The sequence below is a fragment of the Psychrobacter pacificensis genome, assembly GCF_900101915.1.
Lineage (GTDB): Bacteria > Pseudomonadota > Gammaproteobacteria > Pseudomonadales > Moraxellaceae > Psychrobacter > Psychrobacter pacificensis.
The window spans coordinates 57672-114004 of the sequence record NZ_FNAL01000010.1; the positions used below are offsets into that span (position 1 = coordinate 57672).

Consider the following 56333-nt stretch of genomic DNA (forward strand, 5'->3'; position numbering starts at 1 on the left):
CGAGCTAGGAGAGGCGGCAGTTAGTGAGCATCAAAGCCTCGGCCGTACTATCGCGACCACAGGTATCGATGTGCTGCTCTGTGTTGGCGAATATGCCAAGGCCACCGTTGCTGGTGCGAAAGAGGTTGCTGATATCAATGCTCAGGCATTCGCAGACAAAGACAGCTTATTGCAGTATTTGCAGCCGTATTTACAAGCGCACCAAGCAAAACCTTGTACGGTGTTGTTCAAAGGCTCGCGTTCCATGACAATGGAAACACTTATTCATGCGCTAGTAGAGGAGTAGGCGGTGTTAGTTTGGTTGTTTGGCTGGCTTGGCCAGTATTATACACCGTTTTCTGCGGTTTCTTCATTGACGTTGCGAGCGCTGCTTGCGGTTATCACAGCGCTTGTGTTTAGTATGTTTTTTGGCGGGCGGGTCATTCAGCATCTGCGTGCGCTCAAATACGGTCAGGCCATTCGCAATGATGGGCCGCAATCGCATTTGGTCAAGACCGGTACGCCAACCATGGGCGGGGTATTGATTCTCAGTGCTATTGGGGTATCGACTCTGCTATGGGCACGTTTGAACAATCCTTATGTGTGGATTTTGCTCGTTGTTATGGTGATCTTCGGTGCTGTAGGGTGGGCGGATGATTGGCTCAAAATCAAGTATAAAGATCCCAAAGGTCTGATTGCGCGCAAGAAATATTTTTGGTTGTCGATGGGCGCATTATTCGTCGGCGTCTCTTTATACTACATCGCCACACTACAGCCGGATATCAATACGACTCACGAGATGCAAGATCTGTTGGTGCCGGTTTTTAAAGATTGGATGATTCCATTTTCGGCAGTACCTTTTGGTATTGGTTTTATTATCTTTACCTACTTTGTGATCAATGGTGCGTCCAATGCGGTTAACTTAACTGATGGCCTTGATGGCTTAGCAATCCTACCAGTAGTGCTTGTCGCAGCAGGCTTGGGTGCGATGGCTTATGTGTCAGGCGATGTGCGCTTTGCGGATTATTTGCACGTTCCGTACATTCCCTATAACTCTGAAGTCATTATCGTTTGTGGCGCCATGGTCGGGGCGGGTCTTGGCTTTTTATGGTTCAATGCGCATCCTGCACAAGTATTTATGGGTGATGTGGGCGCGTTGGCACTGGGTGCGATGCTCGGTACGATTGCCGTGATGACGCGACAAGAGATTGCCTTTGCCATTATGGGTGGTCTATTTGTCGCTGAAGCGCTATCAGTAATGCTGCAAGTTGGCTCTTATAAATTGCGCAAAAAACGCGTTTTTCGTATGGCTCCCCTACATCATCATTTTGAAGAAATTGGCTGGAAAGAAACGCAAGTGGTGACGCGGTTTTGGATTATCGCCATCATTCTCGTCATCCTTGGGCTAATGACTTTGAAGCTGCGTTAGAAAAACAAGCCTCAAACATACCTAACTTTCCTGCTTAGAAGCCATCTCGATGATTATTGAGGTGGCTTTTTATCGTCTAAGCAACACGAAATTTGTTAAAATGTGGGTCATATTGCTATGACGTTGAGATACCTGTGTCCTTATTTATTTGCCCACTTTGCCAGTCGCCACTACAGCCTGCCGCAGATACTTGGCGCTGTGACGGTAGTTTGCACCCCAAAAACACCTCACACCCTTTTGATGTGGCTCGCCAAGGTTACGTCAACCTGTTGCCTGTACAGCAGAAGAAATCAAAAGCACCTGGCGACAGTCAAGACTCTATCAATGCCCGCAAGCGATTTTTGAGTCATGGTCACTATGGGCCGTTACAGAATCTGATTAGCCAAAAGATGGCAGCGCTACTGTCAAAAAGTGAGGCCATAGAGGAGCAAGATACTCAGTCTGTGAATTGGCTTGATATTGGCTGCGGCGAGGGCTACTACACGCAGGCAATGGCACAACTGGGCTCAGGTATTATTGATAACTTACTCGCAGCGGATATCAGCAAACCTGCATTGGTGGAATTGGCTAAAGTCAGTAAGGCGGCAGATCGTCTTTGGTATCAGCGCAATAATACTAACGCTGCCAAAACAACGGTGATTTATCCGCTAGTGACCAGCGCCGCGCATCTACCGTTACGCTCTCATAGTGTGACGGGTATTAGCAGTATTTTTAGTCCTATTTTACCTGAAGCGTTCGCTGAGGTATTGGCCGATGATGGTTATTTAATCATTGCCAAACCAGATGCCGGACACTTGGCGACGATGCGAGATGCCTTATTCGATGATGTGCGTGAGCATGATTCTGATAAGTTTTTACACGAGTTGGCGCCATACTTTACGTTGATGGGGACTGACCATGTTAGTACAGAGATGACATTATCAGCGGATGATTTGGCTGATTTAATGACCATGACCCCGTATGCCTACCGCGCACGTAGTGAAAAAAGACAAGCGTTACTGGAGCTTAGTAAGCACGCGCCATTTAATACAGAGGCCAAGTTTGTGGTTTATATTTTGCAAAAAAAGGCGTCCAGTTGAGAGCCTTTTAATATTTTTGTTACGGCATCCACTAATCAGTATTCTTGTAGTAGCCAACCGCTACCAAAGGCAAAATACTCTCGAAACCATGCATTGTAGCGAATAGACAGTGGGGTTGGGCTGGCAAGCGTGATTGGTTGCGTATAACCTTGATGGAGGGCAATGGCGGCTGCGCGGATGGTATGAAAGTCGCTGGTGACAATCGCAATCGGTACCTCTTTATCAATACCATGCTGTTCAAGTATGATTTGGCTGTACGCCAAATTCTCCTCAGTACTGGTACTTTTCCCTTCTTGATAGATACGATCTAGTGGAATGTCATGGGTTTGCGCCAAGTAAGTCGCCATGATGTCCGCCTCACTGCGCGTGTGCTCATAGCCCATACCGCCACTGGTAATAATCAATGCCTGTGGTTGCTGCTCAATCAGTGTTGCTGCCGTATCCAAGCGACTAGCTAAGGTAGGGGTCGGCTTGCCATCGACCGTCCCAGAACCGAGTATAATAATAGCTGCTACAGGTGGCAAATCTTGTCTGCCCTGGGCAATCTGCTGCTGCAATGAATAAACAAAGAGCAAAAAGCTTATGAACCATAACCCAAACGCTAGCCACAATCCGTACCAAATACGTCGCAGTAAAGGATTCTTAGCAAGTATTTTTATAATTAAAGGAGCACCTAGTCCATGCCCTACAAAAACCACGCCTATCAAAAAAGGCAGCACTGTACCAAAATTAACCTTATCTACGGCCATCAGAGCAGTACAGTCAATGATGAGTATGGATCCAAGCGCTATCAATACGATACGTAATAATCCAAACATAAATTTTTTATCCTGTCAGCACTGATAGATCAATCACGCTTTCTATATAAGTGTCAAACATTCAGCATCAAATATTAAACGCTACAGCCACATCAACAGCGACCAAAAGCGTTATACATACTTCTAGGTCTGCCCGTCTATTTACACCAGTGGCACAACTATACAACTGTCTGCAGTTTAGTGGACGAATATGCCAAATAAAGGTAACAATCGCAACCTTTCTTCAAGTTTCATAAAGCTACTTAATACGAGAACCAGTTATCATTTTCTTTGTCGATAGAGCGATGCTTTATCGTGATACTTCATAAGGTATCTTTAATCATCATTTATTAATATGAATTACATTAGGAAAAAACAATGAAAAAGATAATAGTAAGTTCGATTTTAGCCGCTACCGCTTGTTTATCTATGGTTGGTCAAGCCAACGCTGCACCTGACTACTCAAAGTCTCATGCCGCTCAAGTACAGCATCAAAAGCATGATGCTAAAGCCAAAGTAGGTAGTAAACATAAAGTTGTCAAAAACAAGGCAAAGGTATCACAGCAAAAAGCAAAAATAGTGGCTGCCAAGCATAAAGCACAAGAAAAGCATCAAGACAAATATCAGGGCAAATATAAAAACGATAAACAAAGCAAAAACGACTACAGACACCGCTCTTAAAAGTGATATCTGATTATTTAAAAATGACGCCCTAAGTAGGCGTCATTTTTATGTGCAATGGTTTGGCTAGTAGTTGTGATATATCTGGTCTTGTATCTCTATTTGAAGAGATATTACGGTTTAGCAGATATGCAAAACGCTCACACCTTAACGTTTCTTAAACTTTCATCAAGCTACTTAACATAGGAACTGGCTATGATAAGAGACAGTATTAACATCATCTGCGCGCGCTAGTTATCTCAAGTAGTGCTTTTCAATCAAACCAGTGATGTTAAATATTCATTGACTGTCCTAAATAATCATCTTAAAAATCGACTGAGAGCGCCCATGAGACAAACCTTGTTCGTACTATTTATCACCTTATTCAGTGTAATAGGCTACTCAGCCAACGCGATGGTACCAAGCATTGCTTTTGCAGAAGCAGTAAACGCGACTCCAAAACCAGTCATGTCTGCTGAAACGAAAAAAATCAGACGAGACTGCCGCATAAGTTTGGGGTTGAACAAGTTACATATGAATCTAAGTGACAGTGAAAAAGAAGCAATAAAGAGATGTATAGGCAGTAAACAGCTGTAGATTTAGATATTAGCAGCAATAGAGCAGTGATATGAGCCAGCAATATTCTTTATTGGTGGTTTTTTTTGATAGATAGGATAAAAATCACCATTTAGGCAGCATTAGACGATCAGACTGACAGTCTTACTGTTAAGGTGTCTGGATTTTATTTAGGATAGAGTATGACAGTACAGAAAAACTAGTGCGTTTCTCAGAATAGATAAGATTGGCGGTGAAGGAGGGATTCGAACCCTCGATACGCGATTAACGTATACACACTTTCCAGGCGTGCGGTTTCAGCCACTCACCCACTTCACCGTTTTTTGAACGCCTAAGTATAGCGGATACCATTTAAAATGTCACGACTTGCGCGCTATCTTTCTTTATTGCTAACTGCCTGCTAGGATAGCAGATACGCAATGATGAGTATAAATGGTTGAAGATTGAATGATAAGTTTCCGTGAGCGCACATATGGAGTTAAACACAGCATACTAATGACTGTCATGACAGTTGTAATAGGTGTTAATCAGGCACATGCTGATAATTTCACGCAGTGTAGCCAATCTTTTTATGGTGGTATCTATCCTGAATTTACCAACACCAAGCTAAGTAATAAGACACAAACACTATGCATGGATGGCTTTGCCGTTATGTACTCTGGTGTATCACGGACACCGCTGTGGTCAGCAGAACATCTAGATCGTGCGCGTCTGCAGCAAGCCAAACAGATCGACCGTGAAGACAGTTTTCACGAAGAAAGCAAGCTCCCAGAAACAGCACGCGCGTCATTGTCTGACTATTCAGGTTCTGGTTATGATCGCGGACACCTAGCACCAAATGCCAATATGGCAACGCGCAGCCAGCAATATGATAGTTTTAGTCTGGCCAATATCGCGCCGCAGTCGCCGCGCAATAATCGTTATATTTGGCGTAATATTGAGTCTGCTACTCGCTATTTGACCCAGCAATACGGTGAGGTTTATACCATTACTGGCGTCGCATTTACCAATAAAAAGACCAAGCAGCTTGCCAATCGTGTGCTTGTACCCAGCCATTTTTTCAAAGCAGTGTATATACCCGCGACCAATCAGGCAGGGGTATATTACGCACCAAATGACGAATCTGAACGCATTGATGTTATTAGTATCGATGAGCTGACCGCTGAAACCGGTATCGATGTCTTGCCGATGTTGGACATTCAAACCAAGCGAGAAGCATTGGATTTGCCATTGAAGGCAGGTGAGAGTTCAGACACAACTGATGCGTCAGCTCAGGAGCCGGATTGGATGCTATTCGTCTGGGCTATTTTGGAGTGGTTACTTGCGCAGTTAAAGGCATAGAGCAAAACGTAGAATACTTTTTGAGTTTTAAATACACCATAAGGATACACACATGATTGACCCATTCGCCAATGATCACCAAAGCATGCAGGTTGGTGATCTTGTTATTGAAAACCAAAAGGACAAAATCATCATCTATGGTGATATTGACCTGACTTTGGATGCATCCGGATATGAACACGCTCAGCAATTGCATGAGCTAATGAGTCGGGTCATAAACATATTTGAAAGTAAAAACCTTTATAATAATAATGATGATAAGTCAAAGGAAAATGATGACCAATTGGGCAAAGATATCGACAATCCCTTCTTGTAAGTCTTTGATATGGTTTTATTTTATAGAAATAATAAAGTATAAAAAAATTACTAGGCAAAGTCGGAAAATTGATTATAATGAGTCAAGACATCGCTTATGTCGCTCAAAATCTTTGACAAAGAGTTATGAGCAATATCGATAACCTACGCTTTATAAGTAGGGAATCGCAAAGCTTGTAATAAAAGATTCTAGCAAAGGATAAGCATAGGAGATCAGAAACATAATGTTTCGAGCAATCATTGTATGAAGGGAGTCAATCTATGAAGTTATTTACAAAAACCACGTTAGCCGTTGCTGGTATTGGTATTGCTAGTATGGCATTTGCTGCTGACCCATTAGCCAATACGACTTGGCAGACATATGATGAAGGCAAGCCAAAAGGTACGGTAAAAATTACTGAGTCAAATGGGGTACTGACAGGTACGCTTATTGCTACTAACTCAGCCAAAGGCAAAAAGCATATAGGCACGACCATTATTAGAGGTCTAAAATCTGATGGTGGCGGTAAATACAGCGGTGGTACGATTACTGATCCTGAAAAAGGCAAAGATTATCGTATGACGGCAAATCTAAGTGGTAATACTTTGAAGCTAAGAGGCTATATTGGTCCATTCTCTCGTAGCCAAGAGTGGAAAAAGAAATAAGTCGATCAAGTAGTTTTTTATCAGATCTGTACTTAATAGATAAAATCCCGCACTACCGAAAGGTACTGCGGGATTTTTTATGTTTTACATTTTATTGTGTCAGTAAGGGGAGGTTACTCAATAAAATAATAAACGCTGACACTACGGTAAGTAGTATCAGCGTATCGAACGATAGGGTTTAGACTATTAAGAGGTCTTATCTGATAAATTCTGGATAAGCTTCCATACCACACTCTGCAATATCAGCACCTTCATATTCATCCTCTTCAGAGATACGGATACCGATGACAGCTTTGATGATGACCCAAACGATGAAGCTTGCAACAAATACCCAAACAAAGATGGTCGCAGCGCCTGCAATCTGACCGATGAAGGTAGATGCTGGGTTGGTAATTGGTACGATTAGTAGACCAAACAGACCAACCACGCCATGAACTGAGATTGCACCCACTGGATCATCAATTTTGATTTTATCTAACGCTAAGATTGATAATACGACGATGACACCAGCGGCAACACCGAAAAGAGTGGCTTGTAGCGCAGAAGGGGTTGATGGCTCTGCAGTAATGGCGACTAGGCCGGCTAATGCACCGTTTAGGAGCATGGTTAGATCCGCTTTACCAAAGATGATACGAGCGATTATCAGAGCACCCACAGCACCGCCAGCAGCAGCAGCATTGGTGTTCAAGAATACCATGGCAACAGAGTTGGCACTGGCGATATCGCCAAGCTTGAGTACTGAACCACCGTTGAAACCGAACCAACCCATCCATAGGATCAATGTACCAAGCGCCGCAAGTGGAAGATTGGCGCCAGGAATCGCACGTATCTCACCTTTAGGACCGTATTTACCTTTACGGGGTCCTAGGAGTAATACACCTGCTAGAGCAGCAGCAGCGCCCGCCATATGGACGATACCAGAGCCTGCAAAGTCAGAGAAACCCATGTCACCTAGGTTAAATAACCCAAAGACATCGTTGCCGCCCCAAGTCCAACTGCCTTCTAATGGATAGATAACACCAGTCATGACAACAGCAAATAATAAGAAAGCCCATAGCTTCATACGCTCAGCAACAGCACCTGAAACGATTGACATACAAGTCGCTACAAAGACTACTTGGAAGAAAAAATCTGAGGCTGCAGAGTAGACAGAGTCACCACTAAAGCCATTTTCGGCAGAGGCTGCTAACGCGTCTTCTACCAAGGTGTCGCCGCCTGCAATTCCGCTCAAGAACAGATCGCCACCATACATAATAGCGTAGCCGCATATCATGTACATAGTACAGGCGGTCGCAAATAGCGCGACATTCTTAGTTAAGATTTCGACCGTATTTTTTGATCGGACCAATCCGGCCTCTAGCATAGTGAAGCCAGCTGCCATCCACATGACCAATGCCCCACAGATCAAAAAGTAAAACGTATCGAGCGCATACTGGAGCTCAAAGATTTGACTTTCCATTTAAATTCCCCTTGAATTTACAATATAGATATCGGTATGACCGATAGATAAAAATGCAGTAAGAGCCTTTCTCTATAAATCGATGTTTATAGATATGGCCTCAAATCTAGATAGCATCAGGTCCGGTTTCGCCCGTACGGATACGAATGACTTGCTCAAGCGCAGTGACGAAGATTTTGCCGTCACCAATCTTGCCAGTGCTAGCGATACGAGTGATTGCTTCAATAGCAGGTTCGACCATCTCGTCGATCACAGCGACTTCGACTTTTACCTTAGGTAAAAAGTCCACCACGTATTCTGCGCCGCGATAGAGCTCTGTGTGACCTTTTTGACGACCGAAACCTTTGACTTCAGTGACGGTAACACCTTTAACACCGATGTCAGAAAGCGCTTCACGCACATCGTCGAGCTTAAACGGTTTTAAGATCGCAGTGATTAGCTTCATAAAAAATTCCTTATTTGTGTGATGCCGCAGATTGATAGAGGCATTATGGTGCATCGTCGTATCTCTGCTTTGCTTACGATAAGTTATTCAAGAACTGTGCCAACCTACTCAAGGGGGAGGTAGAATTGGGTTTATTTATTCAAAAATAACCGCGGTTGCAACAGAGTATATGGGTGACGATGTAATGATGAGAGCCATCATTATAAACATAGTAAAAGCGAATCAACCTTTAGCGTTTGGTTAATGAAAACTTTATTATAACCAACTTTGTAGGTGCTTGGGGAGGCTATCCCTCTATTTCATGTGACGATTTGCTAACTTGAGTTTAGTAATAAAATGAACGTTTGATGACAGCTGATTAAAGCTAAATAGAGGAGAGGTCGCGGTAAGCGGCAGAGACCAAAAGAGTCATTGGTGCTCTGCGCTTATATAGATAGGCTATGTGTGTAGATAAAACGATGCTTAAGCCTTAGGAAAAAGGAGGTATGGTGTTTTGGTGCTGCCTAATAACTTCTTAGTATCGCTGCCTTGTAGCAACTCACGTAAACGCGATTGGCCAAACGCGCCTGTTATGAGTAGGCCGATATCGTTTTGGTTTTGGTAGTAATTTAAAGCCGCCGCAACATCACGGCAGTCTAATAATATTTTTTTAGATTTGATACCTGCTTGCTTGAGCTTCGCGTATGCTTCACGTAGGGCGTCACAGTTATCAGAGGTTTCTTTACCGATCATGACAATATGAATGGTCAAGGCACGCACGAGCGGGGTCTTACACAACCAATTAAGTAACTTATGGCATGTTGGACTGTTGTCAAAAGCAAACAAAGCGGTAGTAGGGGGCAAAAATGGTGCATGTGTCACCAAAATGGGGCAGTGGCTGACTCTAATCAGTTGTCCTAATGTCGATTTGCACGTGACATGATGACCGATAACGATCAATTGTGCTTTGTCATCGACGTAATCGATACTCTGGTTCAGGTTTTCATGACGATGCAAGGTATAAGTTTTAAGCTTATGAGGCTTTTGCTCGCAATACGTGGTAGCTTGAGACAGTAATAGTCTGCCCTGTGCTTTTAGTTCACAGTTGCCCAAATGCTCTTTGGTTGTGAACTGCTCAAGCAAGGCATTTTCATCATCGATATTGAGACAACCAGAATAATTGATTGCAGCTTTTTGCTGTAAGCTTGGGACTGAATGTAGCAGTCCTACAGGCGCGCGCAAGCGAATAGAAGCCCACATGCTGGCCTCTAATACAGCTTGAACATGATCAGGACAGTCCAAGCAAGCAATGACACTATCTGGTTTTAAGTTACTCATAAAACGGCCACATCATTCTAATCATCAAAATCAGCCACTCAGCGTAGGGCTAAGGCATCACGTACATACCCAACTCTTTTGACCAACGCAGCTGTCTATTTATCCATCGATTCACAAAACCTTGCCATACAACCTTGCCATACATCAATGACAAGTTAGACGTAGATTTGCTTAATCTAATAAGCCAATATCTCGGCGATCGTGAATAGAGAAGCGGTCAATCAGTGTTCGACTCGCATTGTTGAGTCCTACCACTTTGACATTAATACCTTCACGTTGCAAGCGCATGACCAGCTTGTCCAAGGTATCAACAGCACTGATGTCCCAAAAATGTGCATTGCTGACGTCAATTTGAATGCTGTCTACCGCTTCTTTGGTATCAAAGCTATTCAAAAACTGTGTCGTAGAGGCAAAGAATACCTGTCCTTGAACATAATAATAACGGGTATTGCTACTATCATCGTACTCACTGAATATGGTTAAGAACTGACCAATCTTATTGGCAAATGCTAAGGCAGATAGCAACACGCCAACACCAACGCCATAAGCTAAGTTGTGCGTAAAGACAGTGGTCAATACCGTCGCTAGCATCACTATATTGAATGACATCGGATGGGTTTTGAATTCGCGAATAGATTGCCAGTTAAACGTGCCAATCGATACCATAATCATGACAGCAACGAGGGCTGCCATTGGGATTTGGCTGACCCATTCACTCAAAAACACCACCATGATAAGCAGTACTACACCTGCGATCAAGGTAGAAAGGCGCGTGCGTCCACCGGATTTTACATTAATCATTGACTGACCAATCATCGCACAGCCTGCCATACCACCGAAGAAACCTGACACCACGTTAGCTATGCCTTGACCACGGCATTCTTTGTTCTTATCACTTGGCGTATCGGTCAGCTCATCGACAATCGTCGCAGTCATCATAGACTCTAATAAACCCACAATGGCAAGCGCAATAGAATAAGGAGCAATAATCAACAATGTATTTAGGTTCAATGGAATATCAGGCAATAAAAACACAGGCAACGAATCTGGCAAATCACCCATGTTACCGACGTTACGAATATCAAGATTCATATACATGGCGACCGCTGTCAAACCAACGATACAAATCAATGGAGAGGGAATCACACGGCCTATTTTAGGGATAAGTGGAAACAGATAAATAATTGCCAAACCCACAGCTGTCATGATATATACCGTCATACCGACACGCTCAGTCATGGGATTTAATTCTGGTAACTGGGCGGCGAATATCAATATTGCCAGTGCGTTGACAAAGCCAATGACGACTGAGCGCGAGACAAAGCGCATCAAATTACCAAGCTTTAGGATGCCCATGACGACCTGAATGACGCCGCACAATAAGGTCGCAGCCAGTAAATACCGCAAACCATGATCGGCAACCAAATCAACCATGACTAAGGCCATAGCACCCGTTGCTGCCGAAATCATACCTGGACGACCACCGACAAAACTGATCACCACAGCGATACAGAATGAGGCATATAGGCCGACTTTTGGATCCACACCTGCGATAATAGAGAAAGCAATGGCTTCTGGAATAAGCGCCAAGGCGACAACCAAGCCCGATAAAACGTCACCGCGAACGTTGGAGAACCACTCGTCACGCAAGTTATCAACAAAAGATATCATAAGTAAACTACATAGGGTTAGAGGCAAAAAAAGTAATCATTACTCATTTATAAAATGATCGTGTCACTAAAAATAGCTATTCATTTTTCTTTTACGTCAACATGCACAGGTCATGTTGCCGTGTTGGAATGTGAAAGGTCAATCATAAGTATGTCTACTGATTTTTTTGGTATCACAAATACGCTCATCAATATTCAAAAAGATGATAAGAGCAATAAAACTACCTAAAATATGGTTTGAACCAGATTGCTTAAAATAGGCTATAAAAAAGACCTATCGTAAGACATAGAATCAGCAATCACTTGCTGCAGTAGAGGGTAATCAATAATCTGCCAGAAAAGAATGCGGGTCTGACATCTCGTTGTAACACATGAATCATTGCTAAAGAGACGTGACAATAGCGCGATTAATGTGACAACATGATAAACTAAAATGCTTGGGTGAACTGCTTTATCATATAGCAGTGTCACGCATCAATTAAGTTAGCTATTATAGCATTAGCCACTGAATATAAAAATAGGCGAATAATAGCACAAACACATAAAAAATCAGTACCGAAATCTGAACGATACCGTTATGATGCTTGTCATCTCGACGGTGTCATTTGGAGTCGCTATCCGCATCAGTGTGCTTGATGACATCTCGCTCGTTCAATAGAAGGAATAGATATGACCGCTCATAACGCAACAGAAACCTTGATCCACAAGGGTAATGGTCTACAGGTCGTGGTTGGTTTGGGACAGTCTGGGTTATCGGTCGCGCATTATCTTGCCAAACAAGGCTATCAAGTGGCGGTAACAGATGCACAGGTCGCGCCTACACTGGCAGCACAATTGCCAGATGAGATTGAGGTTCGTCAGTTTGGTACCATTGACGCAGAATTATTGCAGCAAGCTGCCCGCATTATTATCAGTCCTGGTATCTCGCTTGACACACCTGCCATTGCAGCAGCTCGTCACGCAAATATTCCCGTCGTCAGCGACATTCAGCTTTTTTGTGAGGCTTGTACGGTGCCGATCGTGGCGATCACAGGCTCCAATGCCAAAAGCACCGTGACCACCTTAGTTGGGCAAATGGCAGCAGACGCTGGTATCAATGTGGGTGTAGGCGGCAACATAGGGATACCAGCACTCACTTTGCTGGATAATACGAACATGGAGCTGGCGGTGCTAGAACTATCTAGCTTTCAACTAGAAACCGTCACAAATTTGGGGGCAAAGGTTGCCACTGTCCTCAATATGTCACCAGATCATCTCGATCGCCATGGTGATATGCTGGGCTACCATCAGGCCAAACATCGTATTTTCCAAGGCGCTAAGTCCGTCGTCATCAACCGTGAGGATGCACTCACCCGTCCATTGGTTGCAGACAATCTGCCAAGGATCAGTACTGGCATCCATGCGCCTGACAAAGGACAGTACGGCCTGATAACAGATGGGGAAGGTCAAACATTTATTGCGCGTGGTACAGAAAGGTTACTGTCCGCAGACAAACTGTTGATGAAAGGACGTCATAATCTGCTAAACGCGCAAGCAGCTTTAGCGCTCGGTGAGCTTGCAGGTTTGCCCCTTGAGAGTATGCTCGAAACGTTACAGCAATTCACAGGTCTTGAGCATCGCTGCCAGTATATAGGGAGCTTTGCTAATATCGACTATTTTGATGATTCTAAAGGCACCAATATTGGCTCGACCATGGCTGCTATCGAAGGGCTAGGCGCGGTCTATGCACCAAAAGATGGTAAGCTATTATTGATTTTGGGCGGGCAAGGTAAAGGTCAGCAGTTTGGCGAGTTGACGCCCTTTATCAATCAGTATGTCAGCCAAGTGCTGTTTATTGGTGAGGATGGCAAGCAGATTGAGCAGCATTTACGCGCAACGAAATTAAGCGACGATGTGGCATTGCATCAATGCCAAACATTAGAAAACGCCTTTGTCACTATTCAGCAAGTCACTGCCAGCAGCCTATCGCAAGTGCAAGCGGTATTGTTGTCACCTGCCTGTGCCAGTTTTGATCAATACAGTGGTTATGCGGCTCGCGGTGAGCATTTCAGTCGATTGGTTGCTCAGTTAGACACGGCACAATCAGATAGCACGATTATCAGTTAAAAGTTTTAAATGGCTATGGGCTCGAACAGATTAGCTTAGATAGTGTAGTAGCATGTGAGTTACTTATTAACCAAAGCAGCATTTCTCGTATAAATGATTGTTTTGCTTATAAATTGCTGCTACTGTCGATCGTAATGACTCTGGTTGCTAGATAAATGATTGCTCAAGCATTTTTTGATGATTGAGGGTTTTTATCATCGTCTATCTAGTAAGATTTACTTTATGATTTTTTAAACGGTGGCGTTTCATAGACGTCGTGTTTTTTCGTTTGTTAGTGTATATAAAATTATGGCGCTCTCTTCTTTTTTTCGTTCTTCGCCCAAAACCAAGCAAGCCTCTGGCTCAGATGGTGTGCTTTCTATGCCATCAGCGCGCGCAATTTTACTATCGAGCGTAGGTTGCATGATGGTACTTAGTCTGCTGATGGTGGCTTCTGCTTCTATTCCTTTTGCGCTCAGTCGCGGTATGACGGAGCTGTATTTTTTCAATAATCAGCTACTTTACATGACGATTGGGTTAATCGTCGCCATTATCCCTTATTATGGTGTGTCGTTACGGACGCTATATAAGACTGAAACGCAGTTTCTTTTGTTGGGTATTACTGGTATTTTGCTGGTGGCAACGCTGTTTAGTACACCCATTAACGGCTCTAAGCGCTGGCTCACGCTGGGAGACTTTAACTTTCAGGTAGCCGAGTTGGCTAAGCTTGTCATGATTGTGTTTGTCTCTGATTTTGTGGTGCGCCGCTCTTTTGAGGTTCGTAATGGCCTAGACGGCTTTTTACGCATTATGCTAGTGGTGGTACTGATAACGATACTGCTATTGTCGCAGCCAGATTTTGGTTCTTTTGTCGTTATTTTGGGGACGCTATTTGCGATTTTTTATATCGCTGGAGCACCTTATAAGCATTTCTTAGCATTGGGTGCGGCAGCCGTTGGTGGCGCAGTGTTGATGGTGACCACGGCAGAGTATCGATTGGTACGTGTGATGTCGTTCATGGATCCGTTTGATGATGTGCAGGATACCGATTATCAGCTGGCACGTAGTCTGATTGCTTTTGGCCGTGGACAGTTTACCGGGGTTGGTTATGGCGAAAGCGTGCAAAAACTGTCGCATTTGCCTGAGGCGCATACTGACTTTTTATTGGCGATTACGGGTGAAGAATTGGGTTTTGTTGGTGTCAGTATGGTATTGATACTTGAAGCATTGATTATCGGTAGTGCGATGCGTATCAGTTACAACGCGCTAAAACGTCGCCAAATGCGCATGAGCTATACCGCGTTCGGTATCGGTGTGGTGTTTATTGCGCAGACGATTATTAATGCGGCGATGAACATGGGTGCCATTCCTACCAAAGGTCTCACCATGCCATTCTTTAGTTATGGCGGTTCTTCAATGTTGATTAGCTTGATGATGGTGGCTTTATTATTAAAAATATATAAAGAAAGTCCTGAGATTGAAAAGAGCCAATGCCGCTACTACTAAAAAGTTTAAATTAGTCTATACATTCTATGATCAAGCACTAAAAAAGCGCCGCAAACAGTGGCGCTTTTTGCTATCTATTTTTTTTGTGAGTTGCTTTTTAGTTATCTTCAATAAGGCGAATTCAACTGCTGCTTCCCTCGTAGCGGCGTATTGTCCCATTGAGCAATTGCTTGCTTGAGCATATTGGCTGGTGTGTCGATATCGACCTTTGGTTGCTGGAGTAGCTCTAATCCATGAGTAATGAGACGGCTTGGGTCTGAGGTATCAATTGGCTGCGCAAGATTTTGCTTAGAGAGCTTTTGACCGTCAGCATTATTGATTAATGGTAAATGATACCAATGGTCGATGGTTGGCAGTTGTGCCGCCTGCATGATACTGATCTGTGCTGTGGTCATGGGTAAAATGTCCAAACCACGCATGATATGAGTTACCTGTTGTAGGCCGTCATCAATGCTGGCTGCCAGTATATAATTGATCATACCGTCTTGACGACGAGCCACCATATCTCCTAGTGTCTGCTGCGGATTGTCCCATTGCAGTCCTTGGATACCATCGTGAAAGCCAATTTTATAGTCTGGCAGCTGTATACGTAATTTATGCTGTTGCCTATCAAGGCCAGATGCAACACAGCGTCGTGGGTAACGCTGTCTGTTTGGCTGCGTTTGATTGCATGGTTGTGTTAAGTTAGCATTATTGTGATGTCTATTAATTTCCTCTTGCGCCCAATATTGCTCTAGGTATTTGCGTGAGCACTGGCAGCCGTAGGTCAATGGGCGTAACGATGAAGACAAGTATTCGTTATAAATATCAATACGTTCAGACTGATAAATGACATCACCGTCCCAGTGCAACCCAAGCACCTCTAAGTCCATCAAAATCTGTTCAGTAAACTGTCTATCACAGCGCTCGGTGTCGGTATCTTCGATACGCAGCAGCCACTGTCCACCGAGCGATTTGATATGGCAAAAGCTTGCAAGTGCCGTGGTCAAAGAACCAAGGTGCAACTCACCCGTTGGTGAAGGGGCAAAGCGGCCAATAGGCTGGGATGATTTGGTGTGAGATGGCGTATCAGTAGGAATAGTTTTCACAATAAATGGCTATCGATAAAAATAATACAGATAGAATAATAAAAATCAGGTCCAAAAGATATTTATTAAATGAGATTGTTTCGTGAGCAAAGGCAACATTTCACCAACGCTCCCTCTACTCAACACAGAGTAGGGGGAGCGTTTGCGTGAAGAGGCAGTCATCTAAACGGTCGTCTAAAATGCAAAAAGCGACCACTCATAGGGTCGCTTTGTTTTACAGTCATCTTAGTTCTATCTGATTTAAGCGCCTTGGTTTTGGCGTTCTTTAATCTCAGACAAGGTCTTGCAGTCGATACATTGGGTTGCGGTTGGACGTGCTTCTAGACGGCGCAAACCGATTTCTACGCCACAAGTTTCACAAAATCCATAGTCATCATTTTCGATTTCCAATATGGATTTGTCGATTTTGCGGATAAGTTTGCGTTCACGGTCACGTGTGCGTAAAGCAAGGGCAAACTCTTCTTCTTGAGTGGCACGATCATTGATATCAGGCATGGCGCTTGATTCGTCTTGGATGTAGCTTTTGGTACGATCCGCTTCGCCAATCAGTTGGTTTTTCCATTCCAACAAAATCGCCTTAAAATGCTCTAACTGTGCATCAGACATATACTCTTCGTCTGGGGCTGGCACATAAGGAGTAAACTTGACTTCACTTGGATTTGTGGTCACGGTGCTCATATAGGTATCCTACTTTTTCAAATTAATTCAATAAAACGACGTATCAAAAGACAAGACGTTATCAGTTTTACAAACGCTATAATTTGTCCTTTTATCAAACGTTTTACCACTTGGTAACACAAGTAACACAGCTGATCAAATAATATCGTTATGCTGGTCTATCGGTATCGACACACCATTGCTTAGGTATACTGCGATGCAAAATTTTCGTTCAATAGCATGGCTGCAATCATGTGGTAAATGACTGACTGTGAAAAACGATTTTAGCTACTATATTGCTGACTAATGTGAGATATCAGGTCATTTCGCTTCATTTTACAAGTTGTATCATTGTTTTTAATAATAATGAAGTTATTTTTTATCCTGATCTCATTTTTGCTTAATCTACTCTCTAGTGCCACTTCAGTTAATAGGTGCTAAATCCTTGACGTGTAAGCGCTATAGCTATTTTATGCACCAATAAATATGGGCATTAAGTATCCAGTCTTTCAATCCAGCTTGCAACCTTTCCATTGTTGGCTAATTGCAACCAGCGGTAACCAGGCAAGCAAGCTTCATCGTAAGCAAAATCATGCGAATAAGGTTTAAATTGATAGCAGGTAGATGGTGTGCTATAAACAGTCACACCTTGACGATGACGAATCTGCTCTTGGTGAGTATGACCGCTAATGATTACCTGTAAATGCTCAAAAGGCGCCATATACTCCCAAAAAGTTTCAGCGTTTTGCGCCATATGGGTGTCAATCCAGTCAGAATCTACTGGGATGAGGTGATGGTGTAGGGCGATAAGCGCAGGCTTATCACATGCCTCAAGCCGTTTGCATAACCAATCAATATCTGTAGTGGTTATCTCACCTGCCACTTTCCCTGTGATAGACGAGTCTAATAACAGTAGCTGCCAGTGATCACTCTCAATGATGTGCCGACTGAGTAAGCGTGAGTCAGCAGGCTGGGCAATGAGTGTCCGCTGAAAAAACGGCAAGTCTTCACCATTCTCATCAGTCACATCGTGATTGCCAGCGATACATACAAAAGGAATTTGAGTTGCCTGTAGTACGGCAAAAATATGGTCATAGGTGGCGGGCTTTACTTTACTGACCAGATCGCCAGTCACGATAATCAAATCACAGCGAATATCTTCACTCAGTGCTTGCTGCAGTACAGCTTCAAAATTACGCTGACAATCACCCACTTCATTGACATGACTACTGTCAGTATCAGCAGCGACAGGCGTAGATAGATGCAAATCAGTGATTTGTAAAATATTTATCTGTTCATCGGACGTGCTGATTTTATTGACGGGATAGTTCGGCATTGGGTCGGTCCCTTATCGAATCAAAACAATGGTCATTGTGAGAACGAATATGGATAAATGATCTACTATTTTCAAAATTATATTAGGGCGTGTTGAACATTCGACCATGGCACTGACAGCGACTATTTTTTAGGCGATTCGATGTTAAAAATAATAAGTTTAGTCATTCTAAGCGCTTATTTTTAACGATGAAGCGGCAAAAAAGAGTCCTGTCCCCTGCTTTTATCGTTGGGACTAATGCTAAAATTGCCCCATACTGCGTTACAAATCTCGCTAAGGCATCTGCATTATCGTCGCTTTGTGCCTTGTCTGGAACAATTTTAGCGATCAGCAGTGCCTATTTGTGAATGTTCAACACGCCCTAATCTATTATTAACACTAATTAATGACGAGTCATATAGTGAATCGGTACAAATAATGGCAAAGCAAGTTTATAACATAAAGCCAATGAAAGCTCTAGTGATATCAATGAAATAAAGTTGACTAAAGCAGATGTATAATGCTGCTATAGCCTATATATCAGCACGCTAGCGCGCTGACCGAAATTTTATTTTGGCTAGCTTCGAAATCATTAGCGCGATAAAAAACAATATCGCTAATATCAATACGATAGAGAGTCCAGTCTGGATATCTAGCCAGATACTTCCCCACACGCCAAGCGTCACGCCGAGCTGCGCAATGATAAACGCTGTGATCACCATTTGTTTTGGTGATGAAGACCATAAGCGTGCCGTTAGTGCAGGTAATACCAATAAACCACTGATCAATAAGCTTCCAACAGCTTGTAGCGCAATCGCACAGAACCCTGCAAGAACACCCATAAAAAATAGTCGCTGGCGGGTCGGGTTAATGCCTTGAATGCGAGCTAATGCTTCATGAGTTGCAAGTTTTATTTGAGCGGGCCAAATATACAATAGTAGCCCCAACCCAGCCAGTACACTACCAGCGAGTAGTGGCAAATCCGCCCAGTCCAGTTCAAGTAAATTGCCAAATAAAAACCCCAAGACATTGGCTTGTTGATTGGTCAGCTGCGTTAAAGTCAATAGCCCCAAACACAACAGCGTGACGGCTACCACCGCAAGCACGGCATCAGCTGGCAGACGGTCATCATCCATCAGTACCAGACACAGCACCACCGCTGCACTAACCAATGCCACACCTATACCCATGGGCAACTGCCACCAAGCAGCAAGTGCGACTCCAAGCAAGGTACCATGTGCTAAAGCATCGGCAAAGAATGCCATGCGTCGCCACAAGACTAAGCATCCTAAAGGCGCTGATAGTAGGGCTAAAATACTGCCAGCGATCCAAGCAGGTGCAATAATGGCTAACCAAGCGGTCATAAGAAGTGTCCGTAAAATTTTTATAAGAAAAGTTAGTGCTGTCTATCGGTCTGGTAACGCTGGCTTTAACGAATTTGATGTTAGCTATTTTCGATTTAGTTCATCATTGTTTTTGGTCATTATCGTTATAGCTCGCTTGGTGCATGATGCTCGCAAGCATGTGGCTGATGCACATATGGCTGCTCATAATGATGACCAAATAGCTTTTGAAACTCAGAGCTCATAGCAAGCTCGCTTGGTTGTCCTTCACAGCAAATGTGCTTGTTGAGACAAATGACACGGCGACTGCCTTTCATTACCCAGTGCAGATCATGTGATACTACCAGCATCGCACAGCGCAAAAACTCCGGCAACTCATCGATAAATTGATATAACCAAACCTCGGTATCAGGATCGAGACCCTGCATCGGTTCATCTAGAATAAGTAAATTGGGCTTATCTAATAGCGCCCTTGCCAGTAGCACTCGCTGCGTCTCACCACCTGATAATTGCAGCATTTGTCGTGACAATAAATGCGTTAGTGATAAATTATCAAAGATAAACTGTCGCTGCTCAGCGGTAAGGCGTCTCTTATCTGCTTGTCCCAACAAATCGCAGACGCGCAGCGGCAATATGGGTGGCACAGCGAATCGCTGCGGTACATAGCCAAACTGTAGCTGTTGATGAGCTGTGATACTGCCTTTTGTGGATTCGATCAGACCCAAAATAAGCTTGACCAACGTTGACTTACCCGCACCATTAGGTCCGATAATACTGACGGTCTCATTGATTGCAATATCGATATCAATATGTGAGAGCAAACGTTGGTGGCCGATATGGTAGCTGACGTCGTTCAAGCTCAGCAGTTTGCCAGCTTCATTCGTGGTACTACTATTCACAATAGCAGTAGTCGACTGGTTAGAGGGTGAGGTAGACAGGCTCATAGGATAACAACGAATAGGTAAATGGATAATACAAATAAACAATCAAGGACAGCGACGTACTTTTCAGGCAACCAAAGAGCCTCAATAAATCTTACTGGCAAACTTGGCAACGACCACTCAGCTCAATAACACTACGCTCAACCGTAAAACCGACATCTTGTTCAGCGAAACTCATCATTTCTTGTACTGGTAAGCTGCTACATTCTTGAACTCGCTGGCACTGATCGCAGATTAAAAAGGCAGCTGTGTGCTGTGCTCTGGGATGGCAGCAAGGAACATAAGCATTGATAGACGTTAATTGATGAATCAACCCTTCACTTAGTAAAAACTCTAAGCTGCGGTAAACCGTCGGCGGCGCAACATTTTTTGGCGCTCGCTTTTTGGTTGATGGTTTTTCTACAGATTGCTTTGATAAGCCAGATGCTTTTAGCGTATCACTATCATCCATCTCAAAGAGGCGCATTTGCTGCAATTGCGTGATTAAGTCATAAGCACCAACAGGTTGATCAGACTCTAAAACCAGCTGATATATTTGCTGGCGCAAAGGGGTAAAACGTGCCCCACTTAGACGACAGTGCTCTTTTGCTGCTGCTAAGCGTTCAATAACGTCATGCGGAGTCAAATCTTGCACATCATGTAAATGTTCGCAATTCGATGAGGTAGTAGACATAGTACAGGCTCCCAAAATAGCATGGTAATCGCATGACGTTTTTTATGATAGCGTTTTCTATTGTTATAGTATAACATAATAAACGTGAAATCGAATCAGTTGTCTCACATCGCTTATATATATTGATCATTTTTTATCCAATGATGCGGCACGACACTGTGACTCATAACTTTGTTACTCATTGATTAAAGAGCTTACCATGAACTCTGCTTTTACTTATTTACGACGCTCAATCATTACGTTACAGCGCTTACTGATTACAGGATTGGTAGTCTTAGGCTCTTTTACATTAAGCGCGCACGCAGCAACGGTCAGTGTCAGCAATCATCCCATGTTTTTACTCAGTCAAGCCGTAACGGAAGGCACACCTTCTGCTAACCAAATTTTACAAGCTGGCGATGTGGGGCATCATGGCAGTATTAGTCCAAGTGATAAGAAAGCCATTCAAGACAGTAAATTTGTGGTTTGGTTTGGTCCCTCATTAGAAAACAGCCTGACTGGCAGTTTAGAGATGGCACCTAATGCCATTGACTTATTTGCTTTTGATGCTTTTACTCGGCATCCTCTTCGTGATATTCAAGGAAAGCCTATTGCGGGCACGTTTGATCCACATATCTGGCTCGATCCTGAAAATGCAAAGGCCATTACTCGTGCCTTAGCTGTTATTCATAGCCATGCCAATCCAGAGTATAAAAGTACCTACCAAGCCAACGCCAAAAAATTTGCACAGCGTATGGACAATGCTGTAGCGAAAATACAGCAATCCACACAAAAACAGCGTCCTTATTGGGCCTATCACGATGCCTATCAATATATTGAAAATGCCACAAAAATAAAGCTGGCAGGTAGCTTAAGCCCAGACCATCACCTTGCTCCAAAAGCAAGTCAATTGCGCTGGCTTAATGATAATCGTCCAACCAAACAAATGTGCTTAGTCAATCAGAGCACCGCTAGCAAAGGATTGCTTGTCAAATTGCAGCCTATCAATACCACTGTCCAAATCGAAGACATGAGCGATAGCGAAGACTTTGTAGAAGGATGGACAGAAATGGCTCAGCAAATCCACCAATGTATATCCTAGAATAGGAATCTATTCGTTAGGGTTGTTCTATAAGCTAAAGTTTTAAAAAGAGTGAGACAGCTGTTTTTCAAGTATCTGGTACGGCTACGTAACATAGCAATACTAGTGGGTTGCGTTAGGTGACTGATAAAAGTCATATTTTACTTGCTTAATAGTGGCTGTCTCCTTATAATAAGTGGCGTTTTATTTTGGTTTAAAGATAATGCCTGTAGAGTAAGTCATTTACGGATAAAAGTGATGTAAGTATGCTATATTATCCCAATGCTGAAAGGCTATAGGAATATCGATGACCAAGCCTGCCAAACGCACGCAAAAAGATAAAATAGGCATCTATATCAAACGGCAAGCATGGATATTGTTTATCCTTATCATTATTGCTTGGATTATAGATACGATTTGGTTACGTAGTGAGCTTACTGTAGCAAAAAGCGCCGCCATTGGTGCGCTGCTCAGTTTTACGACTCAAGTTGTTTTTGCTTTTTTTATCTTTTGGTACACTGGATATCGCGCGCGCCAACATATCGTTAGCCAGCTATATCGAGGTCAGATGGCTAAATGGCTATTGACTGTGTTTGGTTTCGCACTAATTTTTATTACCGTACAACCCCTATCGGCACCTGCGCTATTTATCGGTTTTATGGTAATGCAAATTAGTCACAGTTGGATGTTGTGGCATATACGCTAGCGCTAATAAATGATCACTACATAGATAATTTATTCATAGTAATGGCAAGTCACCCTGCCGTCCAACTTCTCTATGACTAGTTCAAAAAGTCAAAGTACAAAACTGTCCCATGACAGCACCATTGATTATAAAAATCGAAGTATGAGCCTTTATATGAGGCGTAGTATGCAACGACACAATGATAGGGTAGAGTCAATTTAGCTACTAATATCATTGATGATTAAATTTTTACAGTTTAGTTATGGACGACTAACTATATTAGTAGCCGTTATTGTCAGCTAACTTATTCATACATTGGATAATAAAATCATAATTGACTTTACACGAATACTACGCTGCATTAATATAGACAGCTAAATATTTTGTTTATAAGCGCTGCACTAAGCGCCGGTCGTAAAAAACGGCCAGTAGACAAGCACATATATAATAATTTTGCGTATACATGCAAGGGCTATTACTGAGTTATCATAAGCCCTTTTTTGATAGCTAAAATTTATGTCAAGTTATCAAATATAGCATTAGTAATAGAACTATGGGTTGGATGTTGTTGGTTACATGGGTGCTTTTAGTATGATTTATTTGTTTGCTTAATTGCAGGGCAAATAGAAATAACAAACCCCATCAGATGACAACCATATTTTTGGTAGTTGATTAAATCGTTGATTAATAAGAAGCTTACATTATGGCATCCGAGCAAACATCATCAGAATATATCTCTCACCACTTAACGAATTGGACGTACGGTTATCTGCCGGGCGAAGGTTGGAAAGTCGCTCATACTGCTGAAGAAGCAGCGCAAATGGGCTTTAACGCTATCCATCTTGATTCTATGCTCTGGTCAGTGGGTCTGGGTATTTTATTTTGTACCATCTTTTGGATGGTTGCCAAAAAGGTTACTTCAGGCGTACCAAGTAAAACTCAAGCAGCGGTTGAGATGATCGTTGAGTTTGTTGATAACAACGTTCGTGATTCTTATAGTGGTACATCAAAATTGATCGCGCCATTGGCGTTGACTATTTTTGTTTGGATCTTCTTGATGAACTTGATGGATTTGATCCCTGTTGATTTTATTCCAGGTTTAGCTGGCCAAGTTGGCGCTGCTATGGGTCATGATCCCCATCATGTTTTCTTTAAGATTGTTCCAACGACTGATCCTAACATCACGCTTGGCATGTCGTTCTCTGTCTTTGCACTGATTATCTTTTATAGCATTAAAGAAAAAGGGTTGGGCGGCTTTATCGGTGAGTTAACACTGCATCCATTTAGTGCCAAAAACCCAATCGTACAAGCGATTTTGATCCCGATCAACTTCATCCTAGAAGCAGTTACCTTAATAGCAAAACCTGTATCACTCGGTTTGCGTCTGTTTGGTAACATGTATGCTGGGGAATTGATTTTCATACTGATTGCTCTAATGCCGTTTTGGATTCAATGGGCGTTATCGGTACCGTGGGCTATCTTCCACATCTTAGTTATTACACTTCAAGCGTTCGTATTCATGATGCTGACGATAGTTTATATGTCGCTTGCATCATCAACTGAACATTAATTAGACATTCAATAGGTAAATGAGGATACATCAATGGATCCAGTATTAGGTGGTTACACAGTTATCGCAGTAGCACTACTTATCGGTCTTGGCGCACTTGGCACAGGTATTGGTTTTGCTATTCTAGGTGGTAAATTCTTAGAAGGCGTTGCTCGTCAACCAGAGCTTGGCTCACAGTTGCAAACTCGTATGTTCATCGTAGCAGGTCTTTTGGATGCTATTCCGATGATCGGTGTTGGTATTGCTATGCTATTGTTGTTCGCTAACCCTCTAGCAGGTTAATCCGAAAGCTCAGTTGTACATGTTTGGTGCTCAAGGGTTTTCTATTAAATATAGTCAAGATTTGACTACCAAACATGATCAATGAAACTGGTTTTTCATTAACAAAGAGGTGATCACGTGAATATCAATTTTACCCTCGTCGGTCAAGCCATTGCTTTTGCAATATTTGTGGTTTTTTGCATGAAATTCGTGTGGCCACCACTTATCGGTGCCATCAATGAGCGTCAGCGCAAAATCTCTGAAGGTTTGAATGCCGCAGAAAAAGCAAAAGCAGATTTGGCAACCGCGGAGCAAAATGTCCAGCAGGAACTTGATCTTGCAAAGACCAAGGCTGCCGCTCTAATCGAGCAAGCAAACAAGAGTGCCAATCAGCTCATCGAAGATGCAAAATCGCAAGCCCAAGCGGAAAGCGAGCGCATTCGTCAACAAGCGCAAGCGTCTATCGACCAAGAAATCAATCAAGCGCGTGAATCATTACGTGCCCAAGTTGCTGAACTGGCTGTACTTGGTGCAGAGAAGATTTTGCAAGACAAAGTCGATGTGCAAAAACATGCCAGTATGTTAGACCAACTGGCGGCGAAGCTGTAATTGTGAGGATATAATGGCTGACTTATCAACCTTAGCACGACCGTACGCTAAAGCCGCGTTTGACTATGCCAATGAAAACGGCGCTGTAAACGAGTGGGAAGATTTCTTACTTGTCGCTAGCACTGTTGTCAATGACAAGTCGTTCAGTACTTGGCTAGACAATCCAGCTGTTTCTGCTGAGCATAAGTCAGCTGCTTTGGTCGATCTTTATGGCTCACAAGTAGCCGGTGATAGCGACTCTGCTTTTAAACAGCTACTGGGCGAGAGCAAAGGTTCTCGCTACGGTAACAGTATTAGCTACCCTAAAGTATCACCCCAGCTCAATAATTTTGTTAAGCAGTTGGCGCAACAAGAGCGTCTGGCGCTGCTTCCTGAAGTTTATGAGCATTATCGCCGTCACAAGGCAATAAGCTTAAAGCAGCTTGACGCATATGTGACTTCTGCCTACCCATTGACCCATGAACAGCGTCAAATGCTGCAAACGCGTCTTGCTACATCACTAAATGCAAGCATAGTCATTCATGAATCAGTGGATCCAAGCTTATTGGCAGGCGCTACAATCAAAGTCGGTGACAAAATCATTGATGATTCGATGCGCGGCAAGTTACAACAGTTAAAAACACAGCTAACTGCCTAATGCCATTTATCGACGCAGTCATATAATGTCTGCGTGACAGTAAGAGCATTTGAGTCAGTGGGCGGGTTATCATAAATTAAAGGAAACAAGGCAATGCAACAATTGAATCCAGCGGAAATCAGTAACCTGATTAAGCAGCGTATTCAAGACCTTGATGCGGGTGCAACTGCAAAGAATGAAGGCACGATTGTCAAAGTATCTGACGGTATCGTGCAGATTCATGGTCTTGAAGATGCCATGTACGGCGAAATGATTGAGTTTGAAGGTGAAGTCTACGGAATGGCGCTTAACTTAGAGCGTGATTCTGTTGGTGCAGTAGTACTAGGTGACTTCCTAAAATTACAAGAAGGTCAAAAAGCCTATTGTACTGGTCGCATTCTTGAAGTACCCGTAGGTCCTGAGCTGCTAGGCCGTGTTGTTGACGCTTTGGGTAATCCTATTGATGGCAAAGGTCCTATCGATGCCAAGATGACTGACAAAGTTGAAAAGATCGCCCCTGGTGTTATCGATCGTCAGTCAGTAGATCAGCCAGTGATGACTGGTTATAAAGCCGTAGATACTATGATCCCAATCGGTCGTGGTCAGCGTGAGCTTATCATTGGTGACCGTCAGACTGGTAAAACAGCAATGGCTATCGATGCGATCATCGCACAGAAAGCTTCAGGCATTAAGTGTATATACGTGGCTATCGGTCAGAAACGTTCGACCATCGCTAACGTGGTACGTAAGCTTGAGCAAACTGGCGCACTAGAATACACCACTGTTGTGGTAGCTTCAGCGTCGGAGCCTGCAGCACTACAGTATATCGCGCCTTACTCAGGTTGTACGATGGGCGAATACTTCCGTGACCGCGGTGAAGATGCACTGATTGTATTCGATGATTTATCAAAGCAAGCCGTTGCTTATCGTCAGATTTCACTATTGCTACGTCGTCCGCCAGGTCGTGAAGCCTATCCTGGTGATGTATTCTATTTACACTCACGTTTACTTGAGCGTGCATCACGCGTAAACGCGGATTACGTAGAAAAGTTCACTAACGGTGAAGTGAAAGGTAAAACTGGTTCTTTAACCGCACTACCAATCATCGAAACACAAGCTGGTGACGTATCTGCATTCGTACCAACCAACGTCATTTCGATCACTGATGGTCAGATCTTCCTAGAGTCTAGCTTATTCGCCTCAGGTATCCGTCCAGCAGTCAACGCTGGTATCTCGGTATCGCGTGTTGGTGGTTCTGCTCAGACTAAGATCATCAAAAAGCTCTCTGGTGGTATTCGTACCGCACTGGCTCAGTATCGTGAATTGGCAGCATTTGCTCAGTTTGCCTCAGATCTTGATGACGCCACTCGCGAACAGCTTGATCATGGTGAGCGTGTGACTGAATTGATGAAGCAAAAGCAGTATCAGCCAATGTCAATCTCTGAGCAAGCAGCGGTTATCTATGCATCAAACGAAGGCTTTTTAGCTGACGTACCAGTCGAGAAGATTGGTTCTTTTGAGGAAGCCTACTTGCGTTATATGCATGATGAACAAAGTGAATTGATGCGTGAGATTGATGACACTGCGAACTACAATGATGATATCGCAGGTCGTTTAAAGTCAGCGTTAGAGACCTTTAAACAAAATCACAGTTATTAATTTAACGGGTTAAGCCGAAGTGGTTATGACTGTCGTTAGAAAAGTGGCGCGTTGTCTGACTAGATATTGGCGCCACTGTCTTAACCATGACCGGTATTAGATCGCGTAATGCCACAAGATATAAAATGTTATTCTATAAAAGTGATGTTGTATATCAAATGATTGTTGCATGCGCCAATGCTTTTTAACCCTCTTATATTGGAATCATTATGGCAAGCTTAAAAGAGATACGTGCCAAAGTCACCAGTATTAAAAGCACCCAGAAAATCACTCGTGCCATGCAAATGGTAGCAGCGAGTAAGATGCGCCGTGCTCAAGAGCGCATGGAAGTGGGTCGCCCGTATGCTGATAGTATGCGCCGGGTTATTTCACATTTGGTGCATGCCTCATCAGACTACAAACATCCGTATATGGTATCGCGTCCAGTCAATAAGGTTGGCTATATTGTCATCACCTCTGACCGTGGCCTAGCGGGTGGTTTGAATATTAACTTATTCAAAGCTTTAACTAAAAGTATCCAAGATTATCAAGATCAGTCAGTACAAGCTGAGTTTGCAGTCATCGGTGCCAAAGGTGTCAGCTTCTTCAAAAACTTTGGTGGTAATGTTACATCGGCTGTGACCGATTATGGTGACAAACCAACGTTTGAGCAATTAAATGCACCGGTTCAAGCCATGCTTGAGGACTACAGTAACGGTAAACTTGACCGTATCTATGTGGTCTATAACCGATTCGTCAATGCGATGACTCAGAAGCCAACTGTTAATCAGTTGGTACCTCTACCAGAGCAGTCATTTGGTGATGAAGACAGTGGTCTACAGACAGAACTTAGCTGGGATTATATCTACGAGCCTGACATCAAGACGTTGATTGATGAATTGCTTGGTCGCTATATCGAGTCGATTGTTTATCAAGCGGTAATGGAAAACATTGCCTCTGAGCAGTCGTCACGTATGGTCGCGATGAAAGCGGCAACAGATAATGCTGGTGACCTTATTAACGATTTACAGTTGGTTTATAACAAGCTGCGTCAAGCGGCGATTACCCGAGAAATCTCGGAAATCGTTGGCGGTGCTGCTGCTGTTTCATAATTGACTACACCTATATATAGAAGTTCAAGGAGAACGCAATGAGTAGCGGTCGTATTGTACAGATTATTGGCGCGGTTCTTGACGTTGAGTTCAACCGTAATGAAGTTCCTCAAATTTTTGATGCCTTGCAAGTAGATGGTACCGAAACCACCCTAGAAGTACAGCAACAGCTAGGTGATGGTATCGTACGTACTATTGCAATGGGTTCAACCGAAGGTTTAAAGCGTAACCTACCTGTTACTAATACTGGTGCACCGATTTCTGTGCCTGTAGGTACTGGTACGCTAGGTCGCATCATGGATGTTCTTGGTCGTCCTATCGATGAAGAAGGTCCTGTTACTGCTGATGATAAATGGTCTATCCACCGTGAAGCACCAAGTTATGCTGAGCAATCAAACAGCACTGAGCTACTAGAGACGGGTATTAAAGTTATTGATCTACTTTGCCCGTTTGCTAAAGGTGGTAAAGTTGGTCTGTTCGGTGGTGCTGGTGTTGGTAAGACCGTTAACATGATGGAGCTGATCAACAACATCGCTCTAAAACATGAAGGTTTATCAGTATTTGCTGGTGTTGGTGAGCGTACTCGTGAGGGTAACGATTTCTATCACGAAATGCAGGAAGCTGGCGTTGTAAACACTGAAGACTTTAGTAAGTCTAAAGTAGCAATGGTATATGGCCAGATGAATGAGCCACCAGGTAACCGTTTACGCGTTGCACTGTCTGGTTTGACCATGGCTGAGTACTTCCGTGATACCAAAGATCCTGTTACTGGCAAAGGTCGTGACGTACTGTTGTTTGTTGATAACATCTACCGCTATACACTAGCGGGTACAGAAGTATCGGCACTACTTGGCCGTATGCCATCAGCGGTTGGTTATCAGCCAACACTCGCTGAAGAGATGGGCTTACTGCAAGAACGTATTACGTCAACGCAGTCAGGTTCGATTACTTCAGTTCAAGCCGTTTACGTACCTGCAGATGATTTGACCGATCCATCACCTGCTACAACGTTTGCTCACTTGGATGCAACAGTCGTACTAAGCCGTGATATCGCATCACAGGGTATCTATCCTGCGGTTGATCCATTAGATTCGACGTCGCGTCAGCTAGATCCACAAGTTATCGGTGAAGAGCATTACAACGTTGCTCGTGGTGTTCAGGAAGTATTGCAGCGTTATAAAGAGCTTAAAGACATCATTGCTATCTTGGGTATGGATGAGCTATCAGAAGAAGATAAATTGGTTGTTTATCGCGCTCGTAAGATTCAGCGCTTCTTGTCTCAGCCATTCCACGTCGCTGAAGTCTTTACGGGTGCACCTGGTAAATACGTACCACTACGCGATACCATTGCTAGCTTTAAAGCAATCATCTCAGGTGAGTATGATGACCTGCCAGAACAAGCATTCTACATGGCTGGTAGCATCGATGAAGTTGTTGCTAAAGCTGAAAAAATGAAGTCTTCTGCAGCGTAAGTTGTATGAGCATGAGTTAATGAGTAGGTATAATATAAATTTTATATCTACTCTTTAGTAACGCATCGCAGTGTTTACTGTTTTTTGATTGCGCTTTGATGGTAAGGAGTTAAGTATGGCAACGTTACAATGTCGCGTCGTAAGTGCTCGTGAAGAGTTGTATTCAGGCGAAATTAGCATGTTAATAGCTACTGGTACCGAAGGCGAGATTGGTGTATTGCCAGGTCACACACCGCTGATTACTTTGCTAAAACCGGGTGCAATGCGAGTGCAAAAAGCAAACGGCGAAGAAGAAATCATTTATGTTTCAGGTGGTGTACTAGAAGTACAACCAAAAATGGCAACTGTATTGGCTGATACCGCTATGCGTGCGCACAATCTTGACGAAAGCAAAATCGTTGAAGCACGCAAAAAAGCAGAGCAAATGCTGGTCAATCAGTCTGATACACTACAAACCAATGCAGCTTTAGCGTCGCTTGCAGAATCAGTCGGACAATTACAAACTATTCGCAAGTATAAAAACCGCGCGTAAAGCAGAGTTTTGGTTAGATATTTTTAGCTTGGATTCTCAAGCAACAATAAGACAGTCCTTTATGGACTGTTTTTTTGTGCCTATGGATTTTTTATTGTCAGTCTTTTTTAAGCTAAATTCACTAAATTCAAATAGATGAATCCATCATTCATGTCTTCTTTAAAATATAGCCACTCATCCATTGTCACATAAAATAATATGAGAATTTGTCCAAAAGTGACTGGCGACAATCGTAATATGTCGTTATATTAGACAATGAAACATTGTAAATAGGGAGTGATGATTGAGCGCATGTAAGCTTAATGTATCACTCATTTTGACAATTTATATGTATTTAGGCAGTGATTGGCAAATCAGAATAAAACGATTAGCCAGTAGAGGATAAATCACTTTATTCTTGGACGTAAACTAAAGTTTTATTCGGTATAGTTTATAGGTTTTGTTAACGACTATCAGCTATAGTATAGCAAGCGATAGGTTTAATAGTATACTGTGCTGCTAAGTTTGTAACAGCTATACGAACATCGATTGTGCCACTTTATGGTGCTATTAATTTTTACCGCTCTTACTTTTACTGCTTTTAATTTAGATGTATTAGAGGATATAACAATGACAACGACTGAAGAAGACAACACCCCCCGAATCTTGATTGTTGAAGATGATGAGCGTCTGGCCATGTTGACTCAAGATTACTTGGTCAAAAATGGTTTAGAAGTAGCAATTGAAACTGATGGTAACCGCGCTATTCGCCGTATCGTCAATGAGCAACCAGACATGGTCGTACTTGATGTTATGCTTCCTGGTAGCGATGGTCTGACCGTATGCCGTGAAGTGCGTCCGCATTATCAAAATCCAATTCTGATGTTGACTGCCCGTACTGAAGACATGGATCAAGTACTCGGCCTTGAGATGGGTGCTGATGATTATGTTGCCAAACCCGCCCAGCCGCGCGTACTATTAGCTCGTATTCGTGCGTTATTGCGCCGCTCAGAAAATGCACCATCAGAAGATGTGCCACAGCGTCTAGAGTTTGGTGAGTTGGTCATCGATAACGGTGGTCGTTCAGTCACGCTTAGTGATGAGCTGGTAGATTTTACTAGCGCCGAATATGATTTATTATGGTTACTTGCATCGAATGCTGGTCGCATTTTATCGCGTGAAGATATCTTTGAGCGCCTGCGCGGTATTGAATATGATGGTCAAGATCGCTCTATTGACGTACGTATCTCGCGTATCCGTCCAAAAATCGGTGATGATCCAGAGAACCCAAAACGTATCAAAACAGTACGTAGTAAAGGCTACCTGTTCGTGAAAGAAGGTAACTAGGTCGAACTGATTCATATAGTCATGAAATATTGAGAATCACTTCACAAAAAAACCAGCCATTATGCTGGTTTTTTTGTGGCTAAATTTTAATTTTTAAACTTAAATGCGGTGTTATGTGGTTTAATTAAGCAATTATTATAGACGCTGATTAAATACATAAACTATTTGCACGTTTTTTATGGAACATAATGGTATATGAACTTGAGTATATTATTTGGCGTTTAATCATTCTATTCTACAGAGCTTGATATTAGTAATATAGCAGTGCTCATAGGCTATAAGATATCAGCAGTTTTTATTTATTAAGTTGGTCACGGCACGTATGTCATTAGTCTCTTCTTTAAAACACAGTATTTTTGTTCGTATCTATGCTGGACTACTCATAGTCTGTTTGTGCGTAGCATTGTTTGCGCAGTTATTGATGGGTACTATCAATATGGAGCGTGTACAGTCCTACCGTGAAAACATGGCAATGGGGGCTTTTCATTTGGTGAGCGAAGGTATTTCTCACCAAAACACTGCAGAAGAGCGTGAATACTGGTTGTCTGATGCAAGTAGTTTGTTCGGGGCAAATTTTAAAATCATACCTATTGATGACATAGATTTTACCGCAAGCGAGCTGAGACGTTTTGAAAATGACAATACCGTTGTGCGTTATGTCGAACAGCCTGTGTATGCAGATGTTTATTATCGCTTGCCGGATAATGAGAATGTCCTAACAGCACGGATATCGGAGGTTACGGAGCAACAAGTCAGAGCAATTGCGGTCTTTTTATTGGACGATTTGTCTTATGAAGTCACCTTGTCTGATAAACGTGCACGCTTGGCCGAACTTGAGGAGAAATTTTCTTTTCCTCTGGCATTTGTGCCTGTTAACACGCTCGATTTAGATTCAGATCAAATGTCACGCCTACGCCGCGATGAAGTGGTCATCTCATTACAAGACCCTAATAGTAGTACCAGTAGCTCGGCCATCAAGATAGTGGTTCCGTCTGAAATCAATGATATGGCAGTCTTGATAGGCCCTGTACCCTTATTTAACTGGTTTCCACTTAATTTGATTATTAGTATGATCCTGATTAGTATGTTTTTAATCAGTTTGGGTGTTTATGCGCTCATTTTCCCACTTGAGCGCAAGCTACAGCTGATTCAAGTTGGTGTTAATGAGGTGAGTAAAGGCAACCTTGATATTCAAGTACAAGTCATTGGTCAAGATGAGATCGCACGTCTATCAGCCACCTTTAACGCAATGACGTCACATATAAAGCGTTTGATTGAGTCGCAACGAGAGCTCACGCGAGCCGTATCACATGAGCTTCGTACGCCAGTTGCTCGTATTCGATTTGCGGTAGATATGCTGGCTGATACTGATGACGAAGATTCACGCTTTATGCAGCGTGACTATATCGATGAAGATATCGAATCACTGAATGGCTTGATTGATGAGATTTTAACTTATGCCAAGCTCGAAGAGGGCTCGCCAAAATTAGATTTAGAACCAGTAAATCTCAGAGAGCTGCTACAGCAGATTGAGCGTGAGACCAATGCACTAGGTAAGCCGATTAAAATAGTGACCAACTTGCCAAATGCGAAAGTAACCGCGATTGCTGATCGACGCTATCTGCACCGTGTGATTCAGAATCTTGCAGGTAATGCTTTACGTTATGCTGAAACTACTATTATCGTGAGTGCTGGTGTTAAGAAGGGCAATGCTTTCGTTAGCGTCGAAGACGACGGTCATGGTATTCCTGAGGCTGATCGTGAAAAAGTATTTATACCGTTTTCGCGCTTGGATGATAGCCGTACACGAGCATCAGGCGGCTACGGCCTAGGTCTGTCTATTGTATCGCGCATTGCCTTTTGGTTTAATGGTAGTATGAAAGTAGATGAGAGCCGAGAACTTGGCGGCGCAAGATTCGTAATGACATGGCCTATCAAACCATTGACACAAGTTTTGGCTGCTGATGAATTGACGCAAGAAAAAAGCGAACGCGATTTTGATACTAAATAACAATGCTGAACAATGATGACAAGTAAAAAGTTGTCATCATTAAACGAACCTGATTACCAATATTTTGATAATCAGGTGTCATGCTTGCAGCAGCTTATTCTAGGATAGTTTGACAATACAGGAGGCAAAGGATGCCATATTTATTTGGTGGCTTGGTGCTATTGAATGCGATTACGCTGGGTTACTACTTGTTTCTAAAGCAGCCATCAACAACCCAAACGCTAAAGACAGCCAAATAAGAAATTACTCAGCCATTAGCATTTACTAATAGTGCTGAATATATTCCGCCTATCATTGGTAGCAAAGATTAATTTATCCACGCAGGGTTTGTCTGAGCTATAGTGTTAAGAGTTGTCTGCATTCGATGTAATACTATCGACTGTAGATGTGTCATCGACTGCATCAGCAGCCAAAGTATTGTCTCCAGCAACTTTAGAGAGTAGAGGTATACGCACACATACTTGCAACCCACCATCGGGATGATTGATGGCCTCAACTGTGCCATGATGTAATCGTGCAATGCGGTCTACAATGGCTAGTCCTAGACCGCTACCTTGGGTAGTACGTGCGGTCTCCCCACGCTCAAATGGCTGCATGATACGCTCCAATTGATCCTCTGCCACACCGTCACCGCAGTCACGCACACAAATCATCAGTTGCTCTTGTGCTTCTTTATTGACAACGTTCTCACTGACGACATCGCTATCTTCTTCTTCAACCGTTTCTATAAATGTTGGTATCACCGTGGCTGATAGATAAATCGGCGGTTTGCCATAACGATTGGCGTTATTGATCAGGTTGATGATGAGACGCTTGATGGATAAGGGGCGTACAGGAATGACCTTGTGACACTCTGATTGATAAACGAACTTCATGGGTGCGAACTGCACCATGATCTCATTAAATATCGTGTCCAAATTGGTCAAGCTAACTGGCTCATCGGAGCCGTCTTTCATAAATGAGATGAACTGCTCTAAAATCGCATCCATATCCTCAATGTCGTAAATTAGCCCTTCACGAAAAAAATCATCTGGTAGCATCTCAGCAGTCAAACGCATACGAGTCAATGGCGTACGCAAGTCATGTGAGATACCAGCGAGCATGATGGTTCGCTCTTTTTGGGCTTGATTTAATGTTGTAAATAGACGGTTGAAAGCCATGTTTACTTGACGTATCTCGGTAGGGCCTTTTTGCGTTGGCAGTGTGGTCGCATGACCCAGACGAATATAGTTAGTCGCTGCACGTTGTAGATAACGTAAAGGGCGGTTCAATTGCCTAGCTAACAAAATAATCGTTAGCAGCGATAAGATAGGCAAACCAATCAAAAACAATATGAGCAATGTTGGGCTGTACTGCGAGTAATAAACCACTGGCTCACGAATCCAGAAACTGTCATCGCGGCTGTCTTGTACCCAAAGCTGCGGTGTTGGTTTGAACTTGAAATAAACTTCGACAGGTCGACCCAGCTGTGCACCAATCTCATACTGCAGCACATCAGTAAAGAAGCTCACAAATGCTTTGTCAGCCACCTCTGGAAAGTCACTGGGGTTGTTCACCACCACGACATGAGAATGTTGATACACCCATTGGCGGATATCAGGACGATATTGCCAGTCTTCGTTTACGCTATTGATTAATCGCAGCTCACTTGTCAAATAACGCGCATGGTTTTTGAGTTCTGGCAGATAAAGACTGCGCCAAAAGAATAAAATCGACAAACTCACACTTATGAGAACAATAAAAGCGACCATCAAGGTTGTCAGCCAAGTATTGGAATAAGAACGTGGCAGCCAACCTTTGCGACGGGGCTTTGAGTTTGGAGTAATCATATAAATCCAGCAGATTAAGAAAATGTCTGATTAAATTTGGTTTTGAGTTAAGCCGCAATTGTATTTTGGAGAAAGAGCAGGTTATTTCTAAACATGGCGGCTGAGAGTAGGGTGTGCCAGTCTATTTCAACACACCATAGAATAGCATAATCGATGAATCTTACTGTGACGCTATTCATTTAAGCAGTTTGTTATGTGCCTCTCCAATATTTTAATAATACCAAATCTAAAGCGCGGTATATTTTAGTAACTGATTAAAATAGAGAGTCCTTAATAATTGTATAAAACGTACGGTTATGCTCGATTATGTTTTACATAGACGGGTATTTAAGCTATTGTTAATAAATAATTAAATAAGCACAGTTTATGTTTTCAATAAATCAAGACTGTGATATAATTATGCCCTTTTTGGTATACCTGCGAAAGAGAGAATTCACATGGTTGTTATTCGTTTAGCACGGGGCGGTGCCAAGAAACGCCCATTTTATCAAGTAGTTGTTGCTGATCAACGCCGCGCGCGTGACGGTCGCTACATTGAAAACATCGGCTTTTTTAACCCACTCGCTAAAGAGTCTGAAGAAGCAGTACGCCTAAACATGGAAGCGTACAATGCGTGGATCGCAAAAGGTGCACAACCTTCAGATCGCGTTGCTTCATTAGCAAAAGCTTACAACAAGTCTGCAGCACAAACTGAAGCAACTGCTTAAGTTTCCGTTGTTATTGAGTCGCTCGTAGTCTTATTACAAGCTGATTCAGTAGACTTTAGAACACATAGCGTAACTGGTCTGACCAGGGTGCGCCATTAACTGTTTATCGCTTTTGACACAATTGTTTTTGCAATTGTTGTTGTAATCATTGTTAGGTTAGCTGCTATGTCATCCACTCCAAACGCTAGTGATCTCATGAAAATTGGTCAACTCAAGAAGCCCTATGGCATCAAAGGTTGGCTTTGGGTATTTAGCGATACGGATGATCGTACAGCAATATTCGACATGAAGCCGTGGTGGATGAAAACTGCTACTGGCATGAAACCTTTGACTGTGAAAGCTTGGCGTGAGCAAGGCACAGGACTTGTGGCTCAATTTGAGCAGATTCCTGATCGCAATGTTGCTGAGACCATGAACGGTGTGACCGTTTGGGTCGAACAAAATGTCTTGCCGGAAACAGCTGAAGACGAATATTATTGGTCGGATTTGGTCGGTATGCGCGTGATGAACGAGCAGAACGAGTATTTAGGCAATATCACTGAAATGTTTGAAACTGGTGCCCATGACATCATGCGCGTGGCAGCCAATTCAGACAGTTTGGATAATGAAGAGCGCCTAATTCCATGGCATAAGCAAACGGTGATAGAAGTCGATACGACTGAAAAAACCGTACTTGTGGCATGGCCAAGTGATTATTAATATTGCCTCTGGTGATATCGCTTCTGGCTTTTTAGTCAGAATTTATTATCAGAATTTATTAATAGTCACACCGATTGTTTTAGCCTCAATGTAAGTAGACATCAGATGTATTTTGCCGTCATTAGTATTTTTCCTGAGATGTTTGCCACGATTCGTGAGTTTGGAATCACGGGACGGGCAGTGACTCAGGAGCAAGTTACGATTGAATGCATTAATCCACGTGATTATACCACTGATAACTATCGCCGTATTGATGAGCGCCCTTATGGTGGCGGTCCTGGGATGGTGATGATGGCTGAGCCATTGTCAAAAGCCATTGAGGATGCACGCTTGCGTGCCAAGGAATACGGTTGCCGTGTCGATAGTGAGCATTGTCCGGTGATTTATATGTCACCGCAAGGGCAAACGCTTAGTGAGAGTAGTGTCGTCGGTATGACTTATTATGATGGCATGATTTTATTATGCGGTCGTTATGAAGGCATCGACGAGCGCCTACTGTCACAATATGTCGATATGGAAGTATCATTAGGCGATTATGTGTTGACTGGTGGTGAGCTACCAGCAATGGTGCTGATGGATAGTGTGATACGTCGTTTGCCCGATATCATGGGGGATGACAAGTCAGCAGAGCAGGACTCGTTTGTCGATGGCTTGCTTGATTGTCCACACTATACCAAGCCGCATGAGTTTGCGGGTATGGCGGTTCCTGAAGTGTTACTGTCAGGACACCATGCCAATATCGCTAAGTGGCGTTTTGCTCAGCAAGTCAGTCGTACGCAAACGCGTCGTCCGGATTTGTGGCAAGCGTTTACTCCGACGGTAGAGCAAGCGAAATGGCTTGAAGCACTAGCAAAAGCAGATAAAAAGTAGGTTGTTGATACCTGACTTTATCGTCATTAAGCTTGATAAACAGTTAACAAATAGAATTTTGAGCAATAATAAAACGAGTCATCGCATAGTGGCCGTTGGTTATAACCCATTTACGTTGTGTCTTATTATAAAGAGATACAATTAATTATTACAAACAGGTGATATGCGTAAAGCCTCTATTATCTAATGTGAGGAGATAACTCTCATGAGCAACAAGCATCCATTGGTTCAGGTCATCGAAAACGCTCAATTGCGTGAACACCCAAACTTTGCACCCGGCGATACCGTTGTGGTACAAGTAAAAGTACGTGAAGGTGAGCGTGAGCGTTTACAGGCTTTTGAAGGCGTTGTAATTGCTAAGCGTAATCGCGGTCTAAACTCAGCGTTTACCGTACGTAAAATCTCAAGCGGCGTTGGTGTTGAGCGTGCATTCCAGCTGCACTCACCACTGATCGATAGCATTGAAGTGAAACGCCGCGGTGCTGTTCGCCGTGCGAAACTGTACTACTTACGTGAGCGTTCTGGTAAATCAGCACGTATCCGCGAAAAACTTGCGCCACGTCCAGCTCAGAAAAAGACTGACGCTGGTGTACCTGATGCCGTTGATACTGCACCTGGTATCTAAGTACAAGTTTGCCGTTTTGAGTTGATCGTATTATTTTAGGATTGACTCAAATAAGGTAATAGTAGATACAAGCCCTTATTCATAGGTTTATTTATAAATAAGCGGGCCATACCAAAAAAGACAAAACCCCAATCTATGCGAATGCTAGATTGGGGTTTTTGTATGTGCGCGCTTATCAATTTAAATTTGCTGGGTGTTAACTGGATATTCACAGCTGATAGATACTATGCCTTGTCATTAGTCAAAAAGCCTTACCAGTAAAGTAGCCAAAAACTATTCAGTATGGGGTGTTTCAATTCGGCTGGCTTGCTCTTTAGATTTGCTGTATTTGCGTAGTCTGATATACAAGGTTTTGGTGACGGTAGCAATGAGCTTTTGCTGGTCGTCGACGATATCGACTTGGTATTCCCGAAATACAGCTTCACCGTCTTTTGCCAACTCTTGAATGGTAATCACCTCAGTGCTAGGTATTTTCATTCGTGCGGTGACTTTACTATTACCGGGCGCGATAAAATCAATATGTGAGCTTTTGTCCCAGACCACATAGTTGCTACCCAGTTGATGCATCAGCATGAGCATATAGAAGGGATCTACCATGGAGTATAAACTACCACCGAATTGAGTACCGACGATATTTTTGTTGAGAGTGGTCAGTTCCATGCTGACCACGCACAATCCCTGATCGAGGCTGATGTGGTCGATTTTGATGCCTGCACCGATATAGGGCGCGTAAGTATTGAGTCGCAGCTTTAAAAGATGCGGGGTCAGTAGCGGCATGATACTTTGCTTGGCTCGACGCTTCAAAGTCTCAAAATTGCTGGGTAGCACACTCATAAATCTATCCTGTTGCTTTTATTGATTTTTCAGTGATATTGGTAGCGCTGTTTCTTAGTGCTTGCTATTAGACGATAAACGACAAAGACATTTATCATAGTTAAAAATGACTGCGCTCGCTAGTTTCAAAGCGTAACTAAGCATAGTCTTTATAGTTATCGCAAAGCAATATTTAATATAACTATCTTTAGTATTTAGATATATGATAAAAAATGTTCAGATGTCAGTTATTCTTAAGAAAATTGGCCTTTAATTTAATTTTATGTCCAAATTAGCGCTGTTTATTCCCAATAGTTTCCTATTAAGTTTATTATTGTACCCAATGAAAACTTTCATTTATTTTTATAACGATATATGTAGTCTTTTTAATTCACCTTAAATTCGCATTTCCTTATGCCTTAACATACAATGGTTTTCCGCTTATCATGACCGATTGGTCATTTAGCTAACGCCAAACCAAAAAAGTATTCAATCAAAACCTAATCAACACAAGGAAATGTGATGAGTAATATTCAGGCCTCATCTTCAGGGTCTAATACGCCGCGACCAAACCCAGCCAATCAAGACAGCGAATTGCAAGGCAGTTATATAGATTTGCATAAGCCAAGCTCAAGCTTCGACAGTCGAGATGCCTATCTCAACCACGAATTACAAATCATGCAGCCAAAACGTTGGCGTCCCAATTTACCATTTCGTGATTATCGTTTTGAGTATGAAGATACTATCCCAGCGATGGCAGCGACCATCGGTAAAGTGGTCATGGTGGGCGCTATTGCAGCAACCTTTGCAGGACCACTCGGCTTAGGTGATGCGTTTGTTTTAGAAAACGTTCGTTATGAGCTGTTGATTGTCTCGTTCTTTATTATCTTATTTTCTGGATTTCTGCTACCGACAGCCAACCTCGCTGGTACTCATGGGCCACTTATTCCATTGATTCCCATTGTCGTTGCTGCAGGTGGGCATCCAATGGCTTTTGGCCTACTCATTGGGGCTTTTGGCCTGCTGCTTGCTATTAGTAAAGGAGGAAGCTTACTGGCCAATTTAACCAGTAAAGGCGTATGCGGTGGTCTCTTAATTTACTTAGGGTTTATCGGTACGACGTCACAGGTTAAGAACCTTTTTGCTTGGGCAGAAGGGATTGGTATGTCGCACATTGCTTTCTTTATTATTCTAGCGACTATCCTGCTATATGCATTGCTTGAGCATTGGCAAAAGCGCTGGCTTGCGGTTCCGCTCAGTTGCGTGTTAGGTGGCGGACTTGCTTTTACACTAGGCGCACCTTTTGCGTTCAAAACGGCACCAGGTCTACCGCATATGAACCCAATGTATTGGTGGGGTGAGAATACAGGTTGGATGTTAGGGCTACCGACGATTGAAAGCTTCATTGTGGTATTGCCGTTTGCTATCTTGGCAGTTGCTATGTGGTCACCAGATTTCTTGGGTCATCAGGTATTCCAAAAAATCAGCTACCCTAAGCGTACTGAAAAAGTGCTCATGAACATCGATGACACGATGACCAGCGCTTCATTTCGTCAGGTAGTGGGCTCTGTGCTAGGCGGTGCCAACTTTGCGTCATCTTGGGGAACGTATATTGTCCCTGCGGCGATTGCTAGGCGTCCGATTCCTGCTGGTGCTTTATTGACGGCCTTGTTCTGTATTATCGCAGGTGTTTGGGGCTATCCAATGGATTTGGCCATCTGGCAACCCGTGATGTGCGTGGCATTGATCGTTGGGGTTTTCATCCCACTCTTAGAGGCTGGCATGGAGATGACGCGCGAAGGTAAAACCACGCAGTCTGCTGCTATTGTGGTGTTTGCTTCTGCCTTAGTGAACCCAGCCTTTGGTTGGTCGCTCACGCTATTGCTTGATAATTTGGGCTTGATTGGCTCAAAAGAGCGCAGTGCTAATTTGACTAAAATGAGCCGATGGATCATACCAGGTATTATGTTCGTGGTACTGACTGGCGTGATGGCTATCGTCGGTATGTTGCCAGGTATTCCAGCATTAATGGCAAACTTCCGTCATTAGACCATTGATGATTAGCATATAACCGAACAAACGAAGTCAGCATAAAGCTGGCTTTTTTGTGCGTGCTATCGAGGCAATAATCAGCTTGCAAAACCACGATTCCTGCCCCATAACTAGCAGTATTACTAAGATTTTTAAGAGCAATACATTCTATGGTTACTGTCTCAGAATTGAATCCTGTCGATGACAAAAAAGCCCGTCTTAAGCATCTGATCAAGAACTTGCCTAATTTGCCAGGGGTATATAAGATGCTGGGCAAAAACGGCGATATTTTATACGTTGGTAAAGCCAAGTCGCTAAAAAGCCGTGTGAATAGTTACTTTGCCAAGACGATCGATCATCCAAAAACGCGGGCACTGGTGGCACGGATTCATAATATTGAGACCATTATCACGCGTAGTGAGACCGAGGCGTTGTTGCTCGAGCAGAACTTAATTAAAGAGTATCGCCCGCCTTATAACGTCTTGCTACGTGATGATAAGTCGTATCTATACGTGTTTATCTCAGCGGATAAGCCTTATCCACGTTTGGCGTATGGACGCGGCAAAGGCAATCATCAAAAAGGTCGTTTCTTTGGCCCATTTCCCTCTGCCCATGCAGCAAAAGAAACGCTGGTGTTGATGCAAAAAATGTTTCAAATGCGCCAATGTACCAACACCTTTTTTAAGCAGCGCCAGCGTCCGTGCCTTGAGTATCAAATCAAGCGTTGCCGCGCGCCCTGCGTTGGACTGGTATCGCCGGAAGAGTATGCAGAAGATGTGAATAACACCATTCGCTTTTTGAAGGGTGACTCTAGTGATATTCATAGTACGCTGATCGAGAAAATGGAAGGCGCTGCCGAAACGTTAGATTTTGAAAAGGCGGTATTGTACCGTGATCAATTGTCGATGCTACGCGAAGTACAGGCAAGGCAAGCTGTCTATACGGTGCAAGGTGAGGCAGATGTGATTGCCATTGCCAGTCAGGCGGGCATGACTTGCGTCAACGTGCTGACCGTGCGCGGTGGTCGCGTGTTAGGCGGTAAAAACTATTTCCCTGATGTGGACAGTAGCGAGCCGCTAGCAGATAACCTATCAGATTTTATTACCTCGTTTTATTTTCAGGTGACGGACGATCTGCCAGCAGAGATTATATTGAGTCATGAGATTCCTGATCAGGTAGCGGTAAGCGAAGCACTAGCAACGCATTTTGGCAGCAAAGTAGTCATCAAAACCAATGTGCGTGAGCATCGCTCAGAGTGGCTAGATTTGGCAACACTCAATACCAGTAATGCGCTAAAGACTAAGCTTGGTGATTATTTAGAATTGCACGCACGCTTTGGCGCACTAAAAGACGTACTGGCTGAGGTGACTGATCGCACCATTGATCGCATTGAATGTTTTGATATCTCGCATACCATGGGCGAGGCGACCATTGGTAGCTGCGTCGTATTTGATCAAGGCGGTGCGCGCAGGCGTGATTACCGTCAATATGCCATTCATGATATCCAAGGCGGCGATGACTATGCAGCCATGAAGCAAGTGCTGACAAGGCGGTATAAAAAGCAGCCGTTGCCTGATTTGTTGCTTATCGATGGTGGTAAGGGTCAGCTGAGTATGGCGAAAGAAGTGCTGGTTGAATTGGGCATTCTTGGTGATACCTTGCTCATTGGTGTTGCCAAAGGGGAAGGGCGTAAGGCGGGACTTGAAGTCTTGCACTTTTTGGATCATGAGCCATTAGATTTGCCCATGGATAGCAAAGCATTACATTTACTGATGCATATTCGCGATGAGGCGCATCGTTTTGCGATCACCGCGCACCGCAAAAAACGCGATAAGCGCCGCTCCTCATCGGTACTTGAGGTCATTCCAGGTCTGGGTGAAAAGCGCCGCCGCGATTTACTCAATCACTTTGGTGGTATGCAGCAACTGCTTGGCGCGTCACAGCAAGAGTTGGCAGGTGTACAAGGGATTGGCCCTGTACTGGCAAAGACGGTTTATAAAGTATTACACGAGTAGATTTGTAACGCTAAAACGATAGTAAATAAAAAAGGGTCAGCTTTGATAAATATACATATCTGAAGCTGACCTTTTTTTTGAGTCAATCAAATACTATTGGTCAGTCTTTTCTACTTTATAGGTCGTAAATTTGAAGCTCAAATTACTTTTTTCATCGTGCATTTGCTCAGATTCTTCTGCTACTTTGAAGCGATCTGGTAGCTCAGGATAGAACGCATCGCCATCCGTAATATCAGTATCTACGTGGGTCAGCTCAATGCGGTCGGTATACATCAGTGCTTCGCTAAAGACGCGCTCACCGCCAATCACCCAGATCGTCTCCAGATGTAGCCCATGTGCCAAACTTGCGGCATGAGTAAGGGCATCATCTAAATTATGCACCACATGCGCGTATTCATGTCCGACCAGTCCTTGCTGTTCTGCATAGTCCATTTGAGTAGAGATGATAAAGCACACACGCTTTGGTAAAGGCTTGCTACCCATGGATTCAAACGTCTTGCGACCCATAATGACGATGCCCTGAATATCGCTACTAGAGGCCGTATTTTGCGAGTCACGTGTGGTCATTTTTTTGAAGTGCTGCAGGTCTTGTGAGATATGCCACGGCAGCTCGTTGTTTTTACCGATACAGCGATTGCTACTTATGGCGGCGATTTGGGCAACTTCAGTGTGGGCATAGCTCATAATGGGTCCTTTCTATTATATTTTTAAACGTCTGTATTTTAACTCACCGTCTTATTTATTGTCGTGCATGAGACGTATTTTAAACGGCAACTTTGGCTTTGATGGTCGGATGAGACTCATAGTTATTGACGCTAATATCGTCGTATTTAAAGGCAAAAATATCTTTCACCTCTGGGTTTAGGGTCAATGTTGGCGGTGTATATAGCGAACGTGTCAGTTGTAGCTCAGCCTGCTCGCGGTGGTTTTGGTAAATGTGGCAATCACCACCTGTCCAAACAAATTCACCAACTTCTAGGCCGCAAACCTGCGCGACCATATGCGTCAATAACGCATAACTGGCAATGTTAAAGGGCACACCTAGGAAAAGATCAGCCGAACGTTGATACAGCTGGCAAGAGAGCTTACCATCCGCCACAAAAAACTGAAACAGTGTATGACACGGGGGTAGTGCCACTTGCTCTGCCTCTCCTGGATTCCAGCCAGAAACAATCAAGCGGCGCGAGTTGGGGTTGGTCTTGATTTGCTCAACGACCTGTGCGATTTGATCGACACCATCATCGTTGTAGCTGCCGTCCGCGTCTTTACTTGCACCATAGTTACGCCATTGATGACCGTAGACAGGGCCCAGCTCACCTTCAGGACGATTGAAACGTGCGGTTTGCTCCGCTGTCGCCCACTCATTCCAGATACGCACGCCATGGTCCTGCAAATATTGAACATGGGTGCTGCCACTCAAAAACCATAGTAGCTCATAAGCAATGGACTTAAAGTGGACTTTTTTGGTCGTCAATAATGGAAAACCTGCCGCTAAGTCAAAACGCAGCTGCGCGCCAAAATGACTCAGCGTACCTGTGCCCGTACGATCGCCTTTTTCGCTGCCTTCACTCATGACGTGACGCAGCAAGTCCAAATAAGCCTGCTCGTTTTTACTACTGTAACTGCTCATAAGATTGCTCTTCTACGCTATCAAAGCGCGTCATTAAATAAGTCTTAATCTGTTTTTTGGACATTTATAGTGCAAGTGCGCTTAATAAGCCGCTTGCTTACCCCAATCGTAGATGCCACGCTTGTAAGCGTAACCGATTAAAAACAGACCAATAATAATCATCGGCGTGCTCAATATTTGCCCTTTGGTCACCCAACCTAACAAAATAAACCCTTGGTCAACGTCTGGCTGACGGAAGAACTCAATGATGAAGCGGCTCAAGCCATAGCCCAGCATAAAAACACCAGTCACTGCCATGCGCGGACGAGGCTTTGATGAGTACCACCACAGGAATAAAAATAGCAGCAGACCTTCGGCAAAGGCTTCATACAGCTGTGACGGATGACGAGGCAATAAATACTGACCATTGACCTCGGTCATCACCTCTTGTAGCGCAGGATTGGCTTGTAGCTGCTGCATATCAAAGCCAGCCGCTTGGGGGAAGTAGGTGAGCCAATTGTAGCCACCATCAGAAACACGGCCCCATAACTCGCCATTGATATAGTTGCCAATACGCCCAAACAATAAGCCCGTCGGCACGCAAGGCACGATAAAATCGAGTACTTGAAACGGAGTCTTTTTATATTTGCGAGCAAAGTACAGCATCCCAAGCATGACACCAATCAGGCCACCATGGAATGACATGCCGCCTTCCCAAACCTTGAAGAGGTAGGCTGGGTTTTGTAGCAGCTCGCCAAATTGATAAAACAACACGTAACCGACACGGCCACCCAAGATAACGCCCAGTGCACCAAAGAACACAAGATCTGAGACCATATCTGTTGTCCAGCCCTCACGCTTGGTGCTGCGATACCATGCCAGACCGTAAGCGGCAGCAAACGCCAATAAATACATGAGGCCATACCAGTGGACTTGGACGGGCCCAAGTGCCAAGGCGACAGGATCGTACTGAGGATGAATCATCATAAGAGTGTCATAATATCGATAATAAAGTGCTGACTATAATAGCAAATTTCAAGCGCTGGTCATACACAATTGCTATCAAGGCAAGCACGCGGTATTGATGATTTAGGGCATTGATTTGATGCCCTGTTTTTGGGTAGGTAGTAATGAGATATGATGAATACACTGCCGCAGATATGGGTTATAGGCGTGATGCGAGCGGTTTAGACCGATCATAAAGAGTTTCTTATGATGCACAGCGTAAGATAGAGACACAATTATCAGTGGCAAAGAGCGAGCATGACTAACTAAGTATGAGAAAGAGTCATCAAATGGCGACCAAATCTTGTACCTTGTTGTCGACCATCGTATCGCCTGCACCTTGAGAGATGACCTTGCCACGCGAGAGCACGGTGTAATTGTCAGCAAGCTCTTCGGCAAACTCATAAAACTGCTCAACCAGTACAATCGCCATGTCCCCTTTGTCAGCCAAGTCGCGAAGCACACGGCCGATATCTTTGATAATAGACGGCTGAATACCTTCGGTTGGCTCATCCAAAATAAGGACAGTCGGCTCGGAGGCGAGCGCACGAGCAATGGCAAGCTGCTGCTGCTGACCGCCAGACAAATCACCACCGCGGCGATGTTTCATCTCATCAAGTACTGGGAAAATATCATATAAATGCTTGGGTACTTGCTTGGCTTTAGCGCGTGAAAACTTTGCCATACCAATTAAGATATTTTCTTCTACCGTTAGTGTCGAAAAGATATCGCGTCCTTGCGGCACATAAGCCAAACCTGCTCGCACGCGCTGCTCGGGGGAGAGTTTGCTGATGTCTTGGTCATTGAGCAAAATTTGTCCTGATTTGATCGGTAATATCCCCATCAGGCATTTGAGTAACGTGGTTTTGCCCACGCCATTACGTCCAAGTACCACACTGCACGCGCCTACAGGCGCTGTAAACGAGACATCTCGTAAAATATGACTGCCGCCGTAATATTGATTGATACCATTGACTTGTAACATGACGGTCTCCTAATCTTTCAATGATTTTTAATATTTGCAGGGTTTCGCATTTGCATAGCTTGGCATTTGCATAGCTTGGCATTTGCATAGCTTGACATTTGCATAGCTTGACATTTGCATAGTTTCGCGGTTTATGGGCTAATGATGTATTGAGTCATTGTCCAACTATCGACCCAGATAGGACTCAATCACCGCTTCATTGGCTTGCACTTCCGCCAAGGTACCTTCGGCCAATATCGCCCCTTGTGCCAATACGGTGACTTTTTCACTAATCGCATCAATAAAAGTCATATCATGCTCGACCACCACTAAGGTATGGTTCTGTTTGAGGCGCAGGCACAGCTCGGCAGTATGCTCAGTTTCGGCATCGGTCATGCCAGCCACAGGCTCATCGAGCAAAATGAGCTTGGGGCTTTGCATCAACAGCATACCAATCTCTAGCCATTGTTTTTGACCATGAGAGAGTAAGCCTGCTGGCTTATTGATTTTGTCCGTCAAGCGGATTTGCTCAAGGGTAGAATTGAGGGTATCGCGCGTATCGGCATCGAGTTTGTTGAACAAGCTTTTGACCACGCGCTTGTCTTTTGGCGCAGCAAGTAGCAAATTATCCATTACCGTAAAATTTTCGAACACGGTGGGTTTTTGAAACTTACGCCCGATACCCGCTTCAGCGATTTCTTCGGTAGATAGGTTGGCAAGATTATGCGTTTGACCAAAAAACACACTGCCTTCGGTAGGTCGAGTTTTACCAGTGATGACATCCATCAGCGTGGTTTTACCCGCGCCATTGGGGCCGATGATACAGCGCAGCTCACCTTCCTCAATATAGAGCGACAGATTGTTGAGTGCGCGAAACGAGTCAAACCAAACGCTCACCTCTTCTAGATATAGCGCAATGCCATGGCTAAAATCGACGCCTGCTGGCTTTGGGTGGCTGCGACCCGTACCACCATGAGTACGCCCATACTCATGGTTCGACTGCTCAGATGGTGTTGATTTATCAGTTAGCATTACTGTTTCTCCTTTTTGAAGCGATCGAACAAGCCCATGATGCCATTGGGCAAAAATAAGGTGACTACAACGAACAGCCCGCCCAATATCAATAGCCAAAACTCAGGATAGGCAACCGTGAAATAGGTTTTTACTGCATTCACCACACCTGTTCCCAAAATCGCACCCACCAAGCTGCCTCGACCACCAGTGGCTACCCAAACGGCCATCTCAATTGAGTTCACAGGGTTCATCTCACTTGGATTGATAATGCCGACTTGCGGCACATAGAGCGCACCTGCGATACCAGCAATGACGGCGGACAATACCCAAGCGGAGAGCTTGTACCACAGCGTGCGATAGCCTAAATACTGCAAGCGGTTTTCGCTATCACGAATTGCGCCTAGCACTCGCCCGTACGGCTGATTCATCAAATAACGCAGTCCCATGTAAGAGAGGAGTAATGCCAAGGCGGTAACAAAACACAGCATAGAACGGGTTGAGGCAGCAGTAATGTCATAACCTAAGAGGGTAGTAAAGCCCGTGAAGCCATTATTGCCACCAAAGCCTGTTTCGTTACGGAAGAATAGCAGGGCGGCGGCATAGACCATGGCCTGAGTGATGATAGAAAAATAAACACCTTTGATTTTTGAGCGGAAAGCAAAAAATCCAAAGATAAAGGCAATCACACCTGGCACCAAAACTACCAATGCCATCGCCCACCAAAAATGCTGCGTGCCGGCCCAATACCATGGCATCTCAGTCCAGCTCAAAAAGCGCATAAAATCAGGCAAGCCATCGCCAGCAGTCTCACGCGTTAAGTACATGCCAAATGCATAACCACCCAGCGCAAAATATAAACCATGCCCCAAGCTCAAAATACCAGCGTAGCCCCAGACCAGATCCAGTGCCAAGGCCACCATTGCCAATGCCATGATTTTGCCAATCAGGGTAATCCAGTAGGCGGATAGGTGAAAGGGTGACGTCTCTGGCATTAAGTGTAGCCAAGGGAGTATCAATAGCACGGCAAAGCACAAACCGATTAAAATGGCGCTACGCCTTGTATCAGACAGTAATTTGGTCAGTATCATAAGAGTCTCCTTATTCGACAAAGCGGCCTTTGAGGGCAAATAAACCTTGTGGCCGCTTCTGAATGAACAGAATCACAAGAACCAACAACACAATCTTGGCTAATACCGCGCCAATGCCAATCTCAAGCACCGTACCACTGACACCCAATCCCAAGGCGGCCAAAACCGCGCCCCATACTTGTCCGACCCCGCCAACGACGACGACCAAAAAGGTATCGATAATATACGTCTGACCCAGATCAGGACCCACGTTACCCACTTGAGCAAGCGCGCAACCAGCCATGCCAGCCAGCCCAGAACCCAAACCAAATGCCATCATATCGATGCGCGCAGAAGGGATACCGACGGCACGTGCCATTTGACGGTTTTGAGTGACGGCGCGTATAAATAATCCGAAGCGGGTTTTATTGAGCAAGTACACCAGTAGCGCCACGACAATGACGGTAAACACGATGATGGCAATACGGTTGTAAGGCAGCACCAAACTTGATGAGACTTGATAGGCACCGCTGAGCCACGCCACATTGCTGACTTCAACGTTTTGCGCGCCAAAAATCATCCGTACCAATTGCATTAAGATTAGACTGACGCCAAAGGTTGCCAATAGCGTCTCTAGTTCACGACCATATAGCGGACGAATGACAATGCGCTCAATAATCATACCGATAACAGCACTGACCAAAAATGCAGCGGGAATAGCAGCAAGCAAATACCAGCCCGCCATATCTGGCAGATAAGCTTGAAATAAGTTTTGCACCACATAAGTGGTATACGCACCAATCATAATCAGCTCACCATGCGCCATATTAATCACGCCAAGCAAGCCAAAAGTAATCGCAAGGCCAAGTGCCGCGAGTAGTAAAATGCTGGCGGTACTCATGCCAGTGAAAATATGACCTGTCCATGTGCTTATCTCAATACGGCGTGCCACGCTATCTCTGGCATCACTGAGCGCTGCCTCAAGCGCCGGATCCAAGTTGTCAGATGCAAGGGCAGATTCAAGATCAACCAATACCTGCGGATTATCGCTATCAGCGAGTAGGTTCACAGCCTCAATCTGAGTGGGTAAATCGCCATTTTTGAAATCAATACGAGCCTGTAGAGCCGTTAGTGCTTTTTGAACGTTGGCATTGTCCTCATTTGCGGCAGCGGCTGTGATAATGGCTGGATCGACTTGGTCAATGTTATCTGCCAAAATCTCCACAGCCTGCAAGCGCTGTGCTGGCTTGTCAGATTCGAGCTTTACCTTGGCTTGTCCAAAGATAAGCGCCGAGCGCAAGGTATTGGTCAAGGTGACTTGGGACAAATCGCTTGGCCAATCGGACGTTTCGGTTTTGTCGGGATATGTGAAGAGTTGATCCTCTGCATTGAGCAAATACGTTTGGCCACGGTTGCCTTGATACAGCTCATCATTGGCAATCAACTCGACCAGATTGTCCAAACTCTCAACCGATCCTGGCCAAGCACTTAGCATGGCTTGGCGCTGACTAAAATCGCCCGCCACAAATTGTTGAATAGCATCGCCTGATACTGCCGTCGTAGGCTGTGTCGGGGTAGTCAACGACTGCTCATTATTGGTACGCAGCGTGTCACTACCATCGGTCATCGACTCTGATGTCACAGTGGCGATATTTACCGATTGAGCATCGTCATCTGCATGAACGATGGTGGTGAAGGCCGCTAACAGTAAGGCAATTAATACCAGCAGCCGTCGCGGCACAACCATTGAGATCCTAGCCGCATATGTCTTTGCTAATGCTTGCTGATCATTATTGTTTTTGGATAATATCTGCCCCAACAATGGGCGTAAAGTATGGTGCTGCATGTGCGGCTCCCTGTTTTTACAGACAACAAATCCTTGTCCTCTATTACTTAACGCAGTAAGTCATAGAAGCCGTGATAAGGTTTGGAGGTACTTAAAATTTTGAGAATAAGTGCTGAACTTCAAGATAGCGAGTAGGCGGTGGCTCGTTCATTGATATAGTCTATTGGTCGACTATTCATACTTGCTACCACCATGCGCTTTTCAGCACCTATTTATTGAGAGAGCCATTTATTTCGGGATATACTCGCTCCATGGCTGCGCTCGGATGACCTCTGGCGTTTTAAAAATCGTATCAAACTGACCATCGGCGCGAATTTGACCAATCATGACAGGCTTCCATAAGTGATGGTTTTCTTCATCCATCTTGAGGGTGTAGCCAGAAGGCGCATCAAAGGTTTGTCCCGCCATACTAATACGGACTTTATCAACATCGGTGGTGCCAGCATCTTCCACTGCCTGTTTCCACATATTGATACCCACATAAGTGGCTTCCATAGGATCGTTGGTCACAACCTTGTCGGCATTCGGTAGGTTTTTGTCCAAGGCGTACTGCTTATAGCGTTTGGTAAAATCGTTATTGACGGGATTTTTGATCGACATAAAGTAATTCCATGCCGCCAAGTGTCCTTGTAGCAAGCTGGTATCGATACCGCGCAGCTCCTCTTCGCCAACTGAGAATGCCATGACGGGAATATCCGAGGCTTTGATGCCTTGGTTGGCAAGCTCACGATAGAATGGCACGTTTGAGTCGCCATTGATGGTAGAGATCACCGCCGTCTTTTTGCCCGTTGAGAATTTCTTAATATTCGAGACGATGGTTTGATAGTTGCTAAAACCAAATGGCGTGTACTCTTCCATGATGTCTTCATCAGCCACGCCTTTTGATTTCAAAAATGCCTTTAGAATCTGGTTGGTAGTTCGTGGATAGACGTAATCGGTACCCAATAATACAAAGCGCTCTGCACCGCCGCCTTCTTCACTCATCAAATACTCAACTGCTGGAATGGCCTGCTGGTTGGGCGCCGCGCCAGTATAAAAGATGTTTTCTGATTGCTCTTGTCCTTCATACTGCACGGGATAAAACATCAAGCCGTTCAGCTCTTCAACCACGGGCAAGACAGACTTGCGCGAGACCGAGGTCCAACCACCAAAAATCACATCGACTTTGTCTTGAGTAAGCAGCTGACGCGCTTTTTCGGCAAACAAGGGCCAGTCAGAGGCAGGGTCAACAACGACAGGCTCTAGCTGCTTACCGAGCACACCGCCATTGGCATTGATTTCGTCAATGGTCATCAGTGCGGTATCTTTTAGGGAAGTTTCAGAAATGGCCATGGTGCCAGATAGCGAGTGCAAGATGCCTACTTTGATCGTGTCGCCATCAGCGGCAGGAGTGGTTGTTGTTTCTGTCGTGGTTTCGGTTGTTGTCTCTGTCGATGTCGCAGTTTCGGCAGGCTTTTGACAGCCAGCTAGACTCAGGCTACCAACGACGGCAATCGCTAATAATGAAAAACGTGATTTGATTTTGCCATGTAGGTGAGCATTAACAAACTGAGGATTGGCTAAAGTGGGTAACGAAAACATGGACATCTCCTAAATAGACACAAAAGATAAAGTATGGCTCCTGAACAGTTATTAAGCGTTCAAGTTCCGTGCCAAGTCAAAAATGCCAATAATCGTATAATATTTGAGCAATAATTAAATATTTTCTATGATTTTCGTTAATTTAGTGCACGATTGTTAATAGAGCGCACCATAACGGGGAAGGAGATAAAAAATTGGTGCAATTGACAGACTGGTAGCAAAAAAAGAGCCGTTATTATCAAAATAGCACAACGAACAAAAGCATTTATTGCCAAAGACTGGCAAAACGGCTACGGTAATGCCTATAGAATAGACATTATTTCACATACGTATCTCATGAACAGATTACGCTGACGCCATGATTAATCACACCCCCAAGGAAAGATATATGAACGCATACCGAACACAGTGGTCTGGCCTAACGGCTCATGCTCGCACCTCATCACGGCGCTCGCAACGATCGCGCCTTATGGTTTTGCCACTTGTGCTTGGTGGCAGTACGGTATTAGGCTTACCCGTCGCCCAAGCGGCAACGAGTAGTATCGAGCAAGTGACTGTCTATCAAGGGCTGGCGAGTGTGACACGCTCATTGCCCATTACTGGTAGCGGTGAGCAAACCGTGGTATTTTCGTGCCTATCACCTTATATGGATAAAGACAGTCTCAGCGTGCAGGCAATAGGTGGTGTCAATATTGGTGAAATCAGCATTGAAGAGTTAACAGGAGAGCAAGCAATCCAGTGCCAATATCAAGGCGATGCCGAGGTACAAACACAGCAAAATACTTTAGCTAGTATTAATGCGGAATTAGAAGCGGCGCGCTTAGCAAAAGCCTATTTGCAAAATTTGACTAAGGCCACGCAAGTCAACACGGCGAGTACGATTGCTAGTAACGCACGCGATATAGAGGCGCAGGCGTCCCGTATTAACCAAAGTATTATTGAGATGGAGCGGCGACAAGCAAGCGCCCAAGATACACTGAATCAGATGATGGCAAGCAGTGTTACGTCAACGGCGAGTAATGTGACCCAAGTGAGTGTACGCACTGCCAGTCGCGCGCCAAGTAGCATTAAATTGCATTATCAAGTACAAGGCGCAGGCTGGGAGCCTACGTATCAGGCGCGTCTCAACACCAATAGCGAGCACCTAAATATCACCGCTTCTGCGATTATCGCCCAACAAACTGGCGAGAATTGGACCAACGTTCCTGTCACTCTCAGTACAGCCAACCCCAACCAGCGCGCGACAGGACGACTGCCTCATGTGCCGCGCCTATCACTTTATGAAGAAAACCAAAAAGTGCATCGTGTAACGCCTATGGAAGAGAGCTTACCTGCTGTAGTATCTGCCAGAGAAGGTTATAGCGACGATTCTAGAGCACCAAATATGGCACCACTGCCGAACTTTACGGTCAGTAGCCAAAATAAAAACGGTATTATTGAATATCGCTTGCCGCAGCGAGTGAGTATACCTAGTGGTGGCAGGCGAGTGCGTACTGTCATTGGCGAGCAGTCTGGCAGCAGTAAACTGTGGGTTCGTAGTACCCCAAGCGTTGAGACGGCCGCCTATTGGTATGCATCAGCGCCATTTCTGACGCCAGAGTGGGTGGACGGCTCACTACAGCTGTACCGTGATGACAATTATGTTGGACAATCGCGCTATAACTATCAAATGCTAAAAGAGCAGGGGATTGGTTTTGGTCGTGATCCTGGCATGATAGTCAAAGAACTGACCAATGAAGACAAGCAAGGGGAAAAAGGCGTGCTCAACCGCACCCAAACCTTAACAACCACCCAAGCCTATGAATTTACCAATCAGCATAACCGCCCTGTGCGCCTGCAAGTGTTGGGGAGCGAGCCTATCAGCCGTGATGACAGTCTCAAAGTCGCCGTCACCCACACGCCGCCTGTCACCGAGCGTAATTGGAATGACAATCAAGGCATGGTAGCGTGGGAGTTTAACGTGCCGAGTAAACAGTCACAGGTGATACGCTCAACCTCCCAAATCAGTTACCCTGCCAATAAGATATTGACTGGTGATCGATAAATGATACTTACTCAGCAAATCAGTTTTAAGCGATGATGTTTATTTTTACCAAAAATCACGCGGCCCATAAACGTTTATCAAAGGAATACTATGTGTATTGTCGCCATTGCTTGGCAGTTGTTTGACGAGCTGCCATTAGTGCTATTGTCTAATCGCGATGAGTTTTTGCAGCGTCCGACAGAGAAGCTGCATCAATGGCCTGATCAGCCGATTTATGCAGGGCGTGACCGTCAAAGCGGCGGTACATGGCTAGGTATTCATCAGCAGTCGCTAACAGATACAGTAGGCGAGGATGACACTATTTATCAGCAAAATGGACGCTGGGCGGCCGTATTGAACTTTCGGGACGGTGTGCAGGCAAGTGCCAATGAACGTTCGCGCGGTGAGTTGGTAAAGCGTTTTTTGACCAGTACGCTCAGTCCGATGGCGTTTGCACGACAGATTGATTTGCGCAATTATGCAGGCTTTAATCTGATCGTCGGTGACGCTCGGCAAGCAGTCATTGTTAATAATCGCGGTCATGCCCCCACGCCGCTACATACAGGATTGCATGTGATTTCAAACGGTCAGCCAGAGGATAGCTGGTTTAAGACTGAGCGGTTGCGTGGGCGTTTACGCCAAGAGGTGTTGCCATTGATTGCCGAGGACAGCGCGGCTAGCTACTGGCAAGCAGCTGCATTCAATGTGTTGTCAGATAATACCAAGGCACCGGATGATCAGTTGCCAGATACAGGGATGAGCACTGAGCTTGAACAGACCCTATCCTCTGTTTATATTGAGCCTGTGAGCTTTGGTAATGCTGACACCAGCAAGCCTACTTATGGCACACGAACCCAGAGTATTTTGACCTTGAGCAAAAATGGCGGGGTAGATTCAGAGATCACCGCTCACATTGTCAGTCGAGAGTATCCACATTCAGTGGCTAGTGAGTAAAAACTTAGGGGCTGTCCTAGATAAGTAAAATTATTTAGGATAGTACTATGAGAAAGAGTAAACTAAGTTGGTATAAACAAAACAGACTCATCGAGCTATTTGTTGCCGGTTCTACCGCGAGAACAGCAGCAAGCCTAATTGGTGTTAATAAAACCACAGCCAGTTATTACTTTCATAGGCTACGAGTGCTTATTTACGAGAATAGTCAAGACCCTGGTCTATTTGAAGGCGAAATCGAAGTAGACGAATCATACTTTGGTGGCACTCGTAAAGGCAAGCGAGGGCGAGGTGCTGGTAGCAAAGTGCCCGTGTTTGGCCTATTAAAGCGTAAGTGAAGCCTGATAGCATTGTTTATACTGACTCATTTAAAAGCTATAACGCATTAGATGTCAGTGAGTTTACTCATTATCTCATCAACCACTCCAAAACCTTTGTTAATGACAAGAATCATATTAATGGTATAGAGAAC

At 44.2% G+C, this 56333-nt stretch carries 49 protein-coding genes, 1 tRNA gene and 2 pseudogenes (1 of these 52 only partly in view); 30 read left to right on the top strand and 22 right to left on the bottom strand.

The genetic code is table 11. The features are described from left to right. From BLR43_RS07635 to BLR43_RS07645, 3 genes are all read left to right on the top strand, one after another. Positions 1-286, top strand: partial view of a UDP-N-acetylmuramoyl-tripeptide--D-alanyl-D-alanine ligase gene (locus BLR43_RS07635; RefSeq protein WP_093070127.1) — the 3' end only. It extends 1163 nt beyond the left edge of the window; the window shows 286 of its 1449 coding nt (coding positions 1164-1449); its start codon lies off the left edge, out of view; it ends in the stop codon at positions 284-286. A 3-nt stretch (positions 287-289) separates the two neighbouring features. Beyond that, a complete protein-coding gene (mraY, locus tag BLR43_RS07640; RefSeq protein WP_093070130.1) occupies positions 290-1408 on the top strand; it encodes a phospho-N-acetylmuramoyl-pentapeptide-transferase in 1119 nt (372 codons plus the stop codon). A 128-nt stretch (positions 1409-1536) separates the two neighbouring features. Continuing rightward, positions 1537-2487, top strand: coding sequence for a putative RNA methyltransferase (locus BLR43_RS07645; protein WP_093070189.1), 951 nt, complete (start codon positions 1537-1539; stop codon positions 2485-2487). Positions 2488-2522: 35 nt separating this feature from the next. Here the strand turns inward: BLR43_RS07645 and BLR43_RS07650 are convergent, their stop codons facing one another. Beyond that, positions 2523-3305, bottom strand: a complete 783-nt coding sequence (locus BLR43_RS07650) for a YdcF family protein (RefSeq protein ID WP_093070132.1) — start codon at positions 3303-3305, stop codon at positions 2523-2525. Between the two features lie 357 nt (positions 3306-3662). Here BLR43_RS07650 and BLR43_RS07655 point away from each other — a divergent pair, with 357 nt between their 5' ends. Continuing rightward, positions 3663-3965, top strand: a complete 303-nt coding sequence (locus BLR43_RS07655; RefSeq protein ID WP_071002761.1) for a hypothetical protein — start codon at positions 3663-3665, stop codon at positions 3963-3965. 782 nt (positions 3966-4747) lie between these two features. Here the strand turns inward: BLR43_RS07655 and BLR43_RS07665 are convergent. Continuing rightward, positions 4748-4838 (bottom strand) — tRNA-Ser (locus BLR43_RS07665). A 186-nt stretch (positions 4839-5024) separates the two neighbouring features. On the opposite strand from BLR43_RS07665, the gene BLR43_RS07670 reads away from it, so the two are divergent. The 3 genes from BLR43_RS07670 (at position 5025) to BLR43_RS07680 (ending at position 6821) form a co-directional block, all read left to right on the top strand. Further along, positions 5025-5861, top strand: coding sequence for a DNA/RNA non-specific endonuclease (locus tag BLR43_RS07670; RefSeq protein ID WP_227674111.1), 837 nt, complete (start codon positions 5025-5027; stop codon positions 5859-5861). 52 nt (positions 5862-5913) lie between these two features. Continuing rightward, positions 5914-6177, top strand: coding sequence for a hypothetical protein (locus BLR43_RS07675; protein ID WP_093070137.1), 264 nt, complete (start codon positions 5914-5916; stop codon positions 6175-6177). Positions 6178-6437: 260 nt separating this feature from the next. After that, complete coding sequence (locus BLR43_RS07680) at positions 6438-6821, top strand: DUF2147 domain-containing protein (protein ID WP_058023491.1); 384 nt, start codon at positions 6438-6440, stop codon at positions 6819-6821. A 196-nt stretch (positions 6822-7017) separates the two neighbouring features. Here the strand turns inward: BLR43_RS07680 and BLR43_RS07685 are convergent, their stop codons facing one another. The 4 genes from BLR43_RS07685 to BLR43_RS07700 all read right to left on the bottom strand — a co-directional run bounded on the left by BLR43_RS07685 (position 7018) and on the right by BLR43_RS07700 (position 11713). Further along, complete coding sequence (locus BLR43_RS07685; RefSeq protein WP_093070140.1) at positions 7018-8280, bottom strand: ammonium transporter; 1263 nt, start codon at positions 8278-8280, stop codon at positions 7018-7020. A 106-nt stretch (positions 8281-8386) separates the two neighbouring features. Then, the gene (locus tag BLR43_RS07690; protein WP_010197981.1) at positions 8387-8725 is read right to left on the bottom strand and encodes a P-II family nitrogen regulator; all 339 of its coding nucleotides are present in this window, start codon (positions 8723-8725) and stop codon (positions 8387-8389) included. 462 nt (positions 8726-9187) lie between these two features. Next, positions 9188-10042 carry a universal stress protein gene (locus BLR43_RS07695; RefSeq protein WP_093070142.1) on the bottom strand — a complete coding sequence of 285 codons (855 nt, stop codon included), beginning with the start codon at positions 10040-10042 and terminating at the stop codon, positions 9188-9190. 171 nt (positions 10043-10213) lie between these two features. After that, positions 10214-11713 carry a SulP family inorganic anion transporter gene (locus BLR43_RS07700; RefSeq protein WP_093070144.1) on the bottom strand — a complete coding sequence of 500 codons (1500 nt, stop codon included), beginning with the start codon at positions 11711-11713 and terminating at the stop codon, positions 10214-10216. Positions 11714-12381: 668 nt separating this feature from the next. On the opposite strand from BLR43_RS07700, the gene murD reads away from it, so the two are divergent. Both murD and BLR43_RS07710 read left to right on the top strand, forming a co-directional pair. Next, entirely contained in the window at positions 12382-13818 is a 1437-nt protein-coding gene (gene murD, locus BLR43_RS07705; RefSeq protein ID WP_093070146.1) for a UDP-N-acetylmuramoyl-L-alanine--D-glutamate ligase, read from the top strand. A 288-nt stretch (positions 13819-14106) separates the two neighbouring features. Continuing rightward, positions 14107-15303, top strand: a complete 1197-nt coding sequence (locus BLR43_RS07710) for a peptidoglycan glycosyltransferase FtsW (RefSeq protein WP_201587447.1) — start codon at positions 14107-14109, stop codon at positions 15301-15303. Between the two features lie 107 nt (positions 15304-15410). On the opposite strand, the gene gluQRS is transcribed toward BLR43_RS07710, so the two are convergent. The 6 genes from gluQRS to BLR43_RS07740 all read right to left on the bottom strand — a co-directional run bounded on the left by gluQRS (position 15411) and on the right by BLR43_RS07740 (position 21320). Beyond that, positions 15411-16391 (bottom strand): tRNA glutamyl-Q(34) synthetase GluQRS, encoded by a 981-nt coding sequence (gene gluQRS, locus BLR43_RS07715; protein ID WP_379542900.1) that lies wholly within the window; start codon positions 16389-16391, stop codon positions 15411-15413. 240 nt (positions 16392-16631) lie between these two features. After that, the gene (dksA, locus tag BLR43_RS07720) at positions 16632-17069 is read right to left on the bottom strand and encodes an RNA polymerase-binding protein DksA (protein ID WP_071002794.1); all 438 of its coding nucleotides are present in this window, start codon (positions 17067-17069) and stop codon (positions 16632-16634) included. 472 nt (positions 17070-17541) lie between these two features. Continuing rightward, complete coding sequence (locus BLR43_RS07725) at positions 17542-18384, bottom strand: metallophosphoesterase (RefSeq protein WP_071002795.1); 843 nt, start codon at positions 18382-18384, stop codon at positions 17542-17544. Between the two features lie 527 nt (positions 18385-18911). After that, the gene (locus BLR43_RS07730; protein WP_071002796.1) at positions 18912-19727 is read right to left on the bottom strand and encodes a metal ABC transporter permease; all 816 of its coding nucleotides are present in this window, start codon (positions 19725-19727) and stop codon (positions 18912-18914) included. A 125-nt stretch (positions 19728-19852) separates the two neighbouring features. Next, positions 19853-20650 (bottom strand): metal ABC transporter ATP-binding protein, encoded by a 798-nt coding sequence (locus BLR43_RS07735; protein WP_083328917.1) that lies wholly within the window; start codon positions 20648-20650, stop codon positions 19853-19855. 91 nt (positions 20651-20741) lie between these two features. Continuing rightward, positions 20742-21320, bottom strand: a complete 579-nt coding sequence (locus BLR43_RS07740; protein ID WP_058023499.1) for a Fur family transcriptional regulator — start codon at positions 21318-21320, stop codon at positions 20742-20744. A gap of 199 nt (positions 21321-21519) precedes the next feature. On the opposite strand from BLR43_RS07740, the gene BLR43_RS07745 reads away from it, so the two are divergent. From BLR43_RS07745 to BLR43_RS07800, 12 genes are all read left to right on the top strand, one after another. Next, a complete protein-coding gene (locus tag BLR43_RS07745) occupies positions 21520-22401 on the top strand; it encodes a metal ABC transporter solute-binding protein, Zn/Mn family (RefSeq protein WP_071002797.1) in 882 nt (293 codons plus the stop codon). A gap of 286 nt (positions 22402-22687) precedes the next feature. Continuing rightward, on the top strand, positions 22688-23086 hold the full coding sequence (locus tag BLR43_RS07750) for an ATP synthase subunit I (RefSeq protein ID WP_071002798.1): 399 nt from the start codon (positions 22688-22690) through the stop codon (positions 23084-23086). 682 nt (positions 23087-23768) lie between these two features. Further along, positions 23769-24635 carry a F0F1 ATP synthase subunit A gene (gene atpB, locus BLR43_RS07755; protein ID WP_058023502.1) on the top strand — a complete coding sequence of 289 codons (867 nt, stop codon included), beginning with the start codon at positions 23769-23771 and terminating at the stop codon, positions 24633-24635. Between the two features lie 33 nt (positions 24636-24668). Beyond that, entirely contained in the window at positions 24669-24917 is a 249-nt protein-coding gene (gene atpE / locus BLR43_RS07760; RefSeq protein ID WP_010197960.1) for a F0F1 ATP synthase subunit C, read from the top strand. A 117-nt stretch (positions 24918-25034) separates the two neighbouring features. Then, entirely contained in the window at positions 25035-25505 is a 471-nt protein-coding gene (locus tag BLR43_RS07765) for a F0F1 ATP synthase subunit B (protein ID WP_071002799.1), read from the top strand. A 13-nt stretch (positions 25506-25518) separates the two neighbouring features. Continuing rightward, entirely contained in the window at positions 25519-26142 is a 624-nt protein-coding gene (locus tag BLR43_RS07770; RefSeq protein WP_093070149.1) for a F0F1 ATP synthase subunit delta, read from the top strand. Positions 26143-26235: 93 nt separating this feature from the next. Beyond that, positions 26236-27780, top strand: coding sequence for a F0F1 ATP synthase subunit alpha (gene atpA / locus BLR43_RS07775; RefSeq protein WP_071002801.1), 1545 nt, complete (start codon positions 26236-26238; stop codon positions 27778-27780). Between the two features lie 209 nt (positions 27781-27989). After that, positions 27990-28871 (top strand): F0F1 ATP synthase subunit gamma, encoded by an 882-nt coding sequence (gene atpG, locus BLR43_RS07780; protein WP_058023506.1) that lies wholly within the window; start codon positions 27990-27992, stop codon positions 28869-28871. Between the two features lie 38 nt (positions 28872-28909). Beyond that, complete coding sequence (gene atpD / locus BLR43_RS07785) at positions 28910-30343, top strand: F0F1 ATP synthase subunit beta (protein ID WP_071002803.1); 1434 nt, start codon at positions 28910-28912, stop codon at positions 30341-30343. 115 nt (positions 30344-30458) lie between these two features. Then, on the top strand, positions 30459-30875 hold the full coding sequence (locus BLR43_RS07790) for a F0F1 ATP synthase subunit epsilon (protein ID WP_093070152.1): 417 nt from the start codon (positions 30459-30461) through the stop codon (positions 30873-30875). A 609-nt stretch (positions 30876-31484) separates the two neighbouring features. Next, positions 31485-32201 (top strand): response regulator, encoded by a 717-nt coding sequence (locus BLR43_RS07795; RefSeq protein WP_071002805.1) that lies wholly within the window; start codon positions 31485-31487, stop codon positions 32199-32201. A gap of 322 nt (positions 32202-32523) precedes the next feature. Further along, a complete protein-coding gene (locus BLR43_RS07800; RefSeq protein WP_093070154.1) occupies positions 32524-34212 on the top strand; it encodes an ATP-binding protein in 1689 nt (562 codons plus the stop codon). 344 nt (positions 34213-34556) lie between these two features. On the opposite strand, the gene BLR43_RS07805 is transcribed toward BLR43_RS07800, so the two are convergent. Then, positions 34557-36041: an ATP-binding protein gene (locus tag BLR43_RS07805; RefSeq protein WP_093070157.1), complete on the bottom strand. Its 1485-nt coding sequence runs from the start codon at positions 36039-36041 to the stop codon at positions 34557-34559. Between the two features lie 437 nt (positions 36042-36478). Between BLR43_RS07805 and rpsP the strand changes: the two genes are divergently transcribed. The 4 genes from rpsP (at position 36479) to rplS (ending at position 38942) form a co-directional block, all read left to right on the top strand. Next, complete coding sequence (gene rpsP / locus BLR43_RS07810; RefSeq protein ID WP_021812802.1) at positions 36479-36748, top strand: 30S ribosomal protein S16; 270 nt, start codon at positions 36479-36481, stop codon at positions 36746-36748. A gap of 165 nt (positions 36749-36913) precedes the next feature. Beyond that, positions 36914-37447 (top strand): ribosome maturation factor RimM, encoded by a 534-nt coding sequence (gene rimM / locus BLR43_RS07815; protein WP_058023513.1) that lies wholly within the window; start codon positions 36914-36916, stop codon positions 37445-37447. Positions 37448-37552: 105 nt separating this feature from the next. After that, complete coding sequence (gene trmD, locus BLR43_RS07820; RefSeq protein WP_093070159.1) at positions 37553-38317, top strand: tRNA (guanosine(37)-N1)-methyltransferase TrmD; 765 nt, start codon at positions 37553-37555, stop codon at positions 38315-38317. Positions 38318-38522: 205 nt separating this feature from the next. After that, a complete protein-coding gene (gene rplS, locus BLR43_RS07825; protein WP_058023515.1) occupies positions 38523-38942 on the top strand; it encodes a 50S ribosomal protein L19 in 420 nt (139 codons plus the stop codon). 273 nt (positions 38943-39215) lie between these two features. On the opposite strand, the gene BLR43_RS07830 is transcribed toward rplS, so the two are convergent. Further along, positions 39216-39776 carry a DUF4442 domain-containing protein gene (locus BLR43_RS07830; protein WP_093070162.1) on the bottom strand — a complete coding sequence of 187 codons (561 nt, stop codon included), beginning with the start codon at positions 39774-39776 and terminating at the stop codon, positions 39216-39218. Positions 39777-40277: 501 nt separating this feature from the next. On the opposite strand from BLR43_RS07830, the gene BLR43_RS07835 reads away from it, so the two are divergent. Both BLR43_RS07835 and uvrC read left to right on the top strand, forming a co-directional pair. Further along, complete coding sequence (locus BLR43_RS07835) at positions 40278-41804, top strand: DUF3360 family protein (RefSeq protein ID WP_093070164.1); 1527 nt, start codon at positions 40278-40280, stop codon at positions 41802-41804. 152 nt (positions 41805-41956) lie between these two features. Beyond that, the gene (gene uvrC / locus BLR43_RS07840; protein ID WP_093070166.1) at positions 41957-43801 is read left to right on the top strand and encodes an excinuclease ABC subunit UvrC; all 1845 of its coding nucleotides are present in this window, start codon (positions 41957-41959) and stop codon (positions 43799-43801) included. 93 nt (positions 43802-43894) lie between these two features. Here uvrC and BLR43_RS07845 read toward each other — a convergent pair whose 3' ends face one another. The 8 genes and pseudogenes from BLR43_RS07845 to urtA form a co-directional block, all read right to left on the bottom strand. Continuing rightward, positions 43895-44485 carry a dihydrofolate reductase gene (locus BLR43_RS07845; RefSeq protein WP_093070169.1) on the bottom strand — a complete coding sequence of 197 codons (591 nt, stop codon included), beginning with the start codon at positions 44483-44485 and terminating at the stop codon, positions 43895-43897. Between the two features lie 79 nt (positions 44486-44564). Beyond that, positions 44565-45431, bottom strand: a complete 867-nt coding sequence (locus tag BLR43_RS07850) for a thymidylate synthase (protein WP_093070171.1) — start codon at positions 45429-45431, stop codon at positions 44565-44567. Positions 45432-45512: 81 nt separating this feature from the next. Next, positions 45513-46397: a prolipoprotein diacylglyceryl transferase gene (lgt, locus tag BLR43_RS07855; protein ID WP_093070174.1), complete on the bottom strand. Its 885-nt coding sequence runs from the start codon at positions 46395-46397 to the stop codon at positions 45513-45515. A gap of 304 nt (positions 46398-46701) precedes the next feature. Next, entirely contained in the window at positions 46702-47400 is a 699-nt protein-coding gene (gene urtE / locus BLR43_RS07860; RefSeq protein ID WP_071002818.1) for an urea ABC transporter ATP-binding subunit UrtE, read from the bottom strand. A gap of 165 nt (positions 47401-47565) precedes the next feature. Further along, positions 47566-48327: pseudogene (urtD, locus tag BLR43_RS07865) on the bottom strand (urea ABC transporter ATP-binding protein UrtD); the annotation flags it as partial. Between the two features lie 83 nt (positions 48328-48410). Then, the gene (urtC, locus tag BLR43_RS07870) at positions 48411-49481 is read right to left on the bottom strand and encodes an urea ABC transporter permease subunit UrtC (RefSeq protein ID WP_071002819.1); all 1071 of its coding nucleotides are present in this window, start codon (positions 49479-49481) and stop codon (positions 48411-48413) included. A gap of 10 nt (positions 49482-49491) precedes the next feature. Next, positions 49492-51087, bottom strand: coding sequence for an urea ABC transporter permease subunit UrtB (gene urtB / locus BLR43_RS07875; RefSeq protein WP_093070193.1), 1596 nt, complete (start codon positions 51085-51087; stop codon positions 49492-49494). 447 nt (positions 51088-51534) lie between these two features. Further along, entirely contained in the window at positions 51535-52887 is a 1353-nt protein-coding gene (gene urtA, locus BLR43_RS07880) for an urea ABC transporter substrate-binding protein (protein ID WP_071002821.1), read from the bottom strand. Positions 52888-53275: 388 nt separating this feature from the next. On the opposite strand from urtA, the gene BLR43_RS07885 reads away from it, so the two are divergent. The 3 genes and pseudogenes from BLR43_RS07885 to BLR43_RS07895 all read left to right on the top strand — a co-directional run. Beyond that, entirely contained in the window at positions 53276-54931 is a 1656-nt protein-coding gene (locus tag BLR43_RS07885; protein WP_093070179.1) for a DUF4139 domain-containing protein, read from the top strand. A 90-nt stretch (positions 54932-55021) separates the two neighbouring features. Beyond that, entirely contained in the window at positions 55022-55864 is an 843-nt protein-coding gene (locus tag BLR43_RS07890; RefSeq protein WP_093070182.1) for an NRDE family protein, read from the top strand. A 47-nt stretch (positions 55865-55911) separates the two neighbouring features. After that, a pseudogene (locus BLR43_RS07895) lies at positions 55912-56333 on the top strand (IS1595 family transposase); the annotation flags it as partial.

Coding starts and splice junctions, on each gene's coding strand:
- BLR43_RS07650 (WP_093070132.1), bottom strand. CDS start 3,305: ATGTTTGGATTATTACGTATCGTATTGATAGCGCTTGGATCCATACTC.
- BLR43_RS07655 (WP_071002761.1), top strand. CDS start 3,663: ATGAAAAAGATAATAGTAAGTTCGATTTTAGCCGCTACCGCTTGTTTA.
- BLR43_RS07670 (WP_227674111.1), top strand. CDS start 5,025: ATGACAGTTGTAATAGGTGTTAATCAGGCACATGCTGATAATTTCACG.
- BLR43_RS07675 (WP_093070137.1), top strand. CDS start 5,914: ATGATTGACCCATTCGCCAATGATCACCAAAGCATGCAGGTTGGTGAT.
- BLR43_RS07680 (WP_058023491.1), top strand. CDS start 6,438: ATGAAGTTATTTACAAAAACCACGTTAGCCGTTGCTGGTATTGGTATT.
- BLR43_RS07685 (WP_093070140.1), bottom strand. CDS start 8,280: ATGGAAAGTCAAATCTTTGAGCTCCAGTATGCGCTCGATACGTTTTAC.
- BLR43_RS07690 (WP_010197981.1), bottom strand. CDS start 8,725: ATGAAGCTAATCACTGCGATCTTAAAACCGTTTAAGCTCGACGATGTG.
- BLR43_RS07695 (WP_093070142.1), bottom strand. CDS start 10,042: ATGAGTAACTTAAAACCAGATAGTGTCATTGCTTGCTTGGACTGTCCT.
- BLR43_RS07700 (WP_093070144.1), bottom strand. CDS start 11,713: ATGATATCTTTTGTTGATAACTTGCGTGACGAGTGGTTCTCCAACGTT.
- murD (WP_093070146.1), top strand. CDS start 12,382: ATGACCGCTCATAACGCAACAGAAACCTTGATCCACAAGGGTAATGGT.
- BLR43_RS07710 (WP_201587447.1), top strand. CDS start 14,107: ATGGCGCTCTCTTCTTTTTTTCGTTCTTCGCCCAAAACCAAGCAAGCC.
- dksA (WP_071002794.1), bottom strand. CDS start 17,069: ATGAGCACCGTGACCACAAATCCAAGTGAAGTCAAGTTTACTCCTTAT.
- BLR43_RS07725 (WP_071002795.1), bottom strand. CDS start 18,384: ATGCCGAACTATCCCGTCAATAAAATCAGCACGTCCGATGAACAGATA.
- BLR43_RS07730 (WP_071002796.1), bottom strand. CDS start 19,727: ATGACCGCTTGGTTAGCCATTATTGCACCTGCTTGGATCGCTGGCAGT.
- BLR43_RS07735 (WP_083328917.1), bottom strand. CDS start 20,650: ATGAGCCTGTCTACCTCACCCTCTAACCAGTCGACTACTGCTATTGTG.
- BLR43_RS07740 (WP_058023499.1), bottom strand. CDS start 21,320: ATGTCTACTACCTCATCGAATTGCGAACATTTACATGATGTGCAAGAT.
- BLR43_RS07745 (WP_071002797.1), top strand. CDS start 21,520: ATGAACTCTGCTTTTACTTATTTACGACGCTCAATCATTACGTTACAG.
- BLR43_RS07750 (WP_071002798.1), top strand. CDS start 22,688: ATGACCAAGCCTGCCAAACGCACGCAAAAAGATAAAATAGGCATCTAT.
- atpB (WP_058023502.1), top strand. CDS start 23,769: ATGGCATCCGAGCAAACATCATCAGAATATATCTCTCACCACTTAACG.
- atpE (WP_010197960.1), top strand. CDS start 24,669: ATGGATCCAGTATTAGGTGGTTACACAGTTATCGCAGTAGCACTACTT.
- BLR43_RS07770 (WP_093070149.1), top strand. CDS start 25,519: ATGGCTGACTTATCAACCTTAGCACGACCGTACGCTAAAGCCGCGTTT.
- atpA (WP_071002801.1), top strand. CDS start 26,236: ATGCAACAATTGAATCCAGCGGAAATCAGTAACCTGATTAAGCAGCGT.
- atpG (WP_058023506.1), top strand. CDS start 27,990: ATGGCAAGCTTAAAAGAGATACGTGCCAAAGTCACCAGTATTAAAAGC.
- atpD (WP_071002803.1), top strand. CDS start 28,910: ATGAGTAGCGGTCGTATTGTACAGATTATTGGCGCGGTTCTTGACGTT.
- BLR43_RS07790 (WP_093070152.1), top strand. CDS start 30,459: ATGGCAACGTTACAATGTCGCGTCGTAAGTGCTCGTGAAGAGTTGTAT.
- BLR43_RS07795 (WP_071002805.1), top strand. CDS start 31,485: ATGACAACGACTGAAGAAGACAACACCCCCCGAATCTTGATTGTTGAA.
- BLR43_RS07800 (WP_093070154.1), top strand. CDS start 32,524: ATGTCATTAGTCTCTTCTTTAAAACACAGTATTTTTGTTCGTATCTAT.
- BLR43_RS07805 (WP_093070157.1), bottom strand. CDS start 36,041: ATGATTACTCCAAACTCAAAGCCCCGTCGCAAAGGTTGGCTGCCACGT.
- rpsP (WP_021812802.1), top strand. CDS start 36,479: ATGGTTGTTATTCGTTTAGCACGGGGCGGTGCCAAGAAACGCCCATTT.
- rimM (WP_058023513.1), top strand. CDS start 36,914: ATGTCATCCACTCCAAACGCTAGTGATCTCATGAAAATTGGTCAACTC.
- trmD (WP_093070159.1), top strand. CDS start 37,553: ATGTATTTTGCCGTCATTAGTATTTTTCCTGAGATGTTTGCCACGATT.
- rplS (WP_058023515.1), top strand. CDS start 38,523: ATGAGCAACAAGCATCCATTGGTTCAGGTCATCGAAAACGCTCAATTG.
- BLR43_RS07830 (WP_093070162.1), bottom strand. CDS start 39,776: ATGAGTGTGCTACCCAGCAATTTTGAGACTTTGAAGCGTCGAGCCAAG.
- BLR43_RS07835 (WP_093070164.1), top strand. CDS start 40,278: ATGAGTAATATTCAGGCCTCATCTTCAGGGTCTAATACGCCGCGACCA.
- uvrC (WP_093070166.1), top strand. CDS start 41,957: ATGGTTACTGTCTCAGAATTGAATCCTGTCGATGACAAAAAAGCCCGT.
- BLR43_RS07845 (WP_093070169.1), bottom strand. CDS start 44,485: ATGAGCTATGCCCACACTGAAGTTGCCCAAATCGCCGCCATAAGTAGC.
- BLR43_RS07850 (WP_093070171.1), bottom strand. CDS start 45,431: ATGAGCAGTTACAGTAGTAAAAACGAGCAGGCTTATTTGGACTTGCTG.
- lgt (WP_093070174.1), bottom strand. CDS start 46,397: ATGATGATTCATCCTCAGTACGATCCTGTCGCCTTGGCACTTGGGCCC.
- urtE (WP_071002818.1), bottom strand. CDS start 47,400: ATGTTACAAGTCAATGGTATCAATCAATATTACGGCGGCAGTCATATT.
- urtC (WP_071002819.1), bottom strand. CDS start 49,481: ATGATACTGACCAAATTACTGTCTGATACAAGGCGTAGCGCCATTTTA.
- urtB (WP_093070193.1), bottom strand. CDS start 51,087: ATGACCGATGGTAGTGACACGCTGCGTACCAATAATGAGCAGTCGTTG.
- urtA (WP_071002821.1), bottom strand. CDS start 52,887: ATGTTTTCGTTACCCACTTTAGCCAATCCTCAGTTTGTTAATGCTCAC.
- BLR43_RS07885 (WP_093070179.1), top strand. CDS start 53,276: ATGAACGCATACCGAACACAGTGGTCTGGCCTAACGGCTCATGCTCGC.
- BLR43_RS07890 (WP_093070182.1), top strand. CDS start 55,022: ATGTGTATTGTCGCCATTGCTTGGCAGTTGTTTGACGAGCTGCCATTA.